Origin of the sequence: Neomegalonema perideroedes DSM 15528 (genome assembly GCF_000374145.1) — a bacterium.
GTDB classification, from domain to species: domain Bacteria; phylum Pseudomonadota; class Alphaproteobacteria; order Rhodobacterales; family Rhodobacteraceae; genus Neomegalonema; species Neomegalonema perideroedes.
Window position 1 is genome coordinate 630,510 of the sequence record NZ_KB893653.1, and the last position, 56,929, is coordinate 687,438.

Consider the following 56,929-nt stretch of genomic DNA (forward strand, 5'->3'; position numbering starts at 1 on the left):
CCCCCGCCAAACCCGCCCCCAAGGCCGCCGCCGCGCCTGCGGCCGCGCCGAAAGCCGCCGCAGCCCCGGCGCGCGCCGCCTCCGCTCAGCCGCGCACCGCCGTGGCCGCCTCCCGCACGCGCGAGGTCTGGTTCTCCGAGCCCCCGGCGGGCTTCGTCGCGCCGGAGCCCTCCGCGCCCATTCAGCCCGCCTCCGCCGTGAGCGTCGCGCCGCCGCTGAGCGTGCGGGAGCCCGCCGCCGGTCCGGCCTATGGCGTGAGCTATGATCCGGCGCCCTCCGCCGTGACCTACGCCGCCGCTCCGGCCCCGACTCAGAGCGGAATTCCTCAGAGCGGACTTCCTCAGGGCGGACTTCCTCAGGGCGAACTCCGCATTCCGGGAACGCCGCCGCAGACCCTCGGCTGGCTGCCCGTGCCCGGCCCTCAGCCCGGCGCGACTCAGATCCAGCCGCCCCAGCCGCAGGCGGCTTATGCGCCCCAGCCCTATGCGCCGCCTCAGCAGCAGCCCGCTTACGCGGCTCCGGCGCCTGCGGCCTACGCGCCTCCGGCGCCTGCGCCCTGGGGCGCGGCCCCTTGGCCCACGGAGCCTGTTCCGGCGGGCGGCGCCATCGCCGGAGCCGACACCATGTTCCTGCCGAGCCATCAGGCCGTCTGCGTGGCGCGTCAGATCGAGGCGCAGCTCCAGCAGGGCGGGGCTCAGGTGGCTCTGGCCTTCGACCAATGCCGCTTCTGACCGGCTGACCGGCCGCGAAGCGTCGTCCAGCGAAGCCGTTTCCGCTTCGCGTCGCGACGAGGCGACCAAACAAAGACTCGGAGCGTTTGAAGGCCCGACTTGGTCGGAAAACGCTCTGAAGCTTCGCCCGCAGGCCGTCGGGCGAATCGCGCGGATGCGCAGGAGGAAGGGCCTCCGGAGCTTCGGGGAGATCCCTCGGCGCTCCGGAGCCTCCCGCCGTTCGAAGGGCGGCGCCTCTCAGGCGAAGCGCGCCGCGCGGCTTCTCCCCGGGATTGCGCCGCCGGAGAAAATCGGCCCGGAATCGACGCCGAACCGGGCCGGAGGGTTGAAAAGGCCGTCCCAAGTCTGGACGCGGGCCGGAGCCTCTCCCATATCCTGCCTCACGCCGCGCGCAGCGGCGCGAGACGAGATCAAGGGAGACGGGCGGCATGACCAATAAAAGCATTCTCGACGAGCTTCTGAGCGCCGGACGGGGCATGGCCTCCAAAGGCGAGGATTACGCCGCCGGAAAGCTCGGCGTGGGCGGCGCCCAGACCGAGCGCGGCGCCATGCTCAAAGGCGCGGCGGGCGGCGCCCTCGCGGCGGGCGCCCTGACGCTGCTGCTCGGCTCCGGCGCGGGGCGGGGCGTGCTGAAGCTCGGCGGTCTGGCCGCTTTGGGCGGTCTGGCCTACAACGCCTATAAGAACTACGCCGATAAGAAGCAGGATTCCGGCGCGCCGCTGCAGATCGAGGCGAAGGAGGAGCATCAGATCGTCAACCTCTCCGACGCCGCCGCCGAGAAGCGCAGCCGCGCCCTTCTGGCCGCGATGATCTCCGCCGCCAAGGCCGACGGCCATATCGACGACAGCGAGCGCCAGATCATCGAGACCCGCATGCGCGGGCTGGAGGGTCTGGATTCGGCCTTCGTCAAGGCGGAGCTGGCCAAGCCGGTGAATCCGCAGGAGATCGCCGCCCTCGCCGACGGGCCGCAGGCCGCCAGCGAGATCTACGCCCTTTCGGCGCTGGTGGTCGAGGTGGACCATCCCGCCGAACGGCTTTACCTCAATGATCTGGCGGCGGCGCTGAAGCTCGATCCCGAGCTGGCCCGCGAGATCGAATCCGCGACCGCCAAGGTCTGAGGCCGCTTCGGATCGAAGGTTTCAGAAAGGTCCGGGGCGGCGCGCTCCGGGCCTTTTCGCATGAAGGCGGGGCCTCAGCCGCCGAAGCGGCAGAAGCGGGCCTCGACGTCGGCGAGGGCCTCGGCCACGTCGGAGCGCCAGAGCCGCCCCGCCTCGAAGGAGCCGAGCCGCGCCTCCAGTTCGGCCGGAGTGGGCTCGCGCGTCGCCTTCACGAGGTAAAGCGGCGTGACCACGGGATAAAACCCGACTTCGGCCATCTCGCCGAGCGCCAGCATCACGCCCTTCATATAGCTCTCGCCGGCGTTCTCGCGCAAAAGCGTGGCGGCGGAGACCCGCACCGCCCCCTCGCCGACGATCATGAAATAGAGCACCCCCAGACCCGCCGGAATCGAGACCACGCCCCGGAAGTCGTATTCCCGCCGCCGCGCGCCGTCGCGATTGCGCTGACGCTCCTCGAAGGCGAGGCAGTTCTGAGCCGAATCCCAATGGATCCTCAGGCTGTGGCAGATCACCCGCTCGCGATAATCGAAGCTGCGGCGAAAGCCCCACCACCAGCCTTCATAAGCCTGATAATGCGCCCGCACATAGGCGCCGAGCCGGACGGGCGCGGCGTCATGCGGCGGCTCCTCCTCGCTGGCCAGATGCTCCGGGCGCAGCGAGGCTCCGAGCGCCGTTTCGATCCAGGCGAGCGTGCGCAGACGCACCGGCTCCCCCCGGCGCAGCCGGTCCACGGTCTTGCGGTCCACGCCCGCCTTGTCGGCCAGAATCTGGGAGGAGAGATTGCGGGCGGCGAGCAGCCGCTCCAGCGTCTCGCCTGTCGCGGCCCAGTCCATCTGGCGGGGGCGCTCGGTTTTGAAGGGATGGTCCGTCACCGTTTTCCATTCTCGTCGGGAGCGCGCCGTTCTGCTCGGCGCTCACCGAATAGGCGCGGGCTTCCGCTTCCGTCAAGAGGGCGGGCCGGGACTCGCCCCAAATTGGGGCGAAACGGATTGAATGGATGAAAACCGGTGAAATTTCTCCGAAAATGTCCCAAAACGCCCAATCTTGGGCGAAGACCTCTGAGAAACGGCCCGTTCATCGCCTTTTCAAAGGGAAAGTTTCATGTTCATAATCTCAACGGATTTCAGGAGCTCCAACACTCAGGAACCCTTGAGATCCGATGTTCGTTTGCGACGTTATGCCTCCTTCGGCGAAGCGGAAGCGCAATGCCCGTCGGAGAGGCCCCTAGGCGTCCGTCGAAGCCGTCCGGACGGCGTTCAGCCGCTCCGGGCCGGGGATGGCCCTTCGTCTCCCGATCCGGCGAAGACGGACGCCCTTTCTCTTTCAGCCGCCCGTCGCGCCGCGCGGATCTTCAGGTCGCGAAAGAGTCGTTGAAAAACCCCTATTTTCAGAAAAATTCGAGCTTTCCCTCCGGCGGAGCTCCGGCGCGCTTGCCTTTTCGCCGGGGAATCCTTTCATCGCTGCATTATGAAGAATAAAAAAGAAACCGTTCCCCCTTCCCGCGAAGCTCTTCTGGCCTTTCTGCGCGAATCGCCCGCCGCCGCCACGAAGCGCGAGATCGCGCGGGCCTTCGGCCTCAAAGGCGCCGAACGCATCGCCATGAAGGAGCTTCTGCGCGAGCTTGAAGCCTCCGGAGAGATCGCCAAGGCCGAGGGCCGCCGCTTCGGGACCGACGCGGCCTTGCCGCCTCTGACCGGGGCGAAGATCCTCGCGCGCGACGATCAGGGCGACCTCATCGCCGAGCCGCTCGAATGGGCGGGCGAGGGGCCCGCGCCGAAAATCCGCGTGGGCTTCCGCAAAGGCGACGCCGCGCCGGGAATCGGCGGGCGGGTCCTGCTCAAGATCCAGAAGGCCAAGGATTCCGATCTGCCTTATGAGGGCCGCGTGGTGCGGATCCTCGAATCCGCGCAACGCATTCTGGCCGTCTACCGGCGCGGCGAGGAGGGCGGACGCGGAGTCCCCGTCAGCCGCAAGGCCGACACCGAATATCGCGTCGAGGCCGGAGACGAGAACGGCGCCAAAGAGGGCGAACTCGTCGAGCTTGAAGCGAAGCCGGGACGCGGCTCCTTCGGCCTGCCCCGGGCGAAGGTGGTCGAGCGGCTCGGCGACGTGAGCGCCCCGCGCAGCATCTCGCTGATCGCCATTCATGAGCGCGAGATTCCGGTGATCTTCCCGGAGGCGGCTCTGGCGGAGGCGGCCAAGGCCGGGCCCGCGCCCATGGCCGACCGCATCGACCTGCGGGCGGTTCCTTTCGTCACCATCGACCCCGCCGACGCCCGCGACCATGACGACGCCGTGGCCGCCATGCCGGACCCCGATCCGGCCAATCCTGAGGGCTGGGTGGTCTGGGTCGGCATCGCCGACGTGGCCCATTACGTCCGCCCCGGAACGGCCATCGACCGCGAAGCCCGCAAGCGCGGCAATTCGGTCTATTTCCCGGATCGCGTGGTGCCCATGCTGCCGGACGACCTTTCCGGCGATCTCTGCTCGCTGCATGAGAACGTCGAGCGCCCGATCATCGCGCTGAAGATGCGGCTGACCGCCGAGGGCCGCAAGCTGGACCACCAGTTTCATCGGGGCATGATCCGCTCCTGGGCCAGCCTGACCTATGAGCAGGTTCAGCAGGCCGCCGACGGACTCAAAGGCCACGGGCTTTCGGAATCGATGATCGAGGACGTCGTGCAGCCGCTCTATGGGGCCTACGCCTCGGCGGCCCGCGCCCGCGACCGCCGCGCGCCTCTGGATCTCAACTTGCCGGAGCGCAAGGTGGAGCTGAACGAGGCCGGCCAAGTGACGGCCATCCGCATGCGCGAGCGTCTGGAGGCCCATCGGCTGATCGAGGAGTTCATGATCCTCGCCAACGTCTGCGCCGCCGAGACTCTGGAGCAGAAGCGTCAGGCTCTGGTCTTCCGGGTGCATGAGGCGCCTTCGCCGGAGAAGCTGGCGAGCTTGCGCGAGACGCTGGATCAGATCGGCGTCAATCTGGCCAAGGGCCAGAACCTGACTCCGAAGCGGCTGAACGAGGCGCTGGATAAAGTCGCGGGCACCGCCCACGCCGAGGCGGTGAACATCGCGGTGCTGCGGTCTCAGGCCCAAGCCTATTACGGACCGGAGAATTTCGGCCATTTCGGTCTGAATCTGGCGAAATACGCGCATTTCACCTCGCCGATCCGCCGCTATGCGGATCTGCTGGTCCATCGCGCCCTGATCTCGGCCCATGGCTGGGAGGGTTGGCGCAAAGAGGGCCTGACTCTGGAGGAGGAGCGCGACCTCGCGGAGATCTCCGAACATATCTCCGAGACCGAGCGTCGGGCCATGGCCGCCGAGCGCGATTCCACGGATCGTTATCTCGCGGCCTATCTCGAAGACCGCATGGGCGCGGAGTTCGAGGGCGTGGTCTCGGGGGTGGCGCGGTTCGGGCTCTTCGTGAAGCTCGACGAGACCGGAGCGGACGGGCTTTTGCCGATCTCCTCTCTGGGGGCGGAGTATTTCACCCATGACCCCGACCGCCATGCCCTGATCGGCTCGCGGACGGGGACGACCTGGCGCTTAGGCGACCGGATGCGCGTGCGGCTGGTGGAGGCGACGCCCATCACGGGCGGGCTGCTCTTCGAGCCGGCGGGCGGCTCCGAACGCCGGACGGGGCGGACGGGGCTGAAGCCTCTGGGCCGGACGGTCGGCGAGAAGCCTCATGCGGCGCAAAGGGCTCTGGCGCGCAAGGCCGCCGTGGCCAAAGCCAAAGCGGCCCGCAAGGCGAAGCGGGCGGGGCCGCCGAAGAAGCGTTAGGCGGCCGGAGAAAGCCGCCAGAGACGCATCGCCCGCTCAACAAGCTCCTTCTGCCGCGTCTCCAAGACCTCCGGCGTCCAGTCCGGCAGGTCGAGGACGGCTTTGGTCAGGTCGAAGGAGACCCGCGCGTTGCGCTCTTTATAGATCTTCTTTTTGCGCTCAAAATCGAAGTTCTGAGAGCTTTTGTTCTTGTTGCCTGAAAGCAAGGTCAGATTGCCGAGGCGATGGCGCCAGAAAACGTACTGATCCTCCGTGAAGCGCTCGTTCCAATAGGCCGCTTTCGGACTCTGAGGAAGCACGTGCTCTATGCTGAGATCCTCGCCGAAGGATTTGGTGACGGAGGCGTCCTGAGCCGCCTCCTCCAGCCGCAGGAGCACCGCTTGCGCGAAGGTTCTCCGGTATAGATCGCCGTTCAGTTCGACCTGCATGTCTTCATCGTCGGCGTGGCGCCGGAAGACGGCCCGCAATTCCTCGGCTGATTTCCCATCGCGGATGGCCGCGATCACATGAGCATAGGCCGTAAAGCGGTGGTTGAAGCCGATCCGTCGAATCCAGAATTGATAGGTGAGCTTCTCCAGCAGCCGGACGAACTCCACCTCGGGCATGTCGGGAAGCGGCTGGTTGAGGAAGGCCAGAAGGGCGGGCGCCCAATCGTCGAAAGTGCTTCTCGACATGGCGCGCGCCGCCCGGGCTGTTTCGACGAGGTGAAAATCTTTGCGGCCGATCCGCAGATAATTCCCCGCCGAGGCGAGAAGGCCCTCCAGAAAAGGCTCATGCCGCTCCACCGTCTTGATGATGGAGGCGAATTCCTCATGCAGGATTTTGCGCGCCTTGACGCCGGTCAGGGCCATGCGATGGTGGCCAAGGAACTGATCCATGCCCGCGACGCTGACGAGGCCCTCAAGCTCAAGCCATCTCTCATGGATCTCATCGCTGATGTTGTCGTCGGTCTCGGAGGTCGAGGCGAATTTTGAGAAAATCTGATTTTTGATGATGTCGGCGTTGGAAAGCGGCATGCCTCGGGTGTTCAGCACGTTGAACAGCCGGTAGGCTGAGGCGAGAGAACTCGTCGTCACGAAGACCACATGAACTTTCTGAAGGAGATAATTCGCGAAGAGCTTCAATTGGTCTTCGGTATGGGCGCCGATGAAGGCGTCGATGGTCTTCAAATTCTCTAAAAACCGCTGTTTGGGCGCGTCCTGATCCCGGTCGATCTTGCCGCGGACCTGAGCGTCGACCTCTTTCGCCTCCAGCATGTATTTACGGAAAAATACCTGATCGCGCTGGCGGACGCGGAGTCTGGGGGCTTCGGTCTCGCCGGTTAGGGCGTTGCTTGGCAGGACGAGCCTGCCGAGTTCTGATTTCGCGGGCTCGGTCATGGCGTCGCGCAGCCGGGCGAAGACGAGGTTCAGCGTCGTCAGGCGCTGCTGGCCGTCCACCACCTCATAGCGCGCGCCTTTCTCATGTTCGATCGTGATGAGGGAGCCGATGAAATATTCGGGATCTCTGGCTTCATAGGCCTCCCAGACATCCTCCAGCAATTGCCCGACCTGCGTCGCCTCCCAGCTGTAGGGGCGCTGGTAATTGGGGATCTCATAGCGGATTTGCCCCGCGAAAATCTGGGCGATCGTGCGTTCTGCTGCTTCCATCCCTCTTCCCCCTTCGGAACGCGGCGCCTTCTGGGCGCGTCTGCGCATGGAGAGGGAAAATCGCGCTTAAGGATTAAAAAGCGGAAAAGCGCGATTCCGGAAGGAGCCGCGCTTTTGAAAGAAGCTTCAAGGCGTTATTCGCGCCTCGTCAATCGATGGGGGCGTCCTCGAAGAGGCGCGAGACCGAATCGTAATCGGCGGTGCTTTCGATGGCCGCCGCCAGCATCGGCGCGATGCTCGCCACATGCACCTTCTTCGAGGCGAGCGTGGAGGGCGTCGGCTGGATGGTGTCGGTGATCCAGAGGCTCTCCAGAGCCGAGTCCTCGACCCGCTTCACCGCGCCGCCCGAAAGCACGCCATGGGTGCAATAGGCGTGGACGCTGGCCGCGCCGCGCTCCTTCAGAGCCTCCGCCGCCTTGCAGAGCGTGCCCGCCGTATCCACGATGTCGTCGAAGAGGATGCAGGCGCGGCCCGTCACGTCGCCGATGACCTGCATCGACTCGACTTCGCCCGCCTTCTCGCGGCGCTTGTCGATCACCGCCAGATCCGCGTTGATCTTCTTGGCGAAGGTGCGCGCGCGCACCACGCCGCCGACGTCCGGCGAGACCACCATCAGACGGTCCTGCGAGGAGAAATTCTTCAGCGCATGGCGCGCGAAGACCGGAACCGCGAAGAGATTATCCACCGGGATGTCGAAGAAGCCCTGAATCTGCAGGGCGTGGAGATCGACGGTCAGGATGCGGTCGGCGCCGGCGTGGGTGATCATGTTCGAGACCAGCTTGGCGCTGATCGGCGTGCGCGGCGCGGATTTGCGGTCCTGACGGGCGTAGCCGAAATAGGGGATCACCGCCGTGATCCGCCCCGCCGAGGCGCGGCGCAGGGCGTCGGTGATGATCAGCAGCTCCATGAGGTTGTCGTTGGCGGGCGAGGAGGTGGACTGAATCACGAAAACGTCGTCGCCGCGCATGTTCTCGGAGATCTCGACCCAGACCTCTCCATCTGAGAAGCGCTTGACCTCGCTCGGCACGAGGTGGCGGTGGAGCTTCTCGGCGATTTTGGCCGCGAGCGGGCGATTGGCGTTGCCCGTGATGAGCTTCAGGTCGGGATTGGGCTTCATGGCGGAGGTCGGGGCCTTTTTGCTGCGCCGCCCGCTGGCGAAAGGCGGCGCGGGCCTCCTACCAAAGCAGAGGGGCGCTTGTAAACGCTCACGGGCCGGGGCGCGACGTTTTCAACCCCTGCTTCCGGAGAGGGCGCCCCGCCGCTCCTCGGGCTTCAGGGGCTTCCGATGGGCAGATTGTCGATCAGCCGCGCCTTCCCGAGATGGGCCGCCGCGAAGATCCGCGCCGGACGCGCCGGATCCCAGACCTTCACCGGGGCGAGGTTCTCGGCGTCGCGCACCTCCAGATAGTCGATTTTGGCGAATCCGGCCTCGCGCAGAGCCTGAGCGGCGGCCTCGGAGGCGGCTTCGGCGGGCGCGCCCCGCGCCACATAGGCGGCCGCGCCCGCGAGCGCCTTATTGAGCTTGCCCGCGATCCGGCGCTCCTCGGGAGTCAGATAGCGGTTGCGCGAGGACATGGCCAGACCGTCGGCCTCGCGGAAGGTGGGGACGCCGAGAATCCGCACCGGCATGTCGAGGTCGCGGACCATGCGGCGGATCATGGTCAGCTGCTGCCAGTCCTTTTCCCCGAAGACGGCCACGTCCGGCAGAGCCTGATTGAACAGCTTGGCCACCACCGTGGCCACGCCGTCGAAATGGCCGGGGCGCTTGGCGCCGCAGAGAGTCTCGGTCACTTCGCCCACCGAGACGATGGTGGCGAAATCGACCGGATACATCTCCTGAACCGTGGGGGCGTAGAGCAGATCGCATTCGACCCGCGCCAGAAGCCGGGCGTCCTCGGCCTCCTGCCGGGGATAGGCGCTGAAATCCTCATGGGGGGCGAATTGGGTCGGGTTCACGAAGACGGAGGCCACCACCCGCTCGGCTTCGCGGCGCGCGGCCTCGATCAGCGAAAGATGACCGTCATGCAGGGCCCCCATGGTGGGGACCAGAGCCACGCGCTCGCCTTCGGCGCGCCAGCGCCGCACTTTGGCGCGCAGATCCGCCGCCGTGCGCACGATGGGCAAAGGCGCGAAGACCGAATCGACCATGAACGAAATCCTCCACCGGCTTGGGCCGGGAGATAGCAGGTTTCTTGCGCAGGCGAAAGGCGCAGGCCGAGATCTCGGAGCGGAGCCTCAGAAGCGGAGGGCGGGGGCGGGGGATGTTCAGGCGGCGAGCATCGTCGCGATCTGGACGTTGTTCGCCACCACCATGGCGGTGACCACCGTCATCACCGACATGATCGAGAGCACCAGCCGGTTCGGCGACCAGACGATCATCGCCGCGACCAGCGCATGGGCGAAGGCCTTGGGCACGAACCAGAGCGGCCCGAGCGTGTCCTGAAGCCAGCGCATGGCGCCGTTGATCTCGAAGGCGCCGTGGCTGAGCGCCCAATTCGTCGACAGCGCGTCGCAGATCCCGACCAGCATGAACATCGCCGCGACCAGACGCCCGGTGCGGGCGAGGTCGATGTCCGAGCGGGCTCGCTCGGCGAGGATGTGATAACGCGCATATCTGTTCTGCATGGCTCGGGCGACGATCCTCAGCGGTTGCTCCATGACGATCTCTCCCTGCGTCCTAAAGATAGGTGAACGCCGGGAGAGAGAGCAAAGGACGGGCCGTCGGGATCGGCCCCGGATCAGGACGCGGGGGCGAGCCCCTCTAACCATGCAACTCTTTGAAAAATCGCGGGGCGACCCGGAGCGGCCTCGGGAGGCGGGCGCGCAGGCGCCTCTCGGCGGCCTTCGCCGACCGGGTCGCGTGTCATTTCGGAGCAGATCACAAAAGCGCGTCGATCTCCTGGAGCGTTTTCTCCAGCAGGGCGAGCTCGGCGGGTTCGCTCAGGCGATGCCCGGCGCCCTTGACGAGAATCAACCGCGCGTCGGGAGAATCCAGATGCTCCAGCAGCGCGAGCGCCGTGGAGACGGGCACCTCCGAATCGGCCGTCCCCTGAATCAGCCGGACCGGGCCGGAGACCGCCAAAGGCGCCCGCAGGACGAAATTCTCCCGGCCGTCCTCGATCAGGCGGCGCGTGTAGATGGTGGGACGCTCCGGATCATAGGGATTCCGGACCACGACGCGCCCTTGCGCCGCCAGTTCGGCTTTTTGCGCCTCGGTCATCTCGCGGGAGATCAGATCCTCGGTGAAGTCGGGCGCCGCCGCCAGACCAAGGAAGCCCGCCACGCGCTCCGGACGGGCGCGGGCGAGCAAAAGCCCGATCCAGCCGCCCATCGAGCTGCCGACCAGAATCTGCGGCCCTTGGGTCAGGGCGTCGAAGAGGTCGAGGGCGTCGCGGGCCCAGTCGCCGACGCAGCCTTCTTCAAAGAGCCCCGAGGAGGCGCCATGTCCGCTGTAGTCGAGGCGCAGGAAGGCGCGGCCCTCGCGCCGGGCCCAGGCGTCGAGCGCCAGAGCCTTCGAGCCGGTCATGTCCGACTGAAAGCCGCCGAGGAAGACCACGCCCGGACGCGCGGCCTGCGCCGCCGTCGCCCGATGGCGGACATAGGCGAGGCGGCGTCCGTCGGGAGGCGTGAAAAAGGCGGGGGCTTCGGTCATCTCCGGGACTCCTAAAGATCGGGAGGGGGATCGGGGTGGGGCTTCCGCGAGTCCGCGGGGCTGCGTCCTTCCTGCGACTTCGTGATCGCTTGTGAAGAGGGCGGCGGGCGGGAGCCTTGCGGCTGCAAGGGTTTTTCGGCATCTTCGCGCCAAAATCAATGGACTCCAGCGCGCCGCGCGCCGGTCCTTATCCGCAGATCTCAGCCGAGGCCGCTCCCCCCATGCGTCAGCCCCGCCAGCCCCGTCTTTTCGCCCGCGTCTTCGCCAGCCTCTTCGCGCTCGGCGCGGCGGCCTTCGCCGCGCCTCAGGAGGCGGAGGCGGCGGTCTGGACCGCGACCAATCAATGGGATGAAAATTGGGAGCGCCGTTATGAATCCTGGGTCCGCGACGCCTTCCATAAGGATTATTTCCATAACTCCGCCGACCGCCTGACCTTCGGTCTGGAGCTGGATTGCGCGGACGCCATCTACACCATGCGCATCCTCTTCGCGCATGAGAACTCCCTGCCCTTCGCCATCAACGCGCCGGGCGGCAAGGGCGTGCTGAGCAACGACATGACCCGTTGGGACAATTACCGTCCGACCCTCCGCGAGGAGCAGGACGACGGCACATGGACCACCTATCAGGGCCCCGCCTACGACGAGACGCAAAAGCTGCGCGCCTTCATCGAGCATGTGAACGACGCGACGGTCACTTGGTCTTTGGTCAACGACACCTATCCGGTGGCGCTCTCCGAGGTGCGTCCGGGCGACATCTATCTGATCCCCGGAACCCACGCCTATATCGTCAAGGAGGTCGCGCCGACCGGCGCCATGACCACCTTGTCGGCCTCCAGCCCGCGCGCATGGCGCCCGATGGCCGTGGTGGACAACTTCCCCTCCGAAGTGCCGAAAGACGCCAGCAACCGCGACGGCTATCGCCGCTTCAAGCCCGAGGCCCATTTGCGCACGGCGCCCGCCCGCGTGCCCGGCGCCAGCCTTGAGCAATGGAGCGTGGCGAAATCGGTGGGCGGCGATTGGTCGGCCTTCGCCATGGCGACTCAAGAGGCCCTCGCGAAGATTCAGGAGACCTTCCCCCAGAAGGCCGACCGCCTCTTCGGCACGCTCTGCAATTACGCGATTCAGCGCGTGGACGTGGTCAACATCGCCCTCGACGCCCTGCGCCGCAAACAGGAGAATCACGGCTCCAGCTGCTTCGGCGCGGGCGAATACGGCGAATTCTCCACCCCCACCCGCGACGCCAAGCTGGCCGGACATTTCCGCGTCCTCCAGACTCTGACCCAAGACCCGCAATGGGCCGCTCAGGACTTCCCCGCCAAACGCGCGATTCAATCGATCTTCACGCGGGGCGGCGGCGCCATGGGCGACGAGGAGATGCTCGCCGCCTGCGCCGTGCCCTTCGATTATATGGGCGGGCGCCGGATGGATCTGCGCCAATTGCGCGAGGCCATCGACGCCAAGCGCGTCGCCTCCGATCCGCATGCGCCGCTCGACTATCGCTGGGGCGTGGCGCAACAGGCTTGGCGCCCGACCTGCCCTTCGGCGCGGGGAAGCTGACCCCTTCTTGCGAGACGGGCGAGAAAATCGCGCCTCAGGCTGAGATTTGAGCTAAAAGCGCCTCCCATGGGGCGTATCCGCGGGCTTCGGTCCGCGGAGGTTTCTTTTGCGCGGGGGCTTCTGTGCAGGCGGCGAGGATCGAGGTCGAGGCTCTGGAGATCCGCCGCGCCGGACGCCGCGTGGTGGGCGGCGCGAGCCTGAGGCTGGCGGCGGGCGAGGCGGCGAGTCTGCGCGGTCCCAACGGCGTCGGGAAATCGACTTTGCTGCGAGCTTTGGCGGGGCTTTGCCCCATCGCTTCAGGCTTGGCCATGATCGACGGCCATGATCTGCGCGCCAATCCGGCGGCGGCTCAGGCGGCTTTGGCCTATGCGGGGCATCTCGATTCCCTGAAGCTCTCGGAGACGCCTTTAGAGGCTCTGCGCTTTCACGCCGATCTCCTCGGCGGCGAGCGCGCCCGCGCGCCGGAGGCTCTGCGGGCCTTTCACCTCGAAACTCTGGCGGAGACTCCGGCGCGGCATCTTTCGGCGGGCCAGAGGCGGCGCCTCGGTCTGGCGCGGCTGCTGCTGACGGATCGTCCCGTCTGGCTGCTCGACGAGCCGACCACGGCGCTCGACGCGGCTTCCTCGGCGGCGCTTCTGGAGGCCATGAAGGGCCATTTGGCGCGGGGCGGGGCGATTCTGGCGGCGACTCATCAGGATCTCGGCCTGCCCGGCGCGCGGAGCTTCGAGATGACGCCGAGCCCGCCCGAAGCCTCTCCGGATTCCGTGGAGGCCGAAGCTTGGTGAGGGCGAATCCATGAGGCGGGCTTTAGGCGCTCTTTTGCGGCGGGATCTGGCTTTGGCGCTGCGTTCGGGCGGCGGGGCGGCCCTCGGCGTGGCCTTTTATCTGATCTTCGTGACTCTGGCGCCTTTGGGCATCGGCCCCGATCCGGCGGCTTTGGCGCGGGTGGCGCCGGGGTTGGTCTGGCTCGGGGCGCTGCTGGCGGCGCTGCTGACTCTGGAGCGCATGTTTCAGCCCGACGTCGAGGACGGGACGCTGGATCATCTGGCTTTGGCGCCCGCGCCTCTGGAGGCCACGGCCTTCGTCAAGGCCTTCGCCCATTGGCTGACGACGGGCGCGCCTTTCCTTCTCGTGGCGCCTTTAGCGGGGCTTTTGCTGCGCCTGCCCGCCGAAGCGGCGCCGACGCTGATTCTCTCCATGCTGGCGGGCGGCCCGGCCTTGTCCTTCATCGGCTCCATCGGGGCGGCGCTGACGGCGGGTCTGAAGCGGGGCGGGCTGCTGACCAGCCTTCTGGTGCTGCCGCTTTACGTTCCGACGCTGATTTTCGGGGCTCTGGCGGTGGAGGCGGCGGTCCTCGGGACGAATCCCTGGCCCATGCTGGCCATAGGCGCGGCGATCAGCCTTGGGTCGATGGCTTTGGCGCCGGTGGCGGCGGCGGCGGCGCTGAGGCTGAATCTGTCCTGAGCGTCTTGCCTCGCCGCGACCGGGGAGAGTAGGAGGGCCCGTCCCGGGGTTCGGGTCTCACAGAGAGAGGAATCCGCCCATGTTCGAAATTCTGGCGCCTCAGGGCGAGATTCGAATCGCCCTTGCGGTCGGCCCGACGAAATCCGCCGTCTGGACCTCCATTCCCGAAGGCGGCTCGGCGCCCGAAGGCGTGACCGTGGATCTCGCCCGCCGCATCGGCGAAATCACGGGACTGCCCGTGCGTCTGGTTCCGCTCTCCAGCTCGGGCGAGATCGTCGCCACGGCGAACGACGGGATCTGGGATCTCTCCTTCGCGCCCGTGGACGAGGCCCGCCGCCGGATCGTCGATTTCGGCGAGGCCTATCATGCGGGGGAAAGCAGCTATCTTCTGCGCGCCGACAGCCCTTTTCGTCGGGCGGAGGAGCTGCACCGGCCGGGCGTGCGGATCATGGGCGTCGCGGAGACGGCGACCTTGCGCAGCGCCGAAAAGGCGGCCTCCGGCGCTCAGGTGGCCGGGGCCGCGAGTCTGCCCGCGGCCGTCGCGGCCTTCGAGGCGGGAGATTGCGACGCTCTGGCTCTGGGGCGGCTGGCGCTGGAGGATCTGGCGCGGCGCATGCCGGGCGTGAGGATCGCCGAGGGGAATTTCCATCGCGCCGAAACGGCGGTCGCGGTTCCGAAGGGCCGCCCCGAGGCCCTCGCCGCCGCGAGCGAGCTGGTGAGGCGCATGAAGGCCGAAGGGACCGTCGCCGGGAGCTTCCGCCGCCATGGCATGCCCGAGGCCGTCATTCCCGCCTGAGCCTTTTGCGGCCCCTCCGCGCCGGGGAGCCTTAACGATCTGTTTCTGACCTGAGCCTTAGAAACTTCGGACGCCGTTCCGCTTTTCGAGGGCTCCATGTCCACTCCCCTGACGCGCCCCGCCTCCGTGGTCTCGCAGCGCATCCAAATCTTCGCGGTGCTCTGCTTTCTGGCCACGGCGATCTGGCTGCGAAGCTCCACGATGGGGTCTTTGCCCGCCGCCTTCCTGCTCTGCGCGAGCTACGCCCTGCCGGTGGCTCTGCTGGAGCGCTGGCGTCTGAGGCCGCATCGCTCGCCCTCGGCGGGGCTGGACTGGGATTCGCAGCCGCGCCCCACGAACTGGAGCCGCGTCGCGACCAAGCTCTTCGGCTTTTGGGCGACCCTCGGAATCATCGCCTTGCTCTACCGGCTGTTTCCGCAATACGCCGCGCAGATGTATCGGCCCTTCTTTCTGGCGGTCGAGGCGCTGATCCTGCCTCTGGCGGCGATCTCGCCTTTCTACGTCTGGCTGCTCGACAGGCGGATGCGTCAGCCGGAAGACGGGACCTGGGCCTTCGGCGCGCTGCTGCTCGGGCGTCCGGGCGTCGATCTGGAGAAGATCAAGCAATACGCCCTCGGCTGGCTGGTGAAGGGCTTCTTCCTGCCGCTGATGTTCTCGGGGCTGCATGACAATCTCGTCGGGCTGCGGCGCCGTCCGCCCATCGAGAACCTCGACCTGCTCGGGCTGCATTTCCTGATCTATGATTATCTGATCCTGATCGACGTGGGCTGCATCGTGGTCGGCTACGCCCTGACGCTGCGGATCGTCGATTCGCATATCCGCTCCGCCGAGCCCAGCGCTCAGGGCTGGTTCTGGACTCTGGTCTGCTATCCGCCCTTCTGGAACATGATCGGGCCGGAATATCTGGCCTATCGCACCGAATCCGACTGGCGGCTGCTCTTCGAGGGCCATCCGATTCTGCTCGGGATCTGCTCGGCGCTGATTCTCGGGTTGATGGGAATCTACGCCTGGGCCTCGGTGTCCTTCGGGCTGCGCTTCTCGAACCTCACCCATCGCGGGATCATCACCAACGGGCCTTACCGCTATAGCCGACATCCGGCCTATGTGAGCAAGAACCTCAGCTGGTGGGTGGAGACCCTGCCTTTCCTCATGCCTTTTCTGATGGGCGCGCGTTACGGCGTCTGGCGGGGCTATTGGGTCGCGGCGGGGGCGCGCTGTCTGAGGCTGCTCGGGGTGAACCTCATCTACGCGCTCCGGGCCTGGAGCGAGGAGCGCCATCTCTCGCGGGATCCGGTCTACGTCCGTTACGCGCTCTGGGTGGAGCGTCACGGCCTTTTGTCCTGGCTGCCGCGGCTCTTGCCGATTCTGCGCTATCGTCCGCCGCAGGGCTGGGAGCCCGAGCCGACTCCGCCGGCCGGCGGAGAAGACAAAGGCCGCCGCGCCTCCGAAGGACTCCAGCCCTCGGACGAGACCTCCGCCGAGCAGCAGGCGGATAAGGTTTGGATCCATGAGGCCGCCCGCGCCGAGCTGCGCGCCGCCGAGGCCGCCCGCGCCGCCGCGCAGGCTCCGGCCCGCGAGGAGGCGGAGGCCGCCAGCCGCAAGGCTCAGGAGGAGGCGCGGCGTCTGGGCGGCGGAGATCCCTCCGCCTGAGCCCCGCCCTCCAGCCTTCGACGCAAAACCGCAAGGCGCTCTCCGACCCCTTGAAGGGCGAGGAGGGCGCCTTTCTTCGTGAGGATGGGGGCGCGCGGAGGCGAAGCCCGGCGCGGGGACGCCCCTCGCTGCGGGGGCTCCTGACGCGCTCCCGCGCTCCGGAGGGATGATGCGGGGGGGGATGTGGGGGAGGGAGGCGGGCGGCTGCGAAAAAACCCCGGCGCGGGGGCGCGCCGGGGCTTCGTGGGATGAGAGGGCCGGCGCGGGAAGGGATCACCCCTCCATGAGCAGGCCGGTCTCGCAGGTCTTCTGCGGATTGGCCTCGACGCCTTCGAAGTAGAGCCGACGCGCGATGCGGGGCTGATAGGTGACGTATTTCTTCATATGCCGGACCGAAGAGCCCGAAAGAAGGCCGCCTAAGACCAGTTCGGCCTTTGATTCGTAGTCGAATTCCCCGCGCACGACGATCACGCTGTCTCCGGCCGGCAAAGCCATGCCGTTCAGCAGATGGCTGAGGTCGGTGGTGTTGAGGCGGGCCGCCTCGGCGTATCCGCCGACCTCGCCTTTATAGGAATCGGATCCGGCTTGCGCGGCGTCCCATCCCCGGCTCCAGGAGACGACGTAGATCGGCGTGGCCGCGTCGCCCGCCTGATAGCAGGCCACGGCCGAAATCACCTGGAACTTCAGCGTGTCGTTCGCGTAAGGCTCCATCATCATCTCGGCGCTGTTCAGGATCTCGCCGAAATTATCATGGGTCAGTCCGCGCTCCTGAGTCAGCACGTTGCCGAGGGCCGCCGTGGTGGAGTTCAGGCGCCCGTTCGCCCAGATGAGATGGGTCACCTCGGTCGAGCCGAGCAGCAGCATCACCAGCAAGGGCGACAACAGCGCGAACTCCAGGGCGGCGAGGCCTCGGCTGCTTCGGCGGAAGCGGCGCAGGAGCCTGAAATCAGGGTGTTTCATGGGCATGGTCTCTGGCTCTTCAGCGGGGCTCTGCGACGAGGGCGGGGAGGGGAGAGGGACGCCCCTCCGGTTCAGGCGGCGTTGGGGCTTCAGCAGTCCGGGGAGGCGAAGGGCTCGTTTTTAAACATCTGGGTCGAATGCATGATCATGCTTTGAGGGCCTTGCTGCGCGTCGCCGCCGTCTGTCGGAGAGGCGCGCAGAAGAGCGCCCAGATAGGGGAAGAAGGCGCGATGCTTCTGGAAGGTGCGGATGATCATGCGGTCTCCGCCTTCGCCGGGCTCATAAACGTTGTCGGCGTCGTCGAAGCTGACGCCGCCCCGATCCTCCATCTCGGCCATGGAGAGGACCGCAAGCCGCACTTTGCCGGCGCAGGACGAGGCGTCGTTCACGCCGAGATAGGAGCAGAACAGATCCCGCACCTCCTCCGGCTGCGCGCAGCGGCCCTCGCCGGTCTCGACGAAGCGCACGATCTTCTGCGTGGAGGTCTGGAGCCGCGAATTATTCATATGCGCGATGGAGACCTCGATCACGCCGAGGATCAGCGCCATCAGCGGCCCGATGATGAAGGCGAACTCCACCGCCGTCGCGCCGCGGCGACGGCGCAGGAAGGAGCGGATGGTGGAACGCGGAAGTCTGAGCATCGACTCGCCTCGGGTTTGCGCTGAACGGGGCCATCCTCCGGCCCCGACTTTAGAAATTCGCTAAAAAACATGGTTTTTACGGCTTGATCTTTCCGCGTCCGGGCCAAGCTCGGTCTTGCGTCGGGGGCGGGGGCGGCGTATGGGGCCATCCGAAAGCCGGAGCGGCTTCAGGCGGCCGGCCGCCGGAGGCCGCCGATCCGAGATGACAAGGGCGCTCGCGCATGCGGCGAAAGCGCCTCAGGAGCCGCCCGTCCATGACCGATCCCGCCTCTCCGCCCTCGCCCGAAGAGATCCGCGCCGAACCCGAGGCCGAAGAGCGGCCGGGCAAGCCTTTCCGCAACCTCTACGGCCGCCGCAAAGGGCGCCCTCTGCGCGCCGGGCAGCAAACCCGCATGAGCGAGGATCTGCCACGGCTTTCCCTGCCGGGCTTCGAGCCGGAGGCGATTTCGGCGGGCGGATCGCCCCTCGAACCGCCGGCGCCGCTGGATCCGGCGGCGCTGTTTCCCGAGGCGAAATCCCTGCGGATGGAGATCGGCTTCGGCGGGGGCGAGCATCTCGTGGCCTGCGCTCTGGCGGAGCCGGAGGTGGGATTCATCGGCTGCGAGCATTTCGCCCAAGGCGTGGCCAAGCTTCTGGCGGATCTGGCGCGGCGCGGCGGCGCGGAGAATCTGCGGCTGGCGGCGGGCGACGCCCGCGCCGTGCTCGACGTTCTGCCGGTCGGCGCGCTGGAGCGGATTTATCTGCTCTATCCCGATCCATGGCCCAAGCGCCGCCATGAGGAGCGGCGCTTCGTCTCGGAGGCCAATCTCGACGCCATGGCCCGGGTGCTCAAGCCGGGCGGCGAATTGCGCCTCGCCACCGACATCGTCGACTACGCGACGCGCAGTCTGAAGATTCTGGAGGGGCGCAAGGATTTCGCCGTCAGCCCTCAGACCCGCGCCGACTGGTCTCAGCCTTGGGAGAATTGGCCGGGCACGCGCTATGAGGCCAAGGCCAAGGCCGCCGGGCGTCCGCAGCATTATCTGATCTTCACGCGGCTCTGATCCGGCTGTGCCGGAGGAGGGGCGATCCGCCTGTCGATGGAGAAGACGCGCTCTTCGGGCTTCGGCTTCGGCGCAGAGGGCGGATCCGCGAAGAGCATGGCGATGGAGAGCAGATTCAGCCCCCAGACGATCAGCACGTAACGCGCGAGCGCCTGATGCGCGGGCTTCAGAGGATCGTCGTCGCGGCGGGACCAGGCCCCGACGACGGTCAGCAGCCCCGGTCTGCGCCACCAGCGGCTTTCCGGCAATTGGCGGAATTCGGGGCGCTTTTTGAAGTCGCTCAGGAAGATCCAGCCGCCGATCGTCACGACGAACATCTGAAGCAAGCCGAAGCTCATGCCGAATCCTCATCCGCGGGTCCGGCCTGATCTGGCGGCGCCGGAGTGAAGGGAGAATTTTGTCCCGCGTCGGAATAAGGAGAAAATCAAAGCCCGCCTCCGAAGCCGGAGGCGGGCCTTGTCGTTCCGGTCGCGGGATCCGCCGCCTTCAGGCGCGGATCAATCGAGATTGGGCGTCCCGAAATCGAGGCCCGGCATTTCGAAATCCATGCTCGGCGCGAGATTGTCGAGCTGCTGCTGCATGGCCGCCTCGTCGAGTTGGGTCTGACCGCTCTTGTAATGCATGACCAGACCGGGGAAGAGGCAGATGAGCGCCACCATCACCAGCTGAATCAGCACGTAAGGCGCCGCGCCCCAGAGAATCTGCGGCGTGGTGACCGGCGCCATGCGTTTGCCGGTGACGCGATCCGTATATTCCTTCTTCGGCGCCACCGACCTGAGGAAGAACAGCGCGAAGCCGAAAGGCGGATGCAGGAAGCTCGTCTGCATGTTCACCGAGAGCATCACCCCGAGCCAGATCAGATCGATGTCCAGCGCCACCGCCGCCGGAACCAGAAGCGGCACGATGATGAAGGCCAGCTCGAAATAATCGAGGAAGAAGGCGAGGAAGAAGATCATCAGATTCACGATGATCAAGAAACCCACCACGCCGCCCGGCACCGAGGTCAGAAGCTCTTCGACCCAATGATGGCCGTTCACGCCGTAGAAGGTCAGCGAGAAGACGCGCGCGCCGATCAGGATGAACATCACGAAGGCCGAAAGCTTGGCCGTCGAATAAAGCGCCTGTTTGACGATCTCGTAATTCAGGCGGCGCGGGTTCTTATCCAGAAACCGCTTGAGCCCCGCGAGCAGAAGCGCGCCCATGGCGCCCATGGCGCCGCCCTCGGTGGGGGTGGCCACGCCGAGGAAGATCGTGCCCAGCACGAGGAAGATCAGAAACAAGGGCGGCGCCATGACGAAGGTCACGCGCTGCGCGATGGCCGAAAGGAAGCGCTTGCCGGTCGCCTTCTCCAGCAGCCAGTTCGCAAGGGCCGCGACCGAGGCGAAGACCATCGCCGACAGAAGTCCGAGAATCACATGATCCGCGATGGAGAGGCCGCGCCCGCTGGTGGCCATCCAGCCCACCGCCGCCGCGAGGGCGTAGAGAATCCCCAGAGAGCGCAGGCCGCGCCCGCCGTCGGGCTCGCGAAAGCCGATGGCCTCGGGAGGCAGCCCCGGCAGCATCGCCGGCCGGAACATCGAGATGAAGAAGACGAAAAGCGTGTAGAAGCCCACCAGACACATGGCGGGCAGAAAAGCGCCCGCGTACATGTCGCCCACCGAGCGCCCGAGCTGGTCGGCCATGACGATCAGCACCAGCGAGGGCGGGATGATCTGCGCCAGAGTGCCCGAGGCCGCGATCACGCCTGAGGCCACCCTGCGGTCATAGCCGTAGCGCAGCATGATCGGCAGCGAGATCAGGCCCATCGAGATCACCGAAGCCGCCACCACGCCGGTCGTCGCGGCGAGCAGCGCGCCCACGAAGATCACCGCATAGGCGAGGCCGCCCCGCGCCGAGCCGAAGACCTGCCCCAGCGTGTCGAGCAGATCCTCCGCCATGCCGGAGCGCTCGAGGATCATGCCCATGAAGGTGAAGAAGGGCACCGCGAGCAGCACTTCGTTGGTCATCACCCCGCCGTAATTGCGGTTCGGCAGGGCGTTGAAGAAATTAGAGGTGAAGAGCCCCAGCTCCATGCCGATGAAGCCGAAGATCAGGCCGTTCGCCGCCAGAGAAAAGGCCGCCGGATAGCCCATCAGCAAAACGATGATGAGCGAGCCGAACATGATCGGCGCCATATTATGGATGAACCAGCCCGTGAAGCCCGCTCCCGTGGCCGCCTCGGCGGTTCCGAAGAGAAGCCCCCAGACGAAGACCATCGCCATGGCCAGAATCGTCGAGACCGCCCACCCGAACAAACCGCGTCCGAGCGTGGTCTTTTTGCGCATGCCGCGCGTTTCCATATGTTTTTCTCCGCGACGGCGTCAGGGGCGGGCGGGGGAGGCCTCGTCGGCCTCGTCGACGATGATGGCGGCCTTGAGCCTCTCGACCTCGGCCTCGGCGGCGTCCGCCGCGAGGACCGGATCCTCCATGCGGCCGCTGATGATCGCGATCCGCTTGATCAGCTCCGAAATCGCCTGAAGCAGCAGCATGAAGAAGGCGATGGGCATCAGAAGCTTGATCGGCCATTGCGGCAGGCCGCCCGCCGCGAAGGACTGCTCATTCGTGGCGATGGAGGCCTGAGCGAAGGGAACGGAGGTCCAGATCATGATCAGACAGAAGGGGATCAGCACGAAAGCGTGGCCGATCACGTCGATCCAGTCGCGCGTCCGCTTGCTGAAGCGGTTCGACAAAACGTCGATGCGCACATGTTCGTTGTCCCTCAGCGTCCAGCTCGCGCAGAGGAGGAACACCGCGCTGAAGAGCATCCACTGAGCGTCCAGCCAGACGTTGGACGACGTGTTCAGCGTTTTGCGGATGATGGCGTTCGCGGCTGAGATGGCGGTGGCCGCCAATAACAGCCAAGCCGCCTTGCGTCCGATCCAGCCGTTGACGGCGTCGATGGCGCGCGAAAGCGCAAGAAACATTCCCGACCTCCCTTACAAAGGGTGTTCGCGTCTTCTCTGAGACGTCTTGGGCGGTGGTTATGAACGCTCGCGCGGAGATGCGCAATGCGCGGCTTGGGTTCGAACCGCTTTCCCTTGTCGGAAGAAGCATGTGAAACCGCTTGCGTTCCACGGATTTCTCCCGGAGATTCCGCCCACGAAAGGGGCGCGGAGACGTCGGGCCGCCAAGCCGCCCGGAGCTCCCGCCTTCAGAAACGTCTCAGGGAGAGATCCGCCGATGAAACGTCGTCAATTTCTGCAAGGCGCGGGCGTCGGGCTCGCCGCCTCCGCGCTCGCGGCCCCGGCCCTCGCGCAGAGCATGCCTGAACTGAACTGGCGCCTGACCTCCAGCTTTCCGAAATCGCTCGACATCATCTACGGCGGCGCCGAGCTTTTCGCGAAGGCCCTCTCCGACATCACCGACGGCAAGTTCAAGGTGCAGCTCTTCGCGGCCGGCGAGATCGTCAACGCCTTCCAGGCCGCCGACGCCGTGGGCGACGGCACCGTGGAGCTGGCGCATACCTGCTCCTATTACTATTTCGGCAAAGACCCGACCTTCGCGGCGGGCACCGCTCTGCCTTTCGGCCTGAACGCCCGTCAGCAGTCGGCTTGGTACACCCAGCGCGGCGGCAACGATCTGCTGAACAAGCTCTATCAGAATTATAATCTGGTGGGCCTGCCCTGCGGCAACACCGGCACCCAGATGGGCGGCTGGTTCCGCAAGGAGTTCAAGTCCCTCGACGACTTCAAGGGCGTGAAGATGCGCATCGCGGGCCTCGCGGGACAGGTGATGTCCAAGCTGGGCGTGGTGCCGCAGCAGATCGCGGGCGGAGACATCTACTCCTCGCTGGAGCGCGGCACCATCGACGGCGCCGAATGGGTCGGCCCCTATGACGACGAGAAGCTCGGCTTCGTGAAGGTCGCGCCCTATTACTATTATCCCGGCTGGTGGGAGGGCGGCGCGACGCTGCATCTCTTCGTCAACAAGGGCAAGTGGGACGAACTGCCGAAGGTCTATCAGAGCGCCATCCGCGCCGCCGCCGCCGAGGCCGACCGCGACACCCTCGCGCGGTACGACGCCTCCAATCCGGCGGCTCTGCGCAGCCTGATCGCCGCCGGCGCCCAGCTTCGCCCCTACACCAACGAGATGCTCGAAGCGGCCTTCAAAGCCGCCAAAGAGGTCTACGCCGAGACCGGCGCCCAGAACGCCCTGTTCAAGGAAGTCCATGACTCGATCATGGAGTTCAAGAACGAGCAGTATCTCTGGTCGCAGCTCGCCGAGTTCAACTTCGACCGCTTCCAGATCGCCAATCGCGGCAAGTGACCGGCTGAGGATTTCGGGCGCGGCCGGGCTTTCGAACCCCGTCCGGCCGCGCATCCTCGGGCCCCTCGCCTCGCGGCGAGGGGTTTTTTCGTCTCAGGCTTCTCCAAAGGCCAGAGGCAGCCCGAAAAAGCGGTTGGCCATCTCCGAGACATGAGCCGGATCGCCGGTGGTCAGCAGCTTCGGCGCGCGCCAGCGGTCGGAATCGAGATAGCCCGGATGCCGGGCCAGCCAGGAATCGAGACTCGCCGCCGTGATGGCCGGCTGCGCGAAAATCCGGGTTCCGGGGGGCAGAGCCGCGCGGAAGGCCGCCTCCGCCAAAGGATAATGCGTGCAGGCCAGAACCGCCGCGTCGGGGGCGGGCATGCGCCGGAGCGCCTTCTCCACGCAGATTCGCGCGATGGCGTCGGCTTGGGCCCAGTCGCCCGATTCCAGAGCGTCCACGAGACCGGGGCAGGGCTCGGAGGCCGCCCGCAGATCCGAGGCGCGATTGGCGGCTTCGCGCTCGAAGGCGCCGCTGGCCACCGTGGCGGGAGTCGCGAAGAGCACCACGTCGAGCGGGCCCACCGGATGCGGCGCGGGCGGGCGCGGATCGGCCCAGTCCCGCCCGGTCAGCGCCTCGACCATCGGGACGAGGACGCCCAACACCCGCCGGTCCGGCGCCTTCTCGGGAAGCCATTCCTGCTGCAGCCGCCGCAAAGCCGCCGCCGAAGCCGTGTTGCAGGCGATGACCACCGCCCGACAGCCCTCCTCGAAGAGCCGCTCCACCCCCGCGCAGGTCAGGCGGTAGATCTCTTCAGGAGGCCGCACGCCGTAAGGGGCGTTGGCGTTGTCGCCGAGATAGACGAAAGGTCGCCAAGGCGCGGCCTCGGTCAGAGCGCGCAGCACCGTCAGGCCGCCAAGGCCGGAATCGAAGACGCCGATGGGCATGGAGAAGGGCCTCCGGGAGAACGGGAGGCCGAAGCATAGACCCCGCGCGGCCATGAAAAAACCCGCCCCGAAGAAGGGGCGGGCTTCGAAATCTCGCAAATCCTGAAGCGGATCAGCGCTTCGAGAACTGGAAGCTGCGGCGAGCCTTGGCGCGGCCGAACTTCTTGCGCTCGACGGCGCGGGAGTCGCGGGTGAGGAACCCGGCCTTCTTCAGCGAAGGACGCAGATCGGGATCCTGAAGCGACAGGGCGTGCGACAGCCCATGCTTCACGGCGCCCGCCTGACCCGACAATCCGCCGCCGGCCACGGTGGCCATGACGTCGAAGCGGCCGACGACCTCGGCGATCTGGAAGGCCTGATTCACCACCATCTGCAGCACCGGGCGAGCGAAATACTGCTCGATGGGCTTGCCGTTGATGACGATCTTGCCGGAGCCGGGCTTCACCCAGACGCGGGCCACGGCGTTCTTGCGGCGGCCGGTGGCGTAGGAGCGGCCGAAGGCGTCCTTGACCGGCTCGCGCTTCGGCGCGGCGGCGGCTTCGGCGGCCGGAGCGCCGCCGACGGCTTCCCGGAGGGCGTCCAGCGATTTGATCTCGTCAACCATGATCAGCCGTTCCTCGTGTTCTTCGGGTTCAGCGAAGCCACGTCGAACACGACGGGCTGCTGGGCGATCTGCTTATGCTCGGCGCCGGTGTAGACGCGCAGATTGGACATCTGCTGACGGCCGAGCGGACCGCGCGGAATCATGCGGCGGACGGCGTTCTCGATCACGCGGTCGCCTTTGCCCGAGTCGAAATACTGACGGGGCGAACGCTCTTTGATGCCGCCGGGAAAGCCGGTGTGCCAATAGAAGCGGTTGTCGTCGCGCTTGCGTCCGGTCATCTGCACCTTGTCGGCGTTGATGACGATGACGTTGTCGCCCATGTCCATATGAGGCGTGAAGCTCGGCTTGTTCTTGCCGCGCAGGATATTGGCGACGATCGTGGCGAGACGGCCCAGAACCACGCCTTCGGCGTCGATCAGGATCCACTTCTTCTCGATGTCGGAAGGTTTAGCGGAAAAGGTTTTCATCTCTGGGTCCCGATGTCGGGAGCCTCCCGACGATTGGCGAAACAGGGACGGGGCGCAAACGCGCCCCGGTTGGCGGGCAATATAGCCGCGCGCGAAAGGGCGTCAAGCGGAGCTTTCGACGCGACGCCTTTGAAAATCGTTTAAAATCATGATCTTATGAAATTGGTGTCTAAATACCTCAAGATAAATCCCCGCCGCCGCGCCGATTCCGGGCCTCCGCGCCCAAGGGCGGCGCAAGGCGCGGAAAGCCGGAGACAGGGGGTGAAATCTTGAGAAACGGGCTCTATCTTGCGGAGAAGCCCCGCCTTTCCCCCGCGCGCCTCAGGGAGGCTTCCGCTATGGCCGCCGCGCCTCCGTCTTCTTCGTCTCCGGCTTTGCTGTCGGCTCTGCTCTCGGGAGGGCTGATCTTCTGCGCTCTCCAGCTCCCCGCCCTCGCCGAGGCGCGGGCTTTCGAAGCCGGAGATTCCGGCGATTCCGGCGCTCCGGCCGCGCTGGAGCCGCCGATCTCCTTTCAGAGCGCGGAGGAGCCGCTGGAATCCCGGATCCGCCTGACGCTCGCCGCCGAGGCCGAGCCCGCGCTGTTTCGTCTTCTGCTCAACGCCGCCAAGGCCGAGCTCGGCCTCGCCCGCGAGGAGGCTGAAGAAGCCTACGCCGTCGCGCTCAACGACGGCTCGGAGTTCGAGCGCTGGAATCTGGAGATTCAGGACGAAACCCGCTTCATCGAAGCCCGGGCGGTCAGCCTTTTGCGGCGGATCTCCGTCTATGACGGCCGCGAGATCCGCGCGCGGGTCGAGAGCTTCGTCTTCGACCGCGAGGCGGGGCGGCTGCTGACGCTGGCCGATTTCTTCGGCGAGGAAGGGGCGGAGGCTCCGGCCATGGCGCTCTTGCGGAAGGCGGCTCTGGAGCGTCTGGCGCCCCTCAAGGCGGAGCGTCTGCGCATTCCGCAGGCCGAAGCCCGCGAGGCGCTGGAGGCGGTCTGGCCGGAGGATTTGAACCGGCTGCGGCTCTTCAGCCTCGCGCCTTCCGACGCCTCTTCCGGCGCGTCTTCTGGCGCGCCGGGCGCCGTCGGGGGGATCTCGCTGCATTTCGGCCCGCATGAGCTGGGCGCGGGCGAGGAGGGGGAATATGAGGCGCTGATCCCGCAGGAGATCTTCCACGACCTCCTCGCGGAGGATTGGCGCGACGCCTTCGCGGGGGCGCCGCTCGCTCTGACGCGGCTGCAAAGCGACGAGGGACGCACGGGCGCGATCTTCGGCCTGACGCCGGGCGAAGCCGTCTCGGCGCCGCTGACTCTGCGGGGCGAGGCGCCGCTCGCCTTCTTCGGCGGGGCGGGCGCGGTTCTGACTCTGACGCCCGAACATGGCGGGCTGACCATCGCGCGGGCGGTGGCGCGGCCTCTGGCCGGGACGCCCGCCTCGGGCGCGGTGGAGGAGGGCGCGCCCTTCGAGGTCGTGCTGAAGCAATTCCGCGAGACGCGCCCCGGCGCGCCGCTGATCCTGCGGCTGAGCGCGGGCGCCGATCCCGGAGACGAAGCCGTCCCCGACCGCATGAGCCTTCGTCTGACGGCGGGCGCCGCGACGGAGACCGCCAAAGACGAGGAGCCCGCTCCATGAAGCCCGCGACGCAGACGCATGACGAACCCGCGACGCAGACGCATGACGAAAAAGTGCGGGAGCAATTCGGTCCCCGGGCGGCGGCCTATGTGGCGAGCGCGGTCCACGCCCAAGGATCGGATCTCGACCGGCTGGAGGAGATCGCCAGAGCGGCCGCGCCGCGTCGGGCGCTGGATCTCGGGACGGGCGGCGGGCATGCGGCCTATCGGCTGGCGCCTCATGCGGCGGAGGTCGTCGTCTGCGACCTCTCGGAGGCCATGACCGCCGCCGTGCTGGAGACCGGGCGCGCGAAAGGCTTCGCCAATCTCTCGGCGCGGGTCGCCCGCGCGGAGGCCCTGCCTTTCGCCGACGGAGAATTCGATCTCCTCACGACGCGCTTCTCGGCCCATCATTGGGGAGATTTCGAGGCCGGGCTCCGCGAGGCGCGGCGGGTTCTCGCGCCGGGCGGCCGGGCGGTCTTCATCGACGTCTCGGCGCCGGAATCCGAGGCGGCGGACACCCATCTGCAAGCCGTGGAGCTTTTGCGCGATCCCTCGCATGTCCGCGACCATCGCCCGAGCTTCTGGCTGGCGGCGCTGGAGCGGGCGGGCTTCCGGACCCGCGCTCTGAGCCGCGATTCCCTGCGTCTGGACTTCGCGTCATGGGTCGCGCGGATGGAGACTCCCGCCGCGCAGATCGAGGCGATCCGCGCGCTTCAGCGGGGACTCGCCGTCGAGACCGCCGCGCGCTTCGCTCTGGAGCCGGACGGATCCTTCACCGTGGACCGGGTCTTCATCGAAGCGGAATAAAGGGTTAGTCGTCCTGATAGGGCTTGCCGTCCAGCGCCCGGCGCAGCCCGCGCAGCGCCGTGAAGAAGACGTAGCCCTGAGCCCCGAGCCAGATCAGCAGCGCCACCGGAATGCCGATGGCCGTGATCGCGAAGAGCCAGCCCACGCCCCAGGCGATCAGCCAGCGCCAGAAGACGCTGATCGCGCCCTCGACATGCTGGCCCGCCATGAGCCCCTGAGTCTCGTCGCGCAGGCCGTGCGCCTCGCGGGCGCCCATGAACCCGAGCGGCGGCAGGAAGGTCGCGGCGACCAGCCAGCTCCACATGCGCACCACGCGGTCGGCCACGGGCGGTCGGCTCGGCGGCTTGACGCCGGAGAGGCGGCGGAAGGTCTTGATGCTGTCTTCGAGGTCCGACTTCAGCGTATGGGGCATGGAGCGCTCTTTCTCCGGTTCTCCGGCGGGGGCCTCCATCGATATGGCCCGCGCGGGAGGCGAGTCAATCCGCGCCCCTCAATCCGCGCCCCTCAATCCGCGCGCCGCCGCGCGACGGGAGAACTCAGGCGAAGAGCCCCTCCAGCGCCGCTTCCGCCGCGAGGTCCGGCGGCAGACGCCCGGAAGCCACCTCCGCCTCCAGACGCGCGAGCCGCATCCGTCTTTCGGGATCGGCGGCGAAGCCCGTCATCAGCCCGCGCCGGATCTCGTCGCGCATCCAGACCAGACCCTGACGTCCCCGGCGCTGCTCCCGGTGCCCATGCTCGCGCCGCCAGCCGTCGAGTTCGGCCACCGCCGCCCAAAGCTCGGCCACGCCCTGCTCTTCAAGGGCCGAAAGCGCGAGGGCCTTGGGGAAGCCGGGCGCGTCGTCCCGCTGGCGGCGCATGAGCCGCAAGGCTCCGGCGTAATCGGCGCGGGTGCGCTGGGCCGCCGCTTTAAGGTCGCCGTCGGCCTTGTTCACCGCGACCAGATCCGCCAGCTCCATGATGCCGCGCTTGACGCCCTGAAGCTCGTCGCCCCCCGCCGGAGCCAGCAGCAGCAGAAAGACGTCGGTCATGTCGGCCACCATGGTCTCCGACTGCCCGACGCCCACCGTCTCGACGATCACCACGTCGTAGCCCGCCGCCTCGCAGAGCAGGATCGCCTCGCGTGAGCGCCGCCCCACGCCGCCCAGCTCTCCGCTGGAGGGCGAGGGCCGGATGAAGGCGTTGGGATCGCGCGACAGCCGCTCCATGCGGGTCTTGTCGCCGAGGATCGAGCCCCCCGAGCGGCTGGAGGAGGGATCCACCGTCAGCACCGCCGCCTTATGGCCGCGCGCGGTGAGGAAGCCGCCCAGAGATTCGATGAAGGTGGATTTCCCCACCCCCGGCACGCCCGTCAGCCCGAGCCGCAAAGCGCCGCCCGTATGGGGCGCGAGGAGGGTCAGAAGAGCGCGCGCCGCGCGGCGATGATCGGCGCGGGTGGATTCGACCAGCGTCACCGCCCGGGCCAAAGCGCGGCGTTCTCCGGCGCGCAGACGCGTCGCCAGATCGAGAATCTCCGCGGAAGGGGCCTCCGAAGGGAGGGGGGCCGCCATATCGACACGGGCGCTTTGTGGGTTCATCGTAACCACCTGTTCACCACGGCGCGACAGATTGGGGCGGCGCCGAACTCGGGAAGGAACGCGTCCTGTGGAGATCAGCATGTGGCCCAAGCGGCGCCGCGCCGCAACCGCTTTTCGCGTCCGGCTGGGAGTCGGCGCGCTTCTGGGCGTGGTTCTGGGCGTCGGGCCGGCCGCCGCGCCGCGCGCGCAGGCGAGCGAAACCAGCGCGGCGGTCTCCGCTCCGGGAGAGGCGACCCTTGAAGCGGTCTACGACTTCCATATCGGCGGGCTCTCCATCGGCGAGGCGGTTCTGAGGGTGCAGACCACCTCCGAGAGCTACGCCGGAGAGGCCCGCATGCAGCCGCGCGGCATGCTGGAGATGTTCCTCAACGGCCGCGCCGAGGCTCAGGCCCAAGGCGCGCGCGACGGCTTCGGCGCCTTCGATCCCCATTATTACGAGATCCGCTTCGAGGGCAAAGCCGAGGCCCAGACCCTCGTGATGACTCTGGAGGGCGCGAGCCCCGTCACCCTGACCGTCGAGCCGCCGGAGAAGGAGCCCAATCCGCACGCCGCCCCCTGGCGCGACCAGATCGGCGTTCTGGATCCCATCTCCGCCATCGTGGCGAGCTTTCTGCCGCTCGGGGCGGAGAACGTCTGCGCCCGCACCATCCCGATCTTCGACGGCTCGCGGCGCTATGACGTGATGTTCACCGCGCCGGATCCGAAATCCTCGGCGCCCGCGCCGCGCTGGTCCAAGCCTTTGCGCCATTGCATGGGCGTTTACGAGCGCATCGCGGGATTTCCGCCCGAAACTTTGCGCGACGAACGTTATTACGTCTTCGACGTCTGGTTCGAAGAGGGAGAAGGCGCGCTCTGGCGCCCTGTGCGACTTGCGGGGCGGACGCGTCTGGGATACGCCGTAGGGAGCTTGCGGGAGTGAATCTTCAAGAGCTTGAGGGCTTGCCCATGGCGCGGCTGCGCACCGATTTCCGAGTCTCGGCCTATCTGGCGCGTCTGGAGGCGGCGGGCGTCTACGCCTCGGTGATCCGGCGCGGCGATCCTCAGGCCGGGGCGGTGGAGGTGAAGCTCGCCCGTCTGGACGGGCGCGCCACGCTCTACACGCGGATTTATGGTCCGGAGGGCGAATCCTTGTGGGAGCCTCTGGGCGGGCTCGACGCCCCCGAGGCCGAAGTGGACGCGCGCATCTCGCGGCGGCTGGGGCAGGACCGCGATCTCTGGGCCATCGAGGTCGAGAGCCGCGACGGGCGGCATTTCCTCGATTCCGACGCGCCCTAATCCTCCGTGTGATCCTCCGCATGGCCGCGCAAGGGGCTTTAACCATCGGCGGACAACTCCCGGGTGTATTTGCGCCGAATCCGGGCGCCGAGTCTTGATTCCCGTCGCCGATCCGCCAAGTCTGGGGCGGCGCGGCCGCGGCGCGGATCAAGGACGGCGGCGGGGAGGAACTTGGCGATGAACATGCTCGACTTGCTGCTCGGGTCGCAGAACGGACGCGGCCTCGGCGACGTGGGCCGGCAATTCGGCCTGAGCGAACAACAAACGCTCGACGTGGCGAAAGGGCTGCTTCCCGCGCTCTCCACCGGCTTCAAACAACAGGCTTCTTCGGCTCAGGGCCTCGAATCCCTGCTCAAGACCTTGGGCGGGGGCGGCGGCTATGATCAGCTTTACGACAGCCCCGAGGCCGTGCCGACGGCTCAGGCCAAGGCCATGGGCGATTCGGTGCTGGGTCAGATCTTCGGCTCCAAAGAGGTCAGCCGCAACGTGGCGGAGCGGGTTTCGCTCTCTTCGGGCGTCAGCTCCGGCGTCGTGAAGATGCTTCTGCCCATCCTCGCCTCCATGGTGATCGGCGGCATGACCAAGCGCGCCCGCAGCGATTCCGGCTCCGGCGGCTTGGGCGGTCTGGTGAACGCGGCCTCGGGCGGCGGCGGATTGGGCGGCCTGCTCGGCGGACTCTTGGGCGGCGGACAGCCTCAGGCGCGCCAGCAGCCCCAGCCGCAGCAGGGCGGCGGACTCGGCGATCTGCTGGGCGGCCTGCTCGGCGGCGGACAGCCGCAGACGCGTCAGGCTCAGCCGCAGGGGCGTCAGCCGGGGATCGAGGATCTGCTCGGCGGATTGCTCGGCGGCGGACAGCCTCAGGCGCGCCAGCAGCCCCAGCCCCAGCAGGGCGGCGGGCTCGGCGATCTCTTGGGCGGTCTGCTCGGCGGCGGACAGCCGCAGCAGCCTCAGGCGCGCCAACAGCCCCAGCCCCAGCAGGGCGGCGGGCTTGAGGATCTGCTTGGAAGCCTCCTCGGCGGCCAACAGCAGCAGCCTCAGGGACGTCAGGCCCAGCCGCAGCAGGGCGGCGGGCTCGGCGATCTCTTGGGCGGATTGCTCGGCGGCGGACAGCCTCAGCAGCCGCAGGGCCGCGCGGCGCCCGCTCCGACGGGAAGCCAGCAGCGCCCCCCGAACGGCGCCCCCAGCATGGACGATCTGCTCGGCAGCCTGACGGGCGTGCGTCAGGCCCGGACCGGAGGCCAGACGGGCGCCCGCGCCGCCGCGCCCAAGCCTCAGGGCGGGTTGCTCGGCATGCTCGACGCCGATGGAGACGGCAAGATCGACGCCGACGTGCTGGCGCAGATTCTGCGTCAGCAGGGCCGCGGCTGAGTTTCGGCGCAAGCCTCATGCTTCTGGAAAGAGCGCCTGAAAGGGCGCTCTTTTCGTTGAGAGCGCTTTCCAGCGAAGCTGATCAAGCCTCGCGTCGCGAAAGCGCGACAAAATAAAGACTTGGAGCGTTTGACGGCCCAATTCGGTCGGAAAACCCTCGAAGGGCTCAGGCCGGGACCGTCGCCTCGGGCAGCTCATAGGTCGTGACTTCGAATTTGCTGAGGGCGTGCGGCCCGAAGATGGTGGCGATGGCCACGTCCGTGGCGTCGCGGCCGCGGGCCATGACGATGCGTCCGATGCGCGGGACGTTGTGCCGGGCGTCGAAGGTGATCCAGCGCCCGCCCATATAGACCTCGAACCAGGCGCTGAAATCCATGGGATCGGGCACGGGCGGAACGCCGATGTCGCCGAGATAGCCGGTGCAATAGCGCGCCGGGATGTTCATGCAGCGGCAAAGCGTGATCGCCAGATGGGCGTAGTCGCGGCAGACGCCGGTTCCCTCCTGATAGCCTTCGAGGGCCGTGCGGGTGTTGCGGGCGTTCTGGTAATTGAAGAGGATCCGCCGGTTGGCGAAATTGCAGATCTCCCGCACGCGCTCCATGCCGGGCGGAATATGCCCGAAGAGCCCCCAAGCCTCGCCCATGAGCCGATCCGTCTCGCAATAGCGGCTGCCGAGCAGGAATTGCAGCGTCTCGGGCGGCAGCTCCGCGAGGTCGTGCTGAGGCGCCGACCAGTCGATGGCGTCGGGCGTTCCGGAATCGCGGATCACCGAGGCGCTGCTGAAGCGGATGGTTCCCGGAGGAGCGGTCAGCCTCTGGCAGCGATTGCCGTAGACGTCCAGATAGCTCGTCATAGGGACGGGAGGGTCGGAGCGGATGGTCTCCGGGGCCTCCAGATCCGCCTCGCGTCCCTGAGAGACGTTCAGCATCAGGATCATCGGCGTGGGGGCCTGAACCGTGAAGGCGATGTCGAATCCGGTCTGAATGCGCATGATGGCTCCCTTCCTCTGGACGCAGGAGGAGGCGCGGAGGCGCGGATCGACGCGGCGCCCCCTCCTTTAGGATTGTATTAAGAACAATTCCCCGCTCATCAAGGCGCCGCGACGCGGAAAACCCGCCCGGCGAGGCCGGACGGGTCTTTTTAGGACGATTTTTCGCAGTCCAATCGGTTTGGGACGCGGGAGTCTCTTCGGAGGATCGCGTTTAAGGCGCGGCGAGCCAGTTGAAGAGCTCCTCGTCGAACTTGATGTTCACCCGCATATAGACGCCTTCTCGGTTATAGCCCTGCGGGTCCAGACGATCCTCGTCGAAGCCGCTGAAGTTATAGCCCACGCCGAATTCGACGTTCTCGGTGGCCGCGTAGTTGAAGCCCAGCCCGCCCGACCAGCTCGTGCTTTCGCCCCATCCGGCGGTCAGGGCGCCCGCGCGGCCCTCAAGGGCGAAGCGGTCGGTCAGGCCGTAAAGCACGCGGATGTCCGCGAGTCCGACCTCGCTGCGGTGGCGGGCGCCGTCGAAGCGCTGATCCGTGAAGCGCAGGCCCAGACGGCCCGAGATTTGCAGTCTGTCCGTCACCTGCGAATTGATGTGGGCCGCGAGGATGTGGTTCAGGCTGTCCTCGCGCAGATCGGAGGCGGCGCGTTCGTATTCGGCCTCGTAATAGGCGAGGATATGGGTGCGGTTGTTGGTCGGGCGGAAGGCCAGACCCAGCCGCAGATGCGCCTTATGGCTGGCGAAGCCCACGTCCGGCAGGCGTCCGTCGTAGCGCGCGGCGGAGAAGAGGGTCAGCTCTTCGGTCGCGCGGCCGATGATCGCCGCCGTCGAGCCGAAGGTCCAATCCTTATCCTGCACGCGGCCCTCGACGCGGAAGGCGCGGCTCATGACTTGGCTCCGCTCGTCGCGCAGGGCGAAGGAGAGCGCCGCCGAATCCGCGCCGTCGCCGGAGAAGGCGCGGACATGCTCGGCCTGAGCCTGCAAGGTCAGCTTCTCGGCGAGGGCGTATTCGCCGCGCAGGCCGACGGCGTTCTCGACGCCGCGCGCGGAGGCGTCGCCGGTGAGGCGGGTCTCCGAATAGACGCGGGTGTCGGGGCGCCAGTCGTTTTCGATGCCGATGACGGTGCGGCCCTGGCTGAAGGCGTCGGCCACGCTGAGATAGCCGTCGCCCTCGGGGCCGGTGACGGTCGCGTCGTCATTGGCGAATTCATGCTTGACGTAGAAGGTCGTATCGGGCGTCGCCTGGACGTCGAGCCGGGCGCTGGCGCGGAAGGCGGGGCTGTCCACGGCCTTCGCCGCCTCCAGAGTCCCCGAGACGCTGCGTCCGAGGACGTCGGTCGAGGCGCGCAGGCCGGTGGTGACGAAGGTCTGCTCGGTGCGCTCGCCGCCGGTCTCGGCCTGTTCGTGGCGGACGCCGAGGCGCCCTTCGACCGGGCCGAAATTGCGGCGCAGCTCCGCCTCGGCCGAGGCGCGCCAATTATCCTCCGTCAGATCGGCGCTGTAGACGCCCTGAGTCCGCAGCTCGGCCAGATCGCCCAAGGGGCCCTGGACTCCGGCGCGGGCCTCCATGCGGCCCGAGGAGACCGAGGCGCTTTCGCCCTGGAAATCGGCTTCGGCGCGGCCGAATCCGCCGTCCACGCGCCAGCCGCCGCCCAATTGCGCCTCGCCCTCGAGGAGCACGGCGGTTCCGGTCGCGCCGGTGTCGGGATTGCGCGACCAAGCGCCTTCCGCCCGGACCCGGACGTCCTGATTGGGGCGATATTCGCCGTAGACGGCCGCAAGGCGGTTGCGCTCGGCGGGATCGTCGACGTGGCTGTAGGCGCCGCCCACGCGCAGACCCTCGGCCAGCTCGCGCTCAAGGCGCGCGCCCGCCACGGTGTAGCTTTCGCCGCCGGCTTCGGTCTCGTAATAGGCTTCGATGTAGACGGGGTTCAGATCGTCGTCCAGCGAGGGGATGGGCGAAAAGAAGTCGAGGCGGCCCGAGTCGTAATCCAGCGCGAAGTCCGAGCCGCGCCGCACGTCCCGCCGCGAGAGCAGGATTCCGGGGTTCAGCCGGTCGCGGACGATGATCGCGAGGCGCTCGGAGCCCGCGCGGACGGGCGCGCCGGGCAGCTGATAGCCCATCGCCAGACCAAGGCCCTGGATCTCGACCGTGCGGGTCGAGGCGTCGGGCCGGGCGGCGAAGACCTGAGCGCGCCAGCCCTCGCCTTCATAGGTCGCGTTGACGCCGGTCAGGTTGCGGCGCAGGCCGCCGAGCTTAAGGTCGTTCTCGGCGTCGGTGGCGAAATCGCCCCACATGCCCATGAAGCCGCCCTTCTCAAGGCGCACGTAGAGCGGGCTGCGGGCCTGAGCCTCGTAGCCGGTGACGGAGCCGTCGCCGTAGACGGGGTAATAGGCGTTGGGGTCGAGGTCGCGGAAGAGCCTGTCGTCCTCGGTGCGCGAGCTGTCGTAGAGCAGGGTCAGCAGGGCGTCGCCGCGGATCTTGCCTTTCAGGAAGACCGCGCCGCGCGCGCCGATCTCATAGGATTCGCCGTAATCGTCTTCGTCGTCGATGGCGCGCAGGCTCTCGGGGATGCGCCAGCCGCGCCCGGCGAAATTCGCCTCGAAGGCCAGCAGGCCCACGCCCATCAGAGGCCGCTCGTCGGCGGAGAAGCGCAGATTCAATTCGGCTTTGCGCTTATCCTCGCTTTCGGCGGTCACCAGCACGGGGCCGGAGCGCACGGAGCTGGCCAAACGCACATGGGCCTCGCCGTCCTCAAGCCGCACCTGAAGGCCGCGGGCTTTGCCGTCGAGATCCTGAGTCAGCCAGGCGCCGTCCTCGGAATGCAGCGTGACGAAGGAGACGCCCTCCACCGGAATTCCGGCGGAATCCGCCAGCTTGATCGTCAGGCGCGCGACGCTGCGGCCGCCGTCGGCGGGCAGAGACAGGCGGTCGGAGGTCAGGACCAGACGCTCGGGCGCGCCGGGGCGGGTCATCGTGGCGCTGGCCAGAGTGCGTTCATTGCCGAACTGGTCGCGGCCGCGGATCTCCAGCTGATTGGCGCCGGAGTTCAGAGCCACGCCGTACCAGGCCACCAGCTCGGCGCGGGCGGCGGGATTGCGCAGGCGCTCGCCGAGCTGGCTTTGCGGCACGGCGACGCCGTTGACGTAAAGGACCGGCTCGGCGTCGGCGCGGATGGCGGCCATGAAGCGGCCGTCGCGGCTGACGCCGTCCAGCGGCCAGAGCCAGCGGCCTTCGCGGCCCATCTCGGCGGTGAGGCTTTGCACGACCTCTTCGCTCTTGGGCATGGCGGCGCGGAGGCGGCTTTGCTCTTGGGCGCCTTCGGCCACCTGAGCCTCGCGGCGCTCAAGCAGCGGGGCGTCGGCGCGCAGATCGCCGCTCAGGCCGCGGCCGACGTCGCCGTCGCCGCGGGCGCGGGCGCGCAGATCGGATTCGAGGTCGCGGACGCGGGCGTCGAAGCGCACCGCCTCGTCGAGCTGGCGCTCGATGCGGGGTTGGGCGGAATCGGTCGCGAGCGAGGGGGCGATGGCCTCCATCTGGGCGCAGTCGGCGACGAGGTGGAAATCGGCGCGGGCGAGGTCGCCGAAGCGCAGATTCACGAATTGCGACCAGTCTCCGCGGCCCGAGGAGGAGGGCGCGCTGCGCAGGGAGGTCGGCTTGAGCCCGCGCGGCGTGGTCTCGCCGTCGAGGCGCGCCACATGCGGGCCGCTCTGCACGCCGTACATGCTGAAGTAGCCGCGTTCGTCGGTGACGGCGTAGACGCCGGTCTCCAGCCAGACGCGGGCGCCCGCCAAAGGCCAGACGCGCGGTCGGGCCAGAGTCCCGTCGGCGCGGGGCAGGCGCAGAGTCCCGGTTCCGGCGTCTTCGAGGCCGAGGGCGTCGATCTGGGCGGGCAGGCGCTCGCAGGCCGAGACCACCGCCACGCGGCCGATGAGATAATTCTCGTCGCTGATCGGGCCTTTGTTCTCCAGCTTCACGCGGGCCTGAGAGGCGGCGGAGTCGACGCGGGTCGAGTCGGGGCGCAGGCCCGTGGCCCAGGCCGAGTTGAGCAGATCGCCCGAGGCGCCCGCGCCCACGCGCATCACATAGCTGACGCTGAGCGAGGCGCCCGCCTCCATCTCCGCCAGACGGAAGAGGTTGACGTTGGGCGTCTGGAAGCTCCAGGTCCCGTCGGCGGGGGCTGCGCCGTCCACGCGCAGGCTGCCGGGGGCGTAGGCGAGGCCGCGGGCGGCTTCGTCGCGCAGGGTCACGCCGGAGAGGCGGCGGCCGGTGCGGTTCTCGACCTGCACCTCATAGCGCAGGAAGTCGCCGACCTGAGCCGTCGAGGCGGAGACGCTCTTCTCGACCCAAAGCCCTTGGTCGTCGACCGGCGCGGCGCGCAGATCCAGCGGAATGTCGAGGCCGTTCAGATCGGCGCCGGCGGCGCTCAGGCGCGCGGGGGCGACCTGAAACACGGCGTCGCGTCCGCAGCCCAGCGCGAAGGCCGGATCCACGCGGCGCGAAAAGGGCGTCGAGGCCACCAGCGCCAGAGAGGGGAAGAGGTAGTCCTGTTTCGCGGCGGTGACGCAGTAATCGCCGGTCGGCAGGCCCTGAGGCAGACGGAAGAGGCCCTCGGCGTCGCTGATCGCGGAGAAGCCCGAGAGAGAAGCCGACAAAGCGGAGGGCGCGCCCGCCGTCTCGACGCGGGTGATCGAAACCTCGGTCTCCGGCAGACGCGCATTCGCGGAATCCGAGCCGACGAAGGTCACGCCGCCGCTGTCGACCAGAGCCTCCACCCGCAGCGAATCCGAGCAGCCGACGGCGGAGACGTCGGCCGTCAGGCGGCTGCGCAGGGCGCTGCGCAGGACGCAGGAGGCGGCGGAGCCCGCCTGACAGATCAGGCCGCGGCCCGCGGCCTCCGCGAGCTGGATGCGCGCGGCCTGCTCCATGGCGTAATAGCCGGAGCGTCCGGGGACGGGGGTCAGCCGGGCGCGGATCGAATCGCCGGTGACGGAATCGGAGATCACGGCGGTCAGCTCGCCGACCGCGGCGGCGGCGGGCGCGCGCAGGATCAGCGCGGCCTCGGAATCGCCCGCGAGCGGCGCGCCTTCCGGCGTGAAGTAATAGAGCGCGCCGCGGGCCTGAGCCAGAGCGGCCTCGACCGCCGAGTTCTGGAAGCCCGCCAGAGCGAAGGCGCCGTTCGCCTCGACGAAGCAGGAGGCGGGCGGCACCGAGGCGCAGGGCGCGGCGGCGGAGAGGTCGAATTCGCCGTCGAGGCGGCCGTCGCCCTCGGCGTCGAGGAAGGCGGGCGCGGAGGCGAAAGCCGAAAGCGCGCCGCCGCTCAAAGCCTGAAGCCGATAGGTCATGCGGGCTTCGGCGCCCGAGGTCAGCACGCTTTCCGGCAGGAAGAAGCCGATGCGGGTCGGACGCTCGCCCCCGCTCCAGGAGCTCCAGGAGCGCCAGACCGTCGCCGAGCCCTCGCCGAAGCCGAGCAGCGCGTAAGAGCCCAGAAGCGAGATCTGAGGGGCGGAGAGCGAGGGGAAGGCCTCGGCCGGGAGCTGGTCCTCGACCATCACGCCGCGCGCCGAACCGCCGTCCACCGGAAAGGCGCGGACATAGGCGGAGAGGCGCCCCAGCTCGAAGGCGCCGAGCGAAACCGAGAATTCGCCGCCCGCCGGAACGGTCGCCGAACAGGATTCGCCGAGGCTTTTCGTCAGATGGGCCGAGCCGGGCCGCGTGAGCGTGATCTCGTCGCGCGCGGGCGCGATGCTCCGCACGACGGCGTCGGGATGCGGGTCGACGACCTCCGCGTCGAGCCGCAGCCGCAGGAGCGTTCCGGCGGGCGCCGCGGCGGGCGCGCGCCCGACGATCAGAATCTGAGCCGAAATCTCGCCTTGGGCGTGGAGAAAGAGCGGGCCGTCGATCACGCGGTCGCCGGAATCCAGCCGGCCGTCGCGGTTGACGTCCAGAGCGAGGACGACGCCCTCGAGCCGCCATTCGCTTTCGAAGCTCAGAGACAGCGCGTAGGAGCTGGCGGCGTTGCCGACGTTGGTCAGGCTATGGACGAGGACGGTCGTCGCGCCGGGCGACAGAACCCGCGAGATGTCGGGTTCGAGAAGACCCGCCTGCACGCCCAGAACCCGCAAAGAGGCCAGATTGCTGGCCGCGCGGAATCGCTCCGCCGAGCCTGGATATTGGTAATCCGCGAAGACCTGTCCGGTGATGACCGTGCCGATCGGCGTGAGCGCCGAAGCGGCGGGCGCCTCCGCCAGGGCCGTTCCGAGGAGGATCGACGCGGCCAGCGCCGCTCTGCGGATGCGCCGGGCCGGGGGGCGGGCCAGGGAAGGCGTCGCGAGGGCTGGGGCGGCGAGGCTTTGGATTCCCATGGGGCGAGCTTTCCATGAACGGCGGCGTCGGAGGACGCTTCAGGATCTCTGCGCCCCCTCGGGGGCGCGGGGAGGGTCGTGTCGCCCGGACTGAAGGGCGCAGGGGGCCTGCGGCCCGCGGAGGGCGCGGGCGCGACGGCGAAACGGCGGATGAAAATGACCTAACGAATGACGCGGCGAGGAAGATCGGGTCGGGAGGGGCGCGGACGCCCCTCCCTCGCTTGTCAGGGTCGGATCACTGGATCTCGGTGGAGAAGCGGATCCGGAAGGTCTCGCCGGGCTGCAGTTCGCCGCCGGTCAGCAGGCTGCTGGCGTCGAGCGTGATGTCGTTGTACATGCCCGAGACGGTGAAGCCGCTGGTCGGGGTCGTGAAGGTGCAGACCGAACCCACCTCAAGGCAGAAGCGCTCGGAGCCCGTGCGGAAGGTGGTGAAGTTGGGCACGGCGTCGGTGACGACGATCGTGTTGACCGGCTCGGTGCCGACGTTGGTGCCGACGATCTCCCAGATCGCGCAGTCGCCGGGGTTGGCGCGGGACGCGTTCTCGGTGAAGGCGCCGTCCGGACCCAGGTCCACCGCTCCGACGTCCGCGCAGAGCGCGTCCACGGCGGCGGACTTGGTCAGGCGCAGAACGCCGGTGGCCACGCGGTAAGGCACGCGGCTGGTCTGGGTGGTGGCGCCGTCGGTGCCCGAGAGGGTGACGGTGACGCGCTGGTCGACCGAAGCGTTGGTCGGGGCCTGCACGTCGACCCAGACCGGGATCTGCTGGCCGGGGGCCAAAGGCACCTTGCCGCCGTTGACGAGATTCACCGAGGTGGTCGTGCCGTCCGGATTGCGGACGAAGACCGGGGAGCCGTCGGGAATGGTGTCGAGCGGGCGGTCAGGCACGCCGTCGCCGTTGGTGTCGACCCAGATCGTCGAGCCCCAGGCGGGATCGGAGCTGGCGACCGTCAGGTCGTATTCGCCGGGCGTGTTGCCGGTGTTGGTCAGGGTGTGGTCGGTGCGGCTGGAGGCGCCCGGCGCGATCGGCTGCTCGTCCTTGTCGGCCGAGAGCTGGTAGCGGGGATCCGGCGAGACCTTCACCGCGTCGAGCTTGACGTCCGACACGCCGGTGCTCTGCGAGCGCACCGAGAAGAAGATCGGGTAGGCGCCGTCGACCAGAGCGTCGAGGGAGGCGTCGGCGGAGGCGGTCTGGCTGCGGAAGTCCGCCGTGTAGTCGGCGAGGGCCTGAGCGTAGTCGCTCGGAACCTGCACGACGGCGGTCAGGGAGTAGACCCCGCCGGACTGCACCGCCGGAGTGGTGGTGATCTGCTGGCCCGAGCCGTTCAGGAACCGGACCGACCAGCCGTCAGGCAGAGTCTGAAGCTGAGAGCCGACCGCCGCGCCCGCGAACCAGCCGCCGCCCGCATAGAGCTGGAAGCTGTCGGAGACGCCGCCGAAGTTCTTGATGTGCAGCGGGAAGCTGACCACGCCGCCGACGGCGGCGGTCGTGGTGGTGGTCGCCGTGGCGGTGCCTGCAGTCGGGTCGTAGGCGTCGACGGCGTCCCCGGCGTTCCAGACGCCCGGATTGCTGTTGGCGAGGTCGACGCCGGCGGCGGTGATCTCCTCCAGACGGTTGGTCACCGTATCGGACTTGGTCGGGTCGCCGATGGAGGTCGCGACGACGACCACGTCATAGGGCGTGCCGGGCGGGTTGAGCGTCGCCGTCTGGGGCAGGATCGCGCGCACCTGCAGGACGTAGGGCCCGGGCGGCTGGTCCAGGATTATCATCGGCGTGTCGGGAGCGCCGTCGCCGTCGTTGTCGAGAAGCTGGACGGTGCCGCTCGCGTTCCAGAAGGAGAAGAGCGTGCCCGCCGGGAAGCTGTGGCCCGGCTGAATGCTCAGATTGACGCGGTCTGGCAGGCTGCCTAAGCTGATGATGTGGTTCGTGAAGATCACCGTCGCGCCGAGCGGAGCCGTGTCGACCACCTGCACGTCGTTGTACGTGTTGTCGTCGTCGCCGCCGTCGTTCACGCCGGGCGCGCCCCCGGAGGAGGTGTCCGAGATCGTCACGTTGTAGACCACAGGCGGATCGACCTGAGCCGGGTTCGAGGGGACCGGATCTTCCGGGTTGCCGTCGCCGTCGACGTCGCCTTGGGCGTAGGCCACGTTGATGATCCTGGCGTTCCCGGTCGCGTAGCCCGAGCTATAGGCGACGCGGAAGGTCATCTGAACCGAGGCGCCCGCCGGAAGCAGGGCGTCGAGGCCTTCGACGCCGACCAGAGCCGTGTCGGTGACGTCGCCGTCGTTGTTGTAGTCCTGACCGTAGGTGGTCTCGTTGATGGTGGACACCGAGACCGCGGCGACGTCGCCGGCGTTGGCGCCGAAGCCCGTCGAGACGATGCTGCCGCCGACCAGCGTCACGCCGTCGGGCAGGGCGTCGAAGATGCGGACGTCGGTCGCTGCGCGGCCGCCGGTGTTGCGCACCGTGACGGTGTAGGCGATCTCGCTGGTCGTCGTGTCGATGACGGCGGCCTTGGTCACCTCAAGCACGGCGTCGGAAGTGACGGTCACGAGCAGGTGGTTGGCGCCCAGAGTGGTCGGGGTCGCGTCGGAATAGGCGTTGGTCTGGCCCGCCGGAGTGGTGTCGCGCACCACGCCGAAGGCGCCCGCCGCGCCCGCCGCGTCGACGGGGGCTGCGGTGATCACGGCGGCGTATTCGTCGGTGGAGGCCGCGCCGTTGGGCAGCTGGGCCGAGATCAGCAGCTGAGCCGCTTCGGCGCCGTTCAGGCGGACGAGGCTGGCGGAGCCGGCGCCCGTGGCCACGACCGGCTCGCCGGCGTCGGCGACGCCGTTGCCGTTGAGGTCGCGGAAGACCTGCACCGTGGTGAAGTCGCCGTCGTCGCCGGCCATATTGGCCACCGAGATGCGGTACCAGGCCTCGCCGTTGCCCTGGTTGGTCAGGGTGTGCGAGGAGTAGACCGTCTGGCCGGCGGCGCCGGTCTTGCTGCGGTCCTGCGAGATCGTCGCGTCGTAGACCTGCTGGACGGTCAGCTCAGCGATGTTCGACTGCGCCTGATAGCTGTTGCCGCCCGCATCCTGATAGGTGGCGGTGGCCTGGTTGCGAATCACGGTGTTCGCCGCCGTGGCGGCGTGCGCTTCTTGCGCGACGCCCGCCAGAGCGATGAACGCCGTCGTCGTCAACGCCAAGGCGCGCACGCCCGGCTTGATGCGAAGTGGCGTCATCTTCCGACCCTTTATTATGGTTGGCCGCAGAAGCCGGAACGGCTCTCGGCCCGAAGAGCCGCGTTTCGCGACGCGACGCTTCGTTCGCCCATTTTACGAAGGAGAGGATTGAAAATTTGATAATCCGAGGCGCATAACGTGGCGTCGAAAGGATTAATCTGTCGAGATTTGAGCGAATTAAAAATAAAAACGGGGAAATATTCATGAATATTTCCCCGCGTCAGTTTTTAAGTCTAGTCGTTTCAGAGTTTTTCTGAAGTTGAAATTCTTAAATCTTCAGAATTTCTCTGGTCGCCGCGTTCAGTTCACCTGAGCGCGATATTTATACTGAATGGACTGGCTCGGATGGATCGGGGCGGCGTCCACCCAGCGCACATGGGTGTATTCGGCGGGCGGGACGACCACTTCGACGGTCTGGCCCTGAGCGTTTTGGCGCAGGCGGCGCACCGGCTCGCGCTCCCAGCTCTCGCCGTTGTCGATGCTGACCTCGAGGCGGTCGCCGCCCGGCGCGAAGGCCGAGTTCGCCACATAGCTCATGCTGTCGGGGATGGGGCCGGTGATGACCACGCCCGAAATCGAGGCCGGGGAGATGTTGGTGTAGTTGATCTGATACTCCACCACGTCGCCCGGGGCGGCCGCGGCGGCCGGAGCCAGCGTCTCCTGGCCGAGCGAATCCTTGGAGACGATCATCGCCGTGAGCGAGGAGAGCAGGGGCTCCGCAGGCTGCGCGAAGGCGGGCGAGGCGAAGATCAGAGCCGCGCCGAGGGCGGCCGGACGAAGAAGCACGGGGAGGGACATGGTTCGAACCTCATTCACTCGGATGCGGCGGGGGGCGCCGGGGAGAAATTTCCTCGCAGGGAGAGAGCGGATCTTCCGGCCTCGTCACTGAATGCGGACGGTGAAGCGCGCTTCCGCGCTTTCGCCAGGCCGCAGGCAATGGCTTTCCAAGACCGAATCGCCGTCGATGTCGAGAGGCGCGCCGACGTCGCACGCGATGGTCGCGCCCGAAATCTGGCAGGAGCCGCCGCCCGGCGGGGGTTCGCTGACGATATGCGGAGAACCTTGCAAAAAGGTGAATTCCGGGGCCTCGTCCTCAAGCCGGACGGCGCAAACGGATTGGGCGCCGAGATTTGAAGCCGTCAGGCGCCAGATCACGCAGGCCTGAGGCGGAGCGAAGACGCCGCCGGTCGCGAAGGCCGCGTCGGGCGTCCCGTCGCAGTTCATGTCCGGCGCGCCCGCCTTCTCCAGAGTCAGGGTCGTCGGGCCGATGGTGGTCGTGTCCTGAACGCTGCTGACATAGGGGCCGATCAGCGATTCGGCGACGAGCGTCGCGACGTCGCGGGCGCCTTCAGGCGCCGAGCAGGGCGCGAAGACCCGCAGCCGCACCAGAGTCCAGTCGCCCGGATGCAGCTCCAGAACCAGCGGGACGCTCATGCCGTTCCAGTAGAGGGAGCGGGTGATCCAGGATCCGGCGGCCGCGCTGTGGACGGAGTAGGTCGCTCCGCCCGTCATGAACAGCGGGGGCAGATCCTGCATAGGCAGGAATTCGGTCGGCTCCTGGCCGGCGGGGCCGACCGGAAATTCGATCGCCGAGGCGAAGGCGGTCTGATCCTGCAGCCGGAGCCGGACGGAGATCGGCGTCGTGCCGAGATTCTCCACCCGGTGCAGATAGGTCGCCACGCCGCAGGGGGCGACCGAGGCGCTGCGGTCGGGCGAGATCTGCAGCGCGTTGAGGGGGTGCAGCAGGTTCAGATCGATCCGCGCCACGTCCAGCGCCCGCGAGGCGCCGCCCTGAGCCGAGACAAAGAAGCTGAACAGACCCGGCGCGGCGGTCGGAGGGATGGAGATGGAGAGGTTGAAGCTCGCCGTTCCGCCCGGCGCCGGAAAGACGCCCGGCGCCAGAGGCCCCGCATGCGGCAGCTGCGTCCGGTCATCCGCCGAGACGGTCGTGACGACGGTCCAGTCTTCGGGAACGGGGATGGTCATGGTCTCGTCGAGCCAGATCTTCAGCACGCCGTCCTCGCTCACCGAGCCTTCGTTGGCGAGGATCATCGTCTGATTCACGGTCTCGCCGGGGCGGCCGGTCAAAACGGCGGCGGGGGCGCTGGCGGGATCCTGATTCGCGACGCCGGCGTCGTTGAAGGCGGGGCCGGCGGTCACGGCGATGTCGAGGCTTCCGAGCCGGATTTCGCCCAGAACCAAATCCGCGGAAGCCGTCATGGCGGCGTTCGAGGCGAGGCGGACCTGAGCCGTCGCCCGATAGGGGCCCGCGGCGGCGACGACGTCGGAGGGCGTCCGGGCGAAGACCACCACGCGCCGGACGGCGCCGGGCGCGGTCACGCCGAGATCATGCCAGCCGTCGCCGTCGCTGTCCGAAAGGGGGGTCACGCCGTCGGCGCGATGGAGCGTGAAGAGGGTTCCGGCCGGGAAGTCGGTCGAGTCCACGCGGAAGCGCAGGAATTCGGCCTCGGTGGAGCCGTTGGCCGCGATCAGCTCGAAGCGCGCCGATTCGCCCACCGAAACCTGAGAAACCAGCTGCTCGCCGTTGAGCGCGCCGTCGTCGTCGCCGCCGTCGTTGAGGGCGGGATTCGCGTTCGCGCCGGTGTCGGCCAGAGAGACGGCGCGCTCGGGCGGAGCGACGTCGATGGTCGTGTTCGATTCCAGAACGGCGGTCAATGGGGTGGGAGAGCCCCCGTCGGCGCCGGAGACGAGCGCCGCATTGTGGATTTTCGTCCCGCGCACGTAGCCTGCGGGCGGAGTCGCGAGGAAGCGGATTCGGATGCTCGCGCCGGGGGCGACGTTTTCGCCGACGCCTCCGAGATACAGGCCCGCGGGATCCTGAGGCAAGCCGTTGGCGTCCGGATCCGAAAGAGGGCGGACGGGCAGGCCCGGAGGATCGACCTCGACGGAGCCGGGGACGTAGACCCACTGGCCGTTGGGCCGCTCGTCGACGCGCAGGTCGTGGACGGTGAAGGAGTTGCGATTCGTCACGACGAGGGTGTAGCGGATCTGGTCGTCGGCGAGGCCGGGGCCGTTGGAGATCCATTCCGAAGTCTTCGTCACCTCCAGCGTAGGCTCCGGCAGGGCGATGATTCGGTCCTGATTGCGGTCGAGGATGCCGGAGGCCGGCGTGACGACGAGGTTGTCCACGCAGTTCTGGGTGGGCGGCGGCGCCGCCCGCACGTTCAGATAGGCGAAAGTCGAATCGCCTTCGGTCGAGCCGATGGGGACTTCCGCGACCAGAATGAGATTCGCGCCTTCGTTGCGCTCCAGATGGATGAGGCCGTAGGCGGAGGAAGTGTCTTTGTCGTAGATCAACTCATCGCCGGAATCGACCTGAAGGTCGTAATTGCGGTCGAGATAGACCTGCATGCGGCCCAGCTGCAGGCTGGCCGCGCCCAGAGGAGGCTCTGAAGCGCCGACGCAGAAATGCGTCGGGGCGTTGCCGGTGTTCTCAAGCCGATGGACGAAGCGCGCTTCGCCGCCGACGTTGACGGAGCGCGATTGATTGATGCTCAGATGGCCCGCATAGACCGGCTGGACGACCAGAGCCACCTCGTTGGTGGTGACGCGCCGCTCTTGGCCGGCGGCGTCCTCATAGACCACCACAGCCTGATTGACGATGCGCGAGCCGCCGTCCGGGGATGGGGAGGCCCAGTTGCCGACCGGGCCCCAGCCGCCGTTGGATGGGGCGGCCCAGCTCATGGAGCTCCCGCCGCTCGCCTTCTGCGCCTGCGCCTCTGAGGCGTCTGCGGCGCAGAGCAAAAGCCCTGAGACAAGCGCGCCGGCCAGACCGCGCATGGAGATGGAGGCGAAGAGATTCGGACAGCGCATATGGAGACCTTGTCGCCAAGGATGATGAAATGCCGGGCGCTCAGGCTCTGGCCCGCCCCCCTCTTGCAGCAGCGTTCACATTGCGTCGGAGGTCTTTCGGGAGGCTTAATTTCTTACGCGGTTCCGGCCAAGTTTCGGCGGAAAGCGTTAAGCCTGCGGCTCGCCCCGCGCCCGCATCCCGCGGGGGGAGGAGGATTTTCGCCTGATCTTCCGAGGGTTGACGCCGGAGGCGGCGAACGGCGGGGCGGGGGCGGTTGACCTGAAGGCTCAGGCGTGGGAGAGGGCTCCGGGTCGCCGCTCCGCTGGCCCGCCCGGGATTTCGCCCTGAATTCTTGAGAGGATCGCCGCCATGCCGCAAGCCGCCGTTTCGCTCCCCGTTTCGTCCGTTCGGCCGATTCCGCCGCGCGACCGCCTGATCGTCGCGCTGGACGCGCCCGATCTGGAGCGCTCCCGGGCTTTGCGCGGGATCCTCGGCCCGGCGGCGAATTTCTATAAGGTCGGGCTGGGCTCCCTCGCGCAGGGCGGGCTGGATTTCGCCCGCGAGATCAAGGCCGAAGGCGGAGGCGTCTTCCTCGACATGAAGCTCTTCGACATCGGCGCCACGGTGGAGTCCGCCGTGCGGAGCCTCGCGCGGAGGATCGGGCCCGATCTCCTGACCGTCCATGCGGATCCTCAGGTGGTGCGGGCCGCCGCCGAAGGCCGAGGGAGCGGGGGAGGCGAATCGGCGACGAAGATCCTCGCTGTGACCATCCTGACCAGCCTCGACCGGGCGGATCTCGACGCCATGCTGATTCGCGACGGGGATTTGGAGGATCTGGCGGTCGAGCGCGCGCTCCGGGCCTTCGCGGCGGGGGCGGACGGGCTGATCGCCTCGCCGCATGAGGCCGCGCGGCTGCGGGCTCTGCCGGAGGCGGCGGGCAAGCTGATCGTCACGCCGGGGGTGCGCCCGACGGGCTCGGATCATGGCGATCAGAAGCGCGTGGCGACTCCGGCTGCGGCGCTCAAGGCGGGCGCGGATCATCTGGTGGTCGGGCGCCCCGTCTGGGCCGCCGCCGACCCGCGCGCCGCCGCCGAGGCGATTCAGGCCGAAATCGCCGAAGCTCTGGGCTGAATCCGCAGGCGGACCATCCTTCGGCCCCCTCTTCCTCCGAGCCTTGGCGGCCTCTGGCCCGCCGGGGCCGGCGGAGGCGCGCCCGCTCTTGCCGCACCTGCGAAAAGACGTATATGCTCGGATCTCCGACGCATAAGTCTTTCACCTTCCCCGCGCGCGTGGCCTCAGCCTGTCCGCCGCGGTCAAGAGGGAGCCGACGCCAGCCAGATGCGCAAGCTTTTCAGCTTTCCTCTCTCGGCGCCTTGCCGCAAGGTCCGCCTCGCGTTGGCGGAGAAGCGTCTGACCTGCGATCTGATCGAGGAGCGCGGTTGGGAGCGGCGCCCGGATTTCCTCATGCTCAATCCCGCCGCCGAGACTCCGGTTCTGGTCGAATCCTCCGGGCTGGTGGCGGCGGATTCGGCGGCGATTCTCGAACATCTCGAAGAATCTTATCCTGAGATCCCGCTTTTGCCGGTCGATCCGGCGGGCCGCGCCGAGGCCCGGCGCCTCGCGGCTTGGTTCGACGGGAAATTCGCCCGCGAGGTCACCGCGCCTTTGACTTATGAGCGGCTCTTCAAGCGGCTCAAGGGCGAGGGGCCGCCCAATTCGGAGCGTCTGCGGATCGGCTCGGCCAATCTGCGGCATCATCTGGATTATTTCGGCTGGCTGGCCGACCGCCGCCGCTATCTGGCGGGCGAGGCGCTGAGCTTCGCCGATCTGGCGGGGGCGGCGCATCTCTCCTGTCTGGATTACCTCGGGGCCGTGCCCTGGAGCCATAACGAAGCCGCCAAGCTCTGGTATATGCGGATCAAATCGCGCCCGAGCTTCCGGAGTCTGCTCGCCGACGCCCTGCCGGGAATCCCCCCGCAGCCGCGCTACGCCGATCTGGATTTCTGATCATGGACGCTCTCAGCCCCGCCTTCGCCTGGGATCCCGTCGCGCTTGAGGCGCTCAAGACGGAGCTGCGCGGGCGGGCCGAGGCCGAGGGCTTCGCGGATTTCGGAATCTGCGCGCCCGACGCCATTCCCGAGGCTCCGGAGCGGCTGCGCCGATGGCTGGAGGGGGGGGCTCAGGGCGACATGCTCTGGATGAAGGAGCGGACGGCGCAACGCTCCGATCCGCGCGAACTCTGGCCGGAGGCGCGCGCGGTGATCATGCTGGCCGAGAATTACGGCCCCGGTCCCGGACATGATCCTCTGAAGGTGCTGAAATCGCCGGAATGCGGCGGCGTCGCGACCTACGCCCAAGGCGAGGACTACCACGACGTCGTCAAGAAGAAGATCAAGCGCCTCGCGCGCTGGCTGGCCGAAACCACGGGCGAGGCGGTCAAGGTCTTCGTCGACACGGCTCCGGTGATGGAGAAGCCTCTGGCGGCGGCGGCGGGGCTCGGCTGGCAGGGGAAGCATACGAATCTCGTCAGCCGCAAGGCGGGCTCATGGACCTTCCTCGCGGCCATCTACACCTCGACGCCTCTGCCGCCCGACGGCCCGTCGAAAGGCTCTTGCGGCAGCTGCCGAAAATGCCTCGATTCCTGCCCGACCGGCGCTTTTCCCGCCCCTTACCAGCTCGACGCCCGACGTTGCGTCTCCTATCTGACGATCGAGCATAAGGGTCCGATTCCCCATGAGTTCCGCAAGCCCATCGGAAACCGGATCTACGGCTGCGACGATTGCCTCGCGGTCTGCCCTTGGAACAAATACGCCAAAGCCGCCCATGAGATGGCTTATCGCGGCGTGATGCTGCAACGCCCGATGCTGGCGCATTTCCTCCAGATCGAGAGCGACGAGGATTTCCGCGAGATCTTCGCCAAATCGCCCATCAAGCGCATCGGGCGAGGGCGCTTCCTGCGCAACGTGCTGATCGCGGCGGGCAATTCCGGGCTGGAGTCCCTGATTCCCCTCGTCCGCGAACGGCTGGCCGATTCCGATCCCGTGACGCGGGGCGCGGCGGTCTGGGCTCTGGCGCAGCTTCTGCCGCGCCCGGAGTTCGCGGCTCTGGCGGCGGCGCGCGCGCCCGATCCCGACCCCGAGGCCGAAGCCGAATGGGGCGCGGCGCTGGAGCGCGATCCGAACGCGCCGGAACGGCCGTGCGGGCGAATCGCGCGACCCGGCGGGATTCGAGACGCCGGATCTCCGGGATTCTCCGTATCCTGAACGCCTCTCCCGCCGCCTTGCGGGGGTCTGCGCGCGTTTAGCGGTTGCCCTCGCGGGCGCCGCAAGATATGCGCCTGACATGATTTCGCCGCGCGCCTGCTCCTTCGCCTTCTTCTCCGCCTCCGGCCTCGCCGGAGGGGCGGAGCCGCGAAGCCTCCGCCGACGCCGCGAAGCCTGCAAGGAGGCCGGCCCGTGACCCGAATCCTCGCCTTTCTCGCCGCGCTCGGCAGGCCCGTGCTGGCGCTTTGCGCCGGAGTGGGGCGGTTTTCGCTCTTCGCCTTCGGGGCTTTCTGGCGGTTGTTCGCGCCGCCTTGGCATTTGCGCGAATTCTGGCGTCAGGCGCTGAGGATCGGCTATTTCTCGCTGCCGGTGGTGGGCTTCACGGCGATCTTCACCGGCGCGGCTCTGGCGTTGCAGATCTATATGGGCGGCGCCCGCTTCAACGCCGAGCAGGTGGTCCCCTCCATCGTCGAGATCGGCATTCTGCGCGAACTCGGCCCGGTTCTCGGCGCCTTGATGGTGGCGGGCCGGGTCTCTGCGGCTCTGGCGGCGGAGATCGGCGCCATGCGGGTCAGCGAGCAGATCGACGCCCTGCGCACCCTCTCCACCGACCCCATGCGCTATCTGACCGCGCCGCGTCTGGCGGCGGGGATCCTCACCATGCCGCTTTTGATCCTCGTGGCGGATTCGCTGGGGATCTTCGGCGGCTATCTGGTGGGCGTGCGGCGGCTCGGGTTTCAGCCCGACGCCTATCTTCAGGCGACCATCGCCGCCTTTCAATGGATAGACGTGGTCTCCGGTCTGGTGAAGGCGGCGGTCTTCGGGGCGGTGATCACGCTGATGGGCTGCTATCACGGCTTCAACGCCGGACGCGGCGCTCAGGGCGTGGGGCGGGCGGCCACCAATGCGGTGGTCGGGGCTTCGGCGCTGATCCTCGTGACGAATTACGTCCTCACCGAACTTTTCTTCGGATCCTGAGCCATGGCCGAAACATCCCCCCCGAAAGCGGCCCCGAATTCTCCCATGATCGAATGGCGCGACGCGCAAAAACGCTTCGGCGCGAATCATGTGCTGCGCGGAGTCGATCTTGAGGTGGCGCGGGGCGAATCCTGCGTGGTGATCGGCGGTTCGGGCACGGGCAAATCCGTGCTGATCAAGACGGCGCTCGGGCTGCTCAAGCCGGACGGCGGCGAGATCCGCATCGACGGGCGGCGGGTGGACCAGCTCTCCGAGGCGGCGCGGGTTCCTCTGATGAACCGCATGGGGGTGTTGTTTCAGGGCGGCGCGCTCTTCGACAGCCTGAAGGTCTGGGAGAACGTGGCCTTCCGCAAGCTGCGCGGGGCGGGGCGCAAGGCCCTCGCCGAGGCCAAAGAGGCGGCGATTGAAAAGCTGCGCCGGGTGGGGCTCGGGCCGGATGCGGCGGAGCGCTATCCCGCCGAGCTTTCGGGCGGCATGCAGAAACGCGCGGCGCTCGCGCGGGCGATGATGGCCGATCCGGAGATTCTCTTCGTGGATGAGCCGACGGCGGGCCTTGACCCGATCATGTCGGGCGTGATCAATCACCTGATCCGTGAGATCGTGACCGAAAGCGGCGCCACGGCGGTGACGATCACCCATGATCTCAGCACCCTGCGGACGGTGGCGGATAAGGTCGCCATGCTGCATCAGGGCCGGATCATCTGGCAGGGCTCGGTCGCCGAGGCGGATGCGGACCCGAACCCCTATTTGCGTCAATTTCTGGCGGGCCGCGCGGAAGGCCCCATCGAGGCGGTGAGATGAGGGAAGCGATCGGCGGATTGCTGGAGGCTCTGTCCGGCTACGGGTCGCTCTGGCTGGCGGCGACGGGGCTGGCGGCGATGCTCGCCACGGCGGCGGCGAGCCTCGGGCTGAACGTGCTGCGTCTGGCCGAAGGCCGCACGGGCGGCGCGCGGTCGGTGGCCTTCCGGGGGATTTTCGGAGCGGGGGCGTTGTTGGCTCTGGCGCCGGTCGGGGCGAGCTTCGGGGCCAACGTCGCGGTGATTCTGGCGGCTCTGGCGGCGGTGGCGGTGCTGGCGGGGGCGCATGGCTCGGCGGTGCGGCGCAAGGCCGAGGGCGATCCGGAATTCGCTCAGACCTCCACGATCTTCGACTGGCTGCTGATTTTGGGCCTCGGGGCGGCGATGTTCCTGCTGATCGCGCCGCGGCTGATGGTCTGGTTGAAGTGAATGGCCAAAGCCTCGGCGCGCTATGTTTGTCAGAGCTGCGGCGCGGTCTTTCCGCGCTGGGCGGGGCGCTGCGACGCCTGCGGCGGCTGGAACACCATCGCCGAAGAGGCGGGGCTCTCGACCGCCGGGCCTGAGGGCAAGTCCCTCGGCGCGAAGAAGGGCCGCAAGACGGCGCTTCTGCCTCTGGCGGGCGAGGAGGCGGCGCCGCCCCGGCTCTCCAGCGGGGTGGGGGAGTTCGACCGCGCCCTCGGCGGAGGTCTGGCTCAGGGCTCGGCGGTGCTGCTCGGCGGAGATCCGGGCATCGGCAAATCCACGCTCATGCTTCAGGCCATGGCCGGATGGGCGCGCAACGGCGCCAAGACCATCTACGTCTCGGGCGAAGAGGCCGCCGCGCAGATCCGCATGCGGGCGGCGCGGCTCGGAGTCGCGGATTCGCCGCTGATGCTCGCCACGGAGACCAATCTCCGCGACATCCTCACCACGCTGGACGCCGAAAAGCCCGCCGTGGCGGCCATCGATTCCATTCAAACCCTCTGGGCGGATCACGTCGAGAGCGCGCCGGGCTCGGTGGCGCAATTGCGGGCGGCGGTGCATGAATTGGTCAGCTTCGCCAAGCGCCGCGAGGTCGCCTTGCTGCTGGTGGGCCATGTGACCAAGGAAGGCCAGATCGCCGGACCCCGCGTGGTCGAGCATATGGTCGACACGGTGCTCTATTTCGAAGGCGAGCGCGGCCACCAATTCCGCATTCTGCGGGCGGTGAAGAATCGTTTCGGCCCCGCCGACGAGATCGGCGTCTTCGAGATGACCGGGGCGGGGCTTTCGGAGGTGCGCAATCCTTCGGCGCTCTTCCTCGGCGACCGCGAGAAGCGCGCGCCGGGCGCGGCGGTCTTCGCGGGAATCGAGGGCACGCGGCCGGTTCTGGTCGAGATTCAGGCTCTGGTGGCGCCCTCTTCGCTCGGCACCCCGAGGCGCGCGGCGGTGGGCTGCGATTCGGCGCGTCTGGCGATGATCCTCGCGGTGCTGGAGGCCCGTTGCGGAGTCTCCTTCGGCGCGCAGGACATCTACGTCGCGGTTTCGGGCGGGCTGAAGGTCACCGAACCGGCGGCGGATCTCGCCATAGCGGCGGCGCTGCTGTCGAGCTGGCGCGATAAATCCACCCCCGCCGAGGCCGCCTTCTTCGGCGAGGTGAGCCTGTCGGGGGCTTTGCGGCCCGCGCCTCAGGCCGACGCCCGCATCAAAGAGGCCGAAAAGCTCGGCTTCACGCGGATCCTCGCGCCGGATAAGACCAAGCCTCTCGCGGGCGGGACGGCGCGTCTCGATCTGCTGGAGACCCTCGACGATCTGGTGAACCGTTTCGGGAGGCCCCCCGGCCATGAGTGAGCAAGACGAGAACCTCCGCCGCGATCTGGACGCGGCGGCCTTTCGGCGCCTGCTGGCCCATCTGGCGGCGCATCCCGAGGTCCAGAACATCGAGATGATGAATCTGGCGGGCTTCTGCCGCAATTGCCTCGCCAATTGGCGCCAGGAGGCGGCGGCGGAGCGCGGAATCTCCATGACCAAGGACGAAGCCCGCGCCGAGGTCTACGGCATGCCTTACGAAGATTGGCGCAAGCTCCATCAGCGCGAAGCCTCGCCCGAGGCTCAGGCGGCCTTCGCGGCGCGCGAGAAGCCGCCGTCATGATGCGGATCGGCAAGCCTCTGGCGCATCCTTCGCCGAATCACGGTCCGCGCCGGGGAGTCTCCGCGCCGGATTGCGTGATCCTCCATTACACCGACATGCTCTGTCCCGAGGCCGCTCTGGCGCGGCTTTGCGATCCGGCGGCGGAGGTCTCGGCTCATCACCTCATCGCCGAGGACGGGCGGATCTGGAGCCTCGTCCCCGAGACGGAGCGCGCCTGGCATGCGGGCCTCAGCTGCTGGGGCGGCGAGCGCGACATGAACAGCCGTTCTGTCGGAATCGAGCTGGCCAATCCCGGCCACGGCAATGGCCATGCGCCTTTTCCCGCGCCTCAGATGCGCGCCCTTGAGGAGCTGCTGCGGGAGATCCTCGCGCGCTGGTCCATCCCGCCCGAGCGCGTGCTGGCCCATTCCGACATCGCGCCGCATCGCAAGCAGGATCCCGGCCCCCGCTTCGACTGGCGGGCTCTGGCGCTGCATGGCTTGTCGGTCTGGCCCGAGGCTGCGGAGCCGCGCGGAGCGGGCGAAATCCTCGCCGATCCGGGGGAGATCCTGCCTTTCGCGGCCCTCTTCGGATATGACTTCGCCGGATGCGGACGAGAATCGGGCGGCGATTTGGGCCGCGATGGGCGAAGCCCTTCGGATTTGGGCGCGCATGGGACGCAAGCCCGGATTTCGGAGATTCTGCGCGCCGTGAGGCTGCGGTTCCGTCCGCAATCGCCCTGCGAGGCCCTCGATTCGCCCGCAGACGCCCGCGATCTCGCGATTCTGGAGGAATTGGCCCGTCGCTGGCCCTGCGCGTCTTGACCGCCCTCGCCGCGAAGCTTACCACATGCGCCGGATCGGAAGGCTGGACGGCCGCGCTCCGCGGCTCGCTCGCGGATCGAGGAAAGTCCGGGCTTCATGAGGATGCGGCGCCGGATAACGTCCGGCGGGCGAGGCCGCCCGAAAGGGCGGAGAAGCTCAGGGAAAGCGCCACAGAGAACGAGACCGCTCCAGTTCGCTGGAGCAAGGGTGAAACGGTGGGGTAAGAGCCCACCGCCCCGGCGGAAACGTCGGGGGCATGGCAAGCCCCGCCGGAAGCAAGGTCGAATAGGGGCGGCCGGCGCGGAGCCTTCGGGCTCGCGCGCGAGGGCTGATCCTCAGCCCAGCCGCCCGGGTGGACCGCGCGAGGCGCCGAGCGATCGGCGTCCCAGAGGAATGGCCGTCGCCGCGATTTCGGTCGCGGGCACAGAACCCGGCTTACAGGCCTTTCGATCCGTCTCTCTTCCAGCTTTACGGGCCGGCGCGCGGGGATTCGCGCCCAATCGGCCCCGCTTACGCCTTTCGAACAGGAGAGGGAGGCGTCGATTCGGAAAATGTTCCGTATTCGTCTGATTTGTTCTCTGAATATTCGCGTATTTCCGGGGCGGAAAATCAAAGTCATTCCGGATCAAAGCGGGAGATCCGTCAATTTCCTACGGGCGTTTTCCAGCTAAAAACAGGAAGGTTGTTTTTTTGTTCTTTAACCTTTGGGGAATTGTCCCATAAATTCCCATGCCCATCACATTGACACCCACGCCAAGCCCATGCTAGTCCCTTGGTTAAGACGAAGAGCGCCGCGCAGAGCTGAAAAAAGTCGGATTGAGGCAGGTTTCAAACTAAACGCCCGCGCGACGCTCTTCGACTCCTCTGAAAGCGCTGGAACCGGGTCAGGGGCCATGCGCTTTAGAGGTCGTTCCCGAAACCCCTCCGGAGTTTCGTGGAATCGCCGTCGCCGAGCGGGCTGAAAGCAAGGCGCGCGAGGCGGCATCAAGGCTTTCGTTCCTTGGGCGTTTGGGCGAGCTGGGGCGGAAGCGCGCGACGGACGGGAGCAGACATGGCGCTGTTTCTCTCCAAAAGTCTGCATAAGATCGATAAAAAGGGCCGCGTCTCCATACCCGCGCCCTTCCGGGCCGCTTTGGGCGCGGAGATTTCGCAGGGTCTGGCGCTTTCGGCCTCTCTGCGCGAGGATCCTTGCGTCGAGGGCGGGCCGATGTCCCGCATCGAGGGCTTCCACGAGCAGCTCGCCAAGCTCGATCCCCACAGCGACGAATATTTCGCCCTCGCCAGCGTGCTGCTGGCCGACATGCGCGTGGTGCCTTTCGATCCCGAGGGCCGCGTGCCTTTGCCCGAAGAGTTCATAGCGTTGGCTCTCCTTAAGGACGAGGCGCTTTTCGCAGGACTTGGCGGATACTTCCAGATATGGAATCCGGCCGTTTACGAAGAAAAGCGCGCCGATTCCCGCCGTCTGGCCCGCGCCAGCGCGCATTTGCTGGGGCGTCCGCCGGGGCCGCGTCTGGTCCGCTCGTCCGAAGGAGATTGAGCCTCCATGACTTCCTCAAGCCTCGCCGATCTGGAGGCCGCTCAGGCGCGGGAGGCGCTTGAAGCCGCCCGGCTCCGGCATGATCCGGTCCTGCTGACGGAGGTTCTGGCCGCTTTGGCGCCGCGCGCGGGCGCGCGCCTGCTGGACGGCACCTTCGGCGCCGGAGGCTACGCCCGCGCCTTGCTCGAAGCCGCCGATTGCCGGGTGTTGGGCGTGGACCGGGATCCCTCGGCTCTGGCGGCGGGACGGCTCTGGGCGTCGCTCTACGGGGGGCGTCTGGTTCTGGCCGAAGGGCGCTTCGGAGATCTCGACGAGATCGCGGCGGCGGAGGGCTTCGCGCCGCTCGACGGGATCGCCCTCGACATCGGCGTCTCCTCCATGCAGATCGATCAGGCGGAGCGCGGCTTCTCCTTCATGCGCGACGGCCCGCTGGACATGCGCATGGGCGCAGACGGGCCCTCCGCCGCCGAGGTGGTGGCCGAGGCCTCCGAGGAGGAATTGGCCGACATCTTTTATCATTACGGCGAGGAGCGCCGGTCCCGGGGGATCGCGCGGGCGGTGGTCAAGGCGCGGGGCGAGGCGCCCATCCTGACCACGGCGCGTCTGGCCGAGATCCTCGCCGCCGCCCAGCCGCGCCCCAAGCCCTATGAGCCCCATCCGGCGACGCGCTGCTTTCAGGCTCTGCGGATCCATGTGAACGACGAGCTGGGAGAATTGGCGCGGGGCCTCGCCGCCGCCGAGCGCGTCCTCGCGCCGGGGGGGATTCTGGCCGTCGTGACCTTTCACTCCTTAGAGGACCGGATGGTCAAACGCTTCCTCCAGACCCGCGCCGAAGGCGCCGCGCGGCCCTCGCGCCATACGCCCGCCGCTCTGGGCGGAGAGGACGCCGAGGCCGCGAGCTTCGAGCTTCTGAACCGCAAGCCGGTCGTCGCCTCCGATGAGGAGACCGCCCGCAATCCCCGGGCGCGCTCGGCGAAGCTGCGGGCGGCGCGGCGGACTTCGGCGCCGGCGCGGCCCTATGATCCGCGCGAGGGCGCTTTGCCGATCCTGACTTCGGAAGGCGGACCCCGCGCGCGCAAGGC

The 56,929-nt window shown here is 67.9% G+C and carries 46 protein-coding genes, 1 other RNA gene and 1 pseudogene (1 of these 48 running past the window's edge); 27 read left to right on the top strand and 21 right to left on the bottom strand.

Annotated features, from left to right (window positions below):
- Window positions 1-731, top strand: a pseudogene (locus B161_RS16460) (hypothetical protein); the annotation flags it as partial.
- A gap of 428 nt (window positions 732-1,159) precedes the next feature.
- On the top strand, window positions 1,160-1,849 hold the full coding sequence (locus tag B161_RS0103025) for a tellurite resistance TerB family protein (protein WP_018631878.1): 690 nt from the start codon (window positions 1,160-1,162) through the stop codon (window positions 1,847-1,849).
- Window positions 1,850-1,923: 74 nt separating this feature from the next.
- Here B161_RS0103025 and B161_RS0103030 read toward each other — a convergent pair whose 3' ends face one another.
- The gene (locus tag B161_RS0103030) at window positions 1,924-2,721 is read right to left on the bottom strand and encodes a helix-turn-helix domain-containing protein (RefSeq protein ID WP_018631879.1); all 798 of its coding nucleotides are present in this window, start codon (window positions 2,719-2,721) and stop codon (window positions 1,924-1,926) included.
- 595 nt (window positions 2,722-3,316) lie between these two features.
- On the opposite strand from B161_RS0103030, the gene rnr reads away from it, so the two are divergent.
- Window positions 3,317-5,635 carry a ribonuclease R gene (gene rnr / locus B161_RS0103035; protein ID WP_018631881.1) on the top strand — a complete coding sequence of 773 codons (2,319 nt, stop codon included), beginning with the start codon at window positions 3,317-3,319 and terminating at the stop codon, window positions 5,633-5,635.
- Here rnr and B161_RS0103040 read toward each other — a convergent pair.
- The 5 genes from B161_RS0103040 to B161_RS0103060 all read right to left on the bottom strand — a co-directional run bounded on the left by B161_RS0103040 (window position 5,632) and on the right by B161_RS0103060 (window position 10,936).
- Entirely contained in the window at window positions 5,632-7,284 is a 1,653-nt protein-coding gene (locus B161_RS0103040; protein WP_018631882.1) for a DUF262 domain-containing protein, read from the bottom strand. The genes rnr and B161_RS0103040 overlap by 4 nt on opposite strands.
- Window positions 7,285-7,432: 148 nt before the next feature.
- Window positions 7,433-8,401 carry a ribose-phosphate pyrophosphokinase gene (locus B161_RS0103045; protein ID WP_018631883.1) on the bottom strand — a complete coding sequence of 323 codons (969 nt, stop codon included), beginning with the start codon at window positions 8,399-8,401 and terminating at the stop codon, window positions 7,433-7,435.
- 155 nt (window positions 8,402-8,556) lie between these two features.
- The gene (gene panC / locus B161_RS0103050) at window positions 8,557-9,432 is read right to left on the bottom strand and encodes a pantoate--beta-alanine ligase (protein WP_018631884.1); all 876 of its coding nucleotides are present in this window, start codon (window positions 9,430-9,432) and stop codon (window positions 8,557-8,559) included.
- A gap of 117 nt (window positions 9,433-9,549) precedes the next feature.
- The gene (locus B161_RS0103055; protein ID WP_018631885.1) at window positions 9,550-9,942 is read right to left on the bottom strand and encodes a DUF5658 family protein; all 393 of its coding nucleotides are present in this window, start codon (window positions 9,940-9,942) and stop codon (window positions 9,550-9,552) included.
- Between the two features lie 220 nt (window positions 9,943-10,162).
- Window positions 10,163-10,936 carry an alpha/beta hydrolase gene (locus B161_RS0103060; RefSeq protein ID WP_018631886.1) on the bottom strand — a complete coding sequence of 258 codons (774 nt, stop codon included), beginning with the start codon at window positions 10,934-10,936 and terminating at the stop codon, window positions 10,163-10,165.
- A gap of 221 nt (window positions 10,937-11,157) precedes the next feature.
- Between B161_RS0103060 and B161_RS0103065 the strand changes: the two genes are divergently transcribed.
- From B161_RS0103065 to B161_RS16475, 5 genes are all read left to right on the top strand, one after another.
- Window positions 11,158-12,492, top strand: coding sequence for a hypothetical protein (locus B161_RS0103065; protein WP_157755510.1), 1,335 nt, complete (start codon window positions 11,158-11,160; stop codon window positions 12,490-12,492).
- Window positions 12,493-12,614: 122 nt separating this feature from the next.
- The gene (gene ccmA, locus B161_RS16465) at window positions 12,615-13,277 is read left to right on the top strand and encodes a heme ABC exporter ATP-binding protein CcmA (protein WP_018631888.1); all 663 of its coding nucleotides are present in this window, start codon (window positions 12,615-12,617) and stop codon (window positions 13,275-13,277) included.
- A 10-nt stretch (window positions 13,278-13,287) separates the two neighbouring features.
- Complete coding sequence (gene ccmB / locus B161_RS0103075) at window positions 13,288-13,956, top strand: heme exporter protein CcmB (RefSeq protein WP_018631889.1); 669 nt, start codon at window positions 13,288-13,290, stop codon at window positions 13,954-13,956.
- A 79-nt stretch (window positions 13,957-14,035) separates the two neighbouring features.
- Entirely contained in the window at window positions 14,036-14,752 is a 717-nt protein-coding gene (locus B161_RS16470; RefSeq protein ID WP_018631890.1) for a transporter substrate-binding domain-containing protein, read from the top strand.
- A 96-nt stretch (window positions 14,753-14,848) separates the two neighbouring features.
- On the top strand, window positions 14,849-16,402 hold the full coding sequence (locus tag B161_RS16475) for a methyltransferase family protein (protein ID WP_018631891.1): 1,554 nt from the start codon (window positions 14,849-14,851) through the stop codon (window positions 16,400-16,402).
- Between the two features lie 273 nt (window positions 16,403-16,675).
- On the opposite strand, the gene B161_RS0103090 is transcribed toward B161_RS16475, so the two are convergent.
- A complete protein-coding gene (locus B161_RS0103090) occupies window positions 16,676-17,368 on the bottom strand; it encodes a TadE/TadG family type IV pilus assembly protein (RefSeq protein WP_018631892.1) in 693 nt (230 codons plus the stop codon).
- Between the two features lie 83 nt (window positions 17,369-17,451).
- On the bottom strand, window positions 17,452-18,003 hold the full coding sequence (locus tag B161_RS18525; RefSeq protein WP_018631893.1) for a TadE/TadG family type IV pilus assembly protein: 552 nt from the start codon (window positions 18,001-18,003) through the stop codon (window positions 17,452-17,454).
- A gap of 254 nt (window positions 18,004-18,257) precedes the next feature.
- On the opposite strand from B161_RS18525, the gene trmB reads away from it, so the two are divergent.
- Window positions 18,258-19,046, top strand: coding sequence for a tRNA (guanosine(46)-N7)-methyltransferase TrmB (gene trmB, locus B161_RS0103105; RefSeq protein WP_018631895.1), 789 nt, complete (start codon window positions 18,258-18,260; stop codon window positions 19,044-19,046).
- Here the strand turns inward: trmB and B161_RS0103110 are convergent.
- From B161_RS0103110 to B161_RS0103120, 3 genes are all read right to left on the bottom strand, one after another.
- Window positions 19,022-19,384, bottom strand: coding sequence for a hypothetical protein (locus tag B161_RS0103110; protein ID WP_018631896.1), 363 nt, complete (start codon window positions 19,382-19,384; stop codon window positions 19,022-19,024). The genes trmB and B161_RS0103110 overlap by 25 nt on opposite strands.
- A gap of 159 nt (window positions 19,385-19,543) precedes the next feature.
- Window positions 19,544-21,385 (bottom strand): TRAP transporter large permease, encoded by a 1,842-nt coding sequence (locus B161_RS0103115; protein ID WP_018631897.1) that lies wholly within the window; start codon window positions 21,383-21,385, stop codon window positions 19,544-19,546.
- 21 nt (window positions 21,386-21,406) lie between these two features.
- Window positions 21,407-22,009 carry a TRAP transporter small permease subunit gene (locus tag B161_RS0103120; protein WP_018631898.1) on the bottom strand — a complete coding sequence of 201 codons (603 nt, stop codon included), beginning with the start codon at window positions 22,007-22,009 and terminating at the stop codon, window positions 21,407-21,409.
- A 256-nt stretch (window positions 22,010-22,265) separates the two neighbouring features.
- Between B161_RS0103120 and B161_RS0103125 the strand changes: the two genes are divergently transcribed.
- Window positions 22,266-23,351, top strand: coding sequence for a TRAP transporter substrate-binding protein (locus tag B161_RS0103125; protein ID WP_018631899.1), 1,086 nt, complete (start codon window positions 22,266-22,268; stop codon window positions 23,349-23,351).
- 93 nt (window positions 23,352-23,444) lie between these two features.
- On the opposite strand, the gene B161_RS0103130 is transcribed toward B161_RS0103125, so the two are convergent.
- From B161_RS0103130 to rplM, 3 genes are all read right to left on the bottom strand, one after another.
- Window positions 23,445-24,278, bottom strand: a complete 834-nt coding sequence (locus B161_RS0103130; RefSeq protein WP_018631900.1) for a glutamate racemase — start codon at window positions 24,276-24,278, stop codon at window positions 23,445-23,447.
- 112 nt (window positions 24,279-24,390) lie between these two features.
- A complete protein-coding gene (gene rpsI / locus B161_RS0103135; protein WP_018631901.1) occupies window positions 24,391-24,882 on the bottom strand; it encodes a 30S ribosomal protein S9 in 492 nt (163 codons plus the stop codon).
- A gap of 2 nt (window positions 24,883-24,884) precedes the next feature.
- Window positions 24,885-25,349 (bottom strand): 50S ribosomal protein L13, encoded by a 465-nt coding sequence (gene rplM, locus B161_RS0103140; protein ID WP_018631902.1) that lies wholly within the window; start codon window positions 25,347-25,349, stop codon window positions 24,885-24,887.
- Window positions 25,350-25,687: 338 nt separating this feature from the next.
- Between rplM and B161_RS0103145 the strand changes: the two genes are divergently transcribed.
- The gene (locus B161_RS0103145; protein WP_018631903.1) at window positions 25,688-26,962 is read left to right on the top strand and encodes a hypothetical protein; all 1,275 of its coding nucleotides are present in this window, start codon (window positions 25,688-25,690) and stop codon (window positions 26,960-26,962) included.
- Complete coding sequence (locus B161_RS0103150) at window positions 26,959-27,750, top strand: class I SAM-dependent methyltransferase (RefSeq protein ID WP_018631904.1); 792 nt, start codon at window positions 26,959-26,961, stop codon at window positions 27,748-27,750. Before B161_RS0103145 ends, B161_RS0103150 begins: the two co-directional genes overlap by 4 nt.
- A 4-nt stretch (window positions 27,751-27,754) precedes the next feature.
- Here B161_RS0103150 and B161_RS0103155 read toward each other — a convergent pair whose 3' ends face one another.
- Both B161_RS0103155 and meaB read right to left on the bottom strand, forming a co-directional pair.
- Window positions 27,755-28,162 carry a hypothetical protein gene (locus B161_RS0103155; RefSeq protein WP_157755511.1) on the bottom strand — a complete coding sequence of 136 codons (408 nt, stop codon included), beginning with the start codon at window positions 28,160-28,162 and terminating at the stop codon, window positions 27,755-27,757.
- 124 nt (window positions 28,163-28,286) lie between these two features.
- Window positions 28,287-29,297, bottom strand: a complete 1,011-nt coding sequence (meaB, locus tag B161_RS0103160; protein ID WP_018631906.1) for a methylmalonyl Co-A mutase-associated GTPase MeaB — start codon at window positions 29,295-29,297, stop codon at window positions 28,287-28,289.
- A gap of 94 nt (window positions 29,298-29,391) precedes the next feature.
- Here meaB and B161_RS0103165 point away from each other — a divergent pair, with 94 nt between their 5' ends.
- The 3 genes from B161_RS0103165 to B161_RS20150 all read left to right on the top strand — a co-directional run bounded on the left by B161_RS0103165 (window position 29,392) and on the right by B161_RS20150 (window position 31,967).
- On the top strand, window positions 29,392-30,243 hold the full coding sequence (locus tag B161_RS0103165) for a DUF3108 domain-containing protein (protein WP_018631907.1): 852 nt from the start codon (window positions 29,392-29,394) through the stop codon (window positions 30,241-30,243).
- Window positions 30,240-30,599 carry a DUF1491 family protein gene (locus B161_RS16485; protein ID WP_018631908.1) on the top strand — a complete coding sequence of 120 codons (360 nt, stop codon included), beginning with the start codon at window positions 30,240-30,242 and terminating at the stop codon, window positions 30,597-30,599. The genes B161_RS0103165 and B161_RS16485 overlap by 4 nt, the downstream gene beginning before the upstream one ends.
- A gap of 177 nt (window positions 30,600-30,776) precedes the next feature.
- Window positions 30,777-31,967, top strand: coding sequence for a DUF937 domain-containing protein (locus tag B161_RS20150; RefSeq protein ID WP_018631909.1), 1,191 nt, complete (start codon window positions 30,777-30,779; stop codon window positions 31,965-31,967).
- Between the two features lie 166 nt (window positions 31,968-32,133).
- Here B161_RS20150 and B161_RS0103180 read toward each other — a convergent pair whose 3' ends face one another.
- From B161_RS0103180 to B161_RS0103200, 5 genes are all read right to left on the bottom strand, one after another.
- Entirely contained in the window at window positions 32,134-32,958 is an 825-nt protein-coding gene (locus tag B161_RS0103180; protein WP_018631910.1) for a transglutaminase-like domain-containing protein, read from the bottom strand.
- Window positions 32,959-33,169: 211 nt separating this feature from the next.
- Window positions 33,170-39,322 (bottom strand): DUF11 domain-containing protein, encoded by a 6,153-nt coding sequence (locus B161_RS0103185; RefSeq protein WP_018631911.1) that lies wholly within the window; start codon window positions 39,320-39,322, stop codon window positions 33,170-33,172.
- Between the two features lie 235 nt (window positions 39,323-39,557).
- Window positions 39,558-42,431 (bottom strand): DUF11 domain-containing protein, encoded by a 2,874-nt coding sequence (locus B161_RS0103190; RefSeq protein WP_157755512.1) that lies wholly within the window; start codon window positions 42,429-42,431, stop codon window positions 39,558-39,560.
- Between the two features lie 414 nt (window positions 42,432-42,845).
- Window positions 42,846-43,343 carry a DUF11 domain-containing protein gene (locus tag B161_RS0103195; protein ID WP_018631913.1) on the bottom strand — a complete coding sequence of 166 codons (498 nt, stop codon included), beginning with the start codon at window positions 43,341-43,343 and terminating at the stop codon, window positions 42,846-42,848.
- 84 nt (window positions 43,344-43,427) lie between these two features.
- Window positions 43,428-46,379: a COG1470 family protein gene (locus B161_RS0103200; RefSeq protein ID WP_018631914.1), complete on the bottom strand. Its 2,952-nt coding sequence runs from the start codon at window positions 46,377-46,379 to the stop codon at window positions 43,428-43,430.
- Window positions 46,380-46,728: 349 nt separating this feature from the next.
- On the opposite strand from B161_RS0103200, the gene pyrF reads away from it, so the two are divergent.
- The 12 genes from pyrF to rsmH form a co-directional block, all read left to right on the top strand.
- A complete protein-coding gene (gene pyrF / locus B161_RS0103205; RefSeq protein ID WP_018631915.1) occupies window positions 46,729-47,490 on the top strand; it encodes an orotidine-5'-phosphate decarboxylase in 762 nt (253 codons plus the stop codon).
- Window positions 47,491-47,697: 207 nt separating this feature from the next.
- Entirely contained in the window at window positions 47,698-48,366 is a 669-nt protein-coding gene (locus tag B161_RS0103210; protein WP_018631916.1) for a glutathione S-transferase family protein, read from the top strand.
- A gap of 2 nt (window positions 48,367-48,368) precedes the next feature.
- Window positions 48,369-49,622: a tRNA epoxyqueuosine(34) reductase QueG gene (gene queG, locus B161_RS16490; RefSeq protein WP_018631917.1), complete on the top strand. Its 1,254-nt coding sequence runs from the start codon at window positions 48,369-48,371 to the stop codon at window positions 49,620-49,622.
- A gap of 192 nt (window positions 49,623-49,814) precedes the next feature.
- Window positions 49,815-50,600, top strand: coding sequence for an MlaE family ABC transporter permease (locus tag B161_RS0103225; RefSeq protein WP_018631919.1), 786 nt, complete (start codon window positions 49,815-49,817; stop codon window positions 50,598-50,600).
- 45 nt (window positions 50,601-50,645) lie between these two features.
- Window positions 50,646-51,401, top strand: coding sequence for an ABC transporter ATP-binding protein (locus B161_RS0103230; RefSeq protein ID WP_018631920.1), 756 nt, complete (start codon window positions 50,646-50,648; stop codon window positions 51,399-51,401).
- Entirely contained in the window at window positions 51,398-51,826 is a 429-nt protein-coding gene (locus B161_RS0103235) for a hypothetical protein (RefSeq protein WP_018631921.1), read from the top strand. The genes B161_RS0103230 and B161_RS0103235 overlap by 4 nt, the downstream gene beginning before the upstream one ends.
- Window positions 51,827-53,206 (top strand): DNA repair protein RadA, encoded by a 1,380-nt coding sequence (gene radA / locus B161_RS0103240; RefSeq protein ID WP_018631922.1) that lies wholly within the window; start codon window positions 51,827-51,829, stop codon window positions 53,204-53,206.
- Entirely contained in the window at window positions 53,199-53,507 is a 309-nt protein-coding gene (locus tag B161_RS0103245) for a DUF1244 domain-containing protein (RefSeq protein WP_018631923.1), read from the top strand. Before radA ends, B161_RS0103245 begins: the two co-directional genes overlap by 8 nt.
- Window positions 53,504-54,310 (top strand): N-acetylmuramoyl-L-alanine amidase, encoded by an 807-nt coding sequence (locus B161_RS0103250; protein ID WP_018631924.1) that lies wholly within the window; start codon window positions 53,504-53,506, stop codon window positions 54,308-54,310. The genes B161_RS0103245 and B161_RS0103250 overlap by 4 nt, the downstream gene beginning before the upstream one ends.
- A 35-nt stretch (window positions 54,311-54,345) precedes the next feature.
- Window positions 54,346-54,764, top strand: an RNA gene (gene rnpB / locus B161_RS18720) — RNase P RNA component class A.
- A 597-nt stretch (window positions 54,765-55,361) separates the two neighbouring features.
- On the top strand, window positions 55,362-55,847 hold the full coding sequence (locus tag B161_RS0103255) for a division/cell wall cluster transcriptional repressor MraZ (RefSeq protein WP_018631925.1): 486 nt from the start codon (window positions 55,362-55,364) through the stop codon (window positions 55,845-55,847).
- Between the two features lie 6 nt (window positions 55,848-55,853).
- Window positions 55,854-56,929, top strand: partial view of a 16S rRNA (cytosine(1402)-N(4))-methyltransferase RsmH gene (rsmH, locus tag B161_RS0103260; RefSeq protein WP_018631926.1) — the 5' portion only. Its footprint extends 22 nt past the window's final position; 1,076 of the gene's 1,098 nt are visible here — the first part of the coding sequence; its start codon is at window positions 55,854-55,856; its stop codon lies off the right edge, out of view.

What these genes read in the sequence shown, in the direction of transcription:
- B161_RS0103145 (WP_018631903.1), top strand. Translation starts at nt 25,688, where the DNA reads ATGGCCGCCGCGCCTCCGTCTTCTTCGTCTCCGGCTTTGCTGTCGGCT.
- B161_RS0103055 (WP_018631885.1), bottom strand. Translation starts at nt 9,942, where the DNA reads ATGGAGCAACCGCTGAGGATCGTCGCCCGAGCCATGCAGAACAGATAT.
- B161_RS0103120 (WP_018631898.1), bottom strand. Translation starts at nt 22,009, where the DNA reads ATGTTTCTTGCGCTTTCGCGCGCCATCGACGCCGTCAACGGCTGGATC.
- B161_RS0103180 (WP_018631910.1), bottom strand. Translation starts at nt 32,958, where the DNA reads ATGCGCATTCAGACCGGATTCGACATCGCCTTCACGGTTCAGGCCCCC.
- ccmB (WP_018631889.1), top strand. Translation starts at nt 13,288, where the DNA reads ATGAGGCGGGCTTTAGGCGCTCTTTTGCGGCGGGATCTGGCTTTGGCG.
- B161_RS18525 (WP_018631893.1), bottom strand. Translation starts at nt 18,003, where the DNA reads ATGCTCAGACTTCCGCGTTCCACCATCCGCTCCTTCCTGCGCCGTCGC.
- B161_RS0103115 (WP_018631897.1), bottom strand. Translation starts at nt 21,385, where the DNA reads ATGGAAACGCGCGGCATGCGCAAAAAGACCACGCTCGGACGCGGTTTG.
- B161_RS0103230 (WP_018631920.1), top strand. Translation starts at nt 50,646, where the DNA reads ATGATCGAATGGCGCGACGCGCAAAAACGCTTCGGCGCGAATCATGTG.
- panC (WP_018631884.1), bottom strand. Translation starts at nt 9,432, where the DNA reads ATGGTCGATTCGGTCTTCGCGCCTTTGCCCATCGTGCGCACGGCGGCG.
- B161_RS0103250 (WP_018631924.1), top strand. Translation starts at nt 53,504, where the DNA reads ATGATGCGGATCGGCAAGCCTCTGGCGCATCCTTCGCCGAATCACGGT.
- B161_RS0103065 (WP_157755510.1), top strand. Translation starts at nt 11,158, where the DNA reads ATGCGTCAGCCCCGCCAGCCCCGTCTTTTCGCCCGCGTCTTCGCCAGC.
- B161_RS0103245 (WP_018631923.1), top strand. Translation starts at nt 53,199, where the DNA reads ATGAGTGAGCAAGACGAGAACCTCCGCCGCGATCTGGACGCGGCGGCC.
- B161_RS0103060 (WP_018631886.1), bottom strand. Translation starts at nt 10,936, where the DNA reads ATGACCGAAGCCCCCGCCTTTTTCACGCCTCCCGACGGACGCCGCCTC.
- B161_RS0103025 (WP_018631878.1), top strand. Translation starts at nt 1,160, where the DNA reads ATGACCAATAAAAGCATTCTCGACGAGCTTCTGAGCGCCGGACGGGGC.
- B161_RS0103150 (WP_018631904.1), top strand. Translation starts at nt 26,959, where the DNA reads ATGAAGCCCGCGACGCAGACGCATGACGAACCCGCGACGCAGACGCAT.
- queG (WP_018631917.1), top strand. Translation starts at nt 48,369, where the DNA reads ATGGACGCTCTCAGCCCCGCCTTCGCCTGGGATCCCGTCGCGCTTGAG.
- B161_RS0103155 (WP_157755511.1), bottom strand. Translation starts at nt 28,162, where the DNA reads ATGCCCCATACGCTGAAGTCGGACCTCGAAGACAGCATCAAGACCTTC.
- B161_RS0103090 (WP_018631892.1), bottom strand. Translation starts at nt 17,368, where the DNA reads ATGCCCATGAAACACCCTGATTTCAGGCTCCTGCGCCGCTTCCGCCGA.
- B161_RS0103125 (WP_018631899.1), top strand. Translation starts at nt 22,266, where the DNA reads ATGAAACGTCGTCAATTTCTGCAAGGCGCGGGCGTCGGGCTCGCCGCC.
- rplM (WP_018631902.1), bottom strand. Translation starts at nt 25,349, where the DNA reads ATGAAAACCTTTTCCGCTAAACCTTCCGACATCGAGAAGAAGTGGATC.
- B161_RS0103210 (WP_018631916.1), top strand. Translation starts at nt 47,698, where the DNA reads ATGCGCAAGCTTTTCAGCTTTCCTCTCTCGGCGCCTTGCCGCAAGGTC.
- B161_RS0103045 (WP_018631883.1), bottom strand. Translation starts at nt 8,401, where the DNA reads ATGAAGCCCAATCCCGACCTGAAGCTCATCACGGGCAACGCCAATCGC.
- B161_RS0103040 (WP_018631882.1), bottom strand. Translation starts at nt 7,284, where the DNA reads ATGGAAGCAGCAGAACGCACGATCGCCCAGATTTTCGCGGGGCAAATC.
- B161_RS16475 (WP_018631891.1), top strand. Translation starts at nt 14,849, where the DNA reads ATGTCCACTCCCCTGACGCGCCCCGCCTCCGTGGTCTCGCAGCGCATC.
- trmB (WP_018631895.1), top strand. Translation starts at nt 18,258, where the DNA reads ATGACCGATCCCGCCTCTCCGCCCTCGCCCGAAGAGATCCGCGCCGAA.
- meaB (WP_018631906.1), bottom strand. Translation starts at nt 29,297, where the DNA reads ATGGCGGCCCCCCTCCCTTCGGAGGCCCCTTCCGCGGAGATTCTCGAT.
- rnr (WP_018631881.1), top strand. Translation starts at nt 3,317, where the DNA reads ATGAAGAATAAAAAAGAAACCGTTCCCCCTTCCCGCGAAGCTCTTCTG.
- B161_RS0103255 (WP_018631925.1), top strand. Translation starts at nt 55,362, where the DNA reads ATGGCGCTGTTTCTCTCCAAAAGTCTGCATAAGATCGATAAAAAGGGC.
- B161_RS0103200 (WP_018631914.1), bottom strand. Translation starts at nt 46,379, where the DNA reads ATGCGCTGTCCGAATCTCTTCGCCTCCATCTCCATGCGCGGTCTGGCC.
- pyrF (WP_018631915.1), top strand. Translation starts at nt 46,729, where the DNA reads ATGCCGCAAGCCGCCGTTTCGCTCCCCGTTTCGTCCGTTCGGCCGATT.
- B161_RS20150 (WP_018631909.1), top strand. Translation starts at nt 30,777, where the DNA reads ATGAACATGCTCGACTTGCTGCTCGGGTCGCAGAACGGACGCGGCCTC.
- rpsI (WP_018631901.1), bottom strand. Translation starts at nt 24,882, where the DNA reads ATGGTTGACGAGATCAAATCGCTGGACGCCCTCCGGGAAGCCGTCGGC.
- B161_RS0103130 (WP_018631900.1), bottom strand. Translation starts at nt 24,278, where the DNA reads ATGCCCATCGGCGTCTTCGATTCCGGCCTTGGCGGCCTGACGGTGCTG.
- B161_RS0103235 (WP_018631921.1), top strand. Translation starts at nt 51,398, where the DNA reads ATGAGGGAAGCGATCGGCGGATTGCTGGAGGCTCTGTCCGGCTACGGG.
- radA (WP_018631922.1), top strand. Translation starts at nt 51,827, where the DNA reads ATGGCCAAAGCCTCGGCGCGCTATGTTTGTCAGAGCTGCGGCGCGGTC.
- B161_RS16470 (WP_018631890.1), top strand. Translation starts at nt 14,036, where the DNA reads ATGTTCGAAATTCTGGCGCCTCAGGGCGAGATTCGAATCGCCCTTGCG.
- B161_RS0103195 (WP_018631913.1), bottom strand. Translation starts at nt 43,343, where the DNA reads ATGTCCCTCCCCGTGCTTCTTCGTCCGGCCGCCCTCGGCGCGGCTCTG.
- B161_RS0103185 (WP_018631911.1), bottom strand. Translation starts at nt 39,322, where the DNA reads ATGGGAATCCAAAGCCTCGCCGCCCCAGCCCTCGCGACGCCTTCCCTG.
- B161_RS0103110 (WP_018631896.1), bottom strand. Translation starts at nt 19,384, where the DNA reads ATGAGCTTCGGCTTGCTTCAGATGTTCGTCGTGACGATCGGCGGCTGG.